Source organism: Cohnella hashimotonis (assembly GCF_030014955.1).
In the GTDB taxonomy this organism is placed as follows: Bacteria; Bacillota; Bacilli; order Paenibacillales; family Paenibacillaceae; genus Cohnella; species Cohnella hashimotonis.
Map to the genome: position 1 here is coordinate 2,075,543 of NZ_JAGRPV010000001.1, position 57,671 is coordinate 2,133,213.

A 57,671-nucleotide genomic window follows, 5' to 3' on the forward strand; every position below is an offset into this window, starting at 1 on the left:
TTTTCGAAAAGAACAATGCGGTCGCCAAAAACACGATCACGATCGACTACATGCTGAACACGGAGGACGTCACGACCGTTTCGTTCAGTCGGGTGCTGAACGGAGAGATCGATCCGAGCGTCTTCAAAGATTCGGTCGTGCTGGTCGGCTTCACGGCCGTCGGCCTGTCCGACGATTCGGGGCAGGACAGCGGGACGACGCCGATCGAAAAGAAAATGCAGCTTGTCTATGTGCACGCCAACATCGTGAACCAGCTGCTTAGCGGCACTGCGGTCGATTATGCGCCGGCGTGGACGATCTGGCTGGGCGGACTCGCGCTGTTCCTTCTATTTATATTGCTGCCGTGGCGCCTCAAAAACATCTACTCGATCCTGCTGTACCTCGCGGCGGCGTCAGGCCTGGTCTACGGCCAGATGCTTGCGTACAGCGCCTACAAGATACAGATCGGCGTCTCGGACACCATCCTGGCCGTCACGCTTGCCTACCTGACCAACGTGTCGCTCAAATCGTATCTGGAAAGCGCGCAAAAGCATTTTGTCACGCGCCAATTCGGCCGTTACATATCGCCCGATCTGGTCAAGCAGATCGTCTCTCAGGATATCGACATCAAGCTCGGCGGCGACTCGAAGACGATCACCGTATTGTTCCTGGACATCCGGGGCTTCACGCCGTTGTCCGAGAAGCTCACGCCGCCCGAGTTGGTCGACACGCTGAACACGATGTTCAATATGATCACCGAGACAACGCTCTCCAACCGGGGCACGATCGACAAGTTCATCGGGGACGCGGCCATGATCCTGTTCAATGCGCCGCTCGACGTCGAGGACCATGAACGGCTCGCGGTAAAGACGGCCTACGAGATTCAACAAGGCATGAAGGAGATCAGGCGGGCGATCCGGGAAAAATACGGCTGCGAGGTAAACGTGGGCATCGGCATTCATACCGGCACCGTCGTCGTCGGCAATATCGGCTCCTATCTTCGCGTGGACTATACGGCGATCGGGGACAACGTGAACATCGCGGCGCGGATCGAATCGCAGACGAAGCCCGGCCAGATCATGGTGTCGGACGCCGTATACGCCAAGACGGCCGCCTATTTCAGATTCGACGACGGAGAGGACCGCATGTTCAAAGGCAAATCGCAGCCGATTCGCGTATACGAGCTGCTTGGCGTCGCAGGCGAGTCCGTACCGACAATTGCCGCTTCAAAAGCCGACTTTAACGCGATTTAGTGACTTTTGTCGGATTTTCCCGACTTTAAGCTTATATAGAATAGGAATTAACGGATGCAATAGATCGAGTAGCCTATGAAGGAGAATGAAAATGAAAGCATGGAATCGTAAAACGGCCGGCGCCGCGGCGGCGCTCGTACTTAGCCTGACCGTACCGGGAGCCGCGTTCGCGGCGGATACGGGCTGGCTTCAATCGGGCGGTCTATACGAGGTTCGTACCTGGGCAGGCCAGTCCGAATTGGGAAGCCAAGACGGCCCGCTTGCACGGGCAACGTTATTCAAGCCTCACTCGATCGCAGTTCGCGCGGACGGAAGCCTGGCTGTAACGGATAGCGGGAATCACCTGATCCGCTTGCTCGCTTCGGATGCGCTCGCTACATATGCCGGGCACTTCTCCGGCTCCGACGAAGGCGGCTTGCCGACGGGATCCTATCACGACGACCTGTCCGACCGCGCCCTGTTCGACCAGCCGCTCGGCATTGTTTTCGATGCGGCAGGCAGCGCCTATGTTGCGGACGCAGGCAACAATGCGATTCGCAAGGTCTCGCCTGACGGCAAAGTGACGACACTGGCCGGCAGCGGCTTGGCCGGCTCGGCCGATGGGAAGGGTAGCGCCGCTGCGTTTTACGCGCCGTCCGATGTCGCCGTCGACGCCGCAGGCAATGTATACGTGGCGGATACGCTGAACCATGCGATCCGCAAGATCGCGGCGGACGGCACCGTTACGACGCTGAACGCGCCTTCGACCCGCGTCGGCCAGTATCTGCCTGGCGCGGCAGAGAGCTTCGGAGACTATGCGGACGGCCCTCTGGCAGCGGCCAAGTTCAACGAGCCGAGCGGACTGGCGCTCGACGCCCAAGGCAATCTGTATGTGAGCGACCGCGGCAATCAACGGATCCGCTACATCGACTTCGCCGCGGGCACAGTCAGCACGGTCGCCGGGACGGCGCCGGCACTCGGCGCCGACAGCCCGTATGCCGATGGAGATTATCTGGACGGCGCAGCCGCTGCGGCGCGGTTCGACGCGCCCGAAGGCCTCGCGATTTCGGCGGACGGGACGCTTATTATTGCGGATAGCCTGAACCATGTCATAAGGCTGCTCAAGGGCGGACAGGTGACGACCCTGGCCGGCGAAGCGACGGAGCCGGGAGCGGCCGACGGCGTCCTCTACGCGGCGCAGTTCGATCATCCGACGGATGTCGCCGTCCTGCCGGACGGAAGCCTCGCGATCGCGGACGAGTCGGGCAACAAAATCCGGCGGCTCGAAAAGTACGCAGGAGCGGCAGGACTGAAAAAGGACGGCGCGATCAAGACGCTGCTGAACGGCTCGCAGCTCCGGTCGGACAAGCCTGCCTTCGTATCCGGCGGCGCGACTTATTTGCCGCTGCGGGCTGTCGGCCAGGCGACGGGATTTACGGTGACGTACGATGCCAAGACCAAATCGGGCAAGCTGACCAAGGGCGATGTCGTCTATTCGGTAACGAACGGGCAGAAAAAAGTCGCCAAGAGCAGCGGCGGTTTAAAGTCCGAGCTCACGCTTAACGCCGCGCCGGTGCTCAAGGACGGCAGCTTCTACGTGCCGGTGCGCTTTTTCGCCACGGAGGGCGATCTCGACATTCAATGGGACGCGACCGTACAGGCCGTCATCATCCGCAACAAAACGTTTTAAACGCCGCTTCACATGGGACCGTCCGCAGCGCATGCCGCTGACGTACGGTCCTTTTTAGCCGGCGCGGAGACCGACGCCGCCTCAAGGCTAATGCGATCGCGCCTTCGCACCGACATTAACGATAGCGTCCGCAGCAGGGAGGGAAAAATAATGTCTAACGACGACCGTCTCGAAGAGCAAATCAAACAGTTCTACGAGCTCGGACCGGATGTGCACGATGCGCTCCCGATCAAGGATTATTTGCTTAAGCACGGGAATAACCAAATGGCCTGGTATCTGCTCGGAAAGGAATACCTGTCCCGCGGCCAGGAGGCGAAGGCGAACTACTGCTTTGCGCAAGCCGGCCCCGTGTACGAGGCGTTCGAGTCCAAGAAGAGCCCGCAGTTGAACACGGGAGAAGGCGCCGCGGGGCTTGGTAACGATGCCAAGACGGGCTCCGGCGACAGGCGGCGGGCCGGATGGATCGCGGCCGCAGCTGGAGCGGTCCTGCTCGCGCTAGGCGTGTTTGTCTACGCAGAGCAGGCGTCGGCGCCGGAAAAGTCGGCGTTTGCGGGCGGCGAACAGGCCGCGCCATCCGCGCAAACGGGAGGCCAGCCGTCGCAAGGGGCGGCTTCGCCTACGCCGAATCAAGCAGGCGCAGGGAAAGGCGGCACGGCCGCGCAGGGCGGCGGAGGCGGCGGATCGGCGAAGCCGGCCGGCCTGATGGCGGCGGCAGCCGAGCGCGACGGCGCAGGGCAGGCCATTCTAGGAAATCTGCTCACCGCGCAAGATCAAGCGGGCCCATCGCTCTTGTTCAAGTCGCCGCGGCTGGGTAAGTGGATCGATTGGGTGAAGGCCGGCGCGCCTATCGCACAAGTCGCGGCGCCTGCAGACCGGGCTGCGGCGAGCGTCGATTGGTACGATTCCGGCTGGTGTCCATGCGGCACGGCCCAGGACGCCAAGCCGACGGCTGCGCGAATCGCGGCCTGGAAGCCGTTGCAGGAGAGCAAACTGGTGCTGCGGTCGGCGATGATCGCCTACAAGCAGCGTACGGGCAAGTGGCCGGCTTCGCCCAAGAATCTGGCGGCGGCATACCCCGCCAATACGATGTCGGGCTGGAATGCCGAGCAGACGGCATGGTTCGGCGAGCTGTCGGACGCGCTCGCGGCTAAGACGGCGCCAGCGGGCGCGCAAGCGGGGTGGCCGAACGAGACGGGACCTGCCGCAGGCAACGGTACGCCTGCAGGCGAGCTGGCGTCGCTTGCGGAGCAGCCGATCGAGATCGTCATCGACAAGACGAGACATCGGCTGGCCGTGATTAGCGGCGGCGTGCTGCTGCGCAATTATGAGGTCGGTCTGGGCGCCAAGGATACGCCAACGCCGGAAGGAACGTTCGTCATTACGGAAAAAGTGAGAAATCCGAACGGCAGCGCGACGGGAGCCTTCGGAAGCAGAGGGATGACGCTGTCGGATACGCTGTATGCGATTCACGGCACGGACGAGCCTTCGAGCGTCGGCAAGGACGAATCACACGGCTGCGCGAGGATGAACAAGGAAGACGTCGAGGAGTTGTTCGATCTGGTGCAGATCGGCACAAAGGTGACGATAAGCAAAGGGGGGCTGCCCGTCGAGCTGCGCGCGCCGGAAAAGCGCTTCAAGCTGAAGCCTGCGCAGAACGAGACCAACCCCTCCAAAAAATACGAATGGCTGAATTAACGGCCGCTCCTATGGATTAACGATCAGGAGAACGGCCACCGCGATGACGATGACGCCAAAAACGGTTCCCGCGATGATGATCCCGCGCTTGTTGACCTGCTCCTTGACCTCGGGTTTGCGGTGAATCGGTGCTTGTTTTTTTGGCGCGCTCATGGGAATCAACCTTTCCATTTTACATAATCGGCATATGCTACTATTGTAAACGCTTGATCTTTAAAACGCCAGACGAAACGGTTGCCCGCGAGGGCGATATTCCCTTTTCTTTTGGCGCAGAAAAGGCTAAACTGATACGCGAGGGTTTTATGCGGCTGAACCGTTTGACGCCGCGATTTGAAAGGATGCTGAAACGCTTGTACAAGTGGGTTAAACCCCTGTTTTTCAAAATGGATCCCGAAGACGCCCACCACCTCGTGGTCGACGGCATGGGCGCCGCTTCCCGGATCCCGGGCGTGCCGGCCCTGTTATCCGGCATATGGGGGGTCTCGGAGTCGCCGGAGCTGGCCGTCGATCTGCTCGGCTTCCAGTTCCGCCATCCCGTAGGTCTTGCGGCGGGCTTAGACAAAAACGCGAAGGCCGTCCGCGGCTTCGGCAGCATCGGCCTGTCGTTCCTCGAGGTCGGAACCGTGACGCCCAAGGGGCAGCCGGGCAACGACCGCCCCCGCCTGTTCCGGCTTCCGCCGGACGAGGCGCTCGTCAACCGGATGGGCTTCAACAACGAGGGGGCCGACGCCATGGCGGAGCGGCTCGCGCGGCTTGGCAAGCACAAGGTCCCTTTGGCGGTGAACATCGGCAAAAACAAGGCGACGCCGAACGAAGATGCGGCCTCCGATTACCGGGCTTGTCTGGCCAAGCTGTATCCTTACGGCGATCTGTTCGTCGTCAATATCAGCTCGCCCAACACCCCGGATCTGCGGGCGCTTCAGCACGGCGACGAGCTGCGCGACTTGCTGGCCGCAGTCAAGGACGAGATGGAGACCCAGTCCGCCGCTCACGGCGAGCTGCCCAAGCCGATTCTCGTCAAGCTCGCGCCGGACAACGACGAGGCGCAGCTGTCCTATATGGCGCAGGCGATCTTGGAGAGCGGCATCTCCGGCATTATCGCCACCAATACGACGATCGGCCGGGAGGGTCTTACGCACGCGAACAAGACAGAGACCGGCGGCCTAAGCGGACGACCGCTCACGAAGCGGTCCACGGAAGTGATCCGTTCCCTTTACCGCATGACCGAAGGCCGGCTGCCGATCGTCGGGTCGGGCGGCATTTTCACGGCCCAGGACGCCTATGACAAGATTCGTGCCGGCGCATCATTGGTGGAAGTATACACTTCGCTGATCTACAAAGGCCCCGGCGTCGTCAAGGAGATCGCGACAGGCTTGAAGCGTCTGCTCCGGCAGGACGGATTCACCCGGATCACCCAGGCGGTCGGCGCCGATCACCGGCGTTGAAGGCAGCTGCAGCGGCATCCGCTAGCAAAGGAATACGATAGCGCGGCAATGCGGCAGGAAAGGATGCGTAGACGTATGGACGGAAGAGACTGGAGCAAGTTCCTGTTGCCCTACCAGCAGGCCGTTGAGGAGCTTAAGATCAAGCTGAAGTCGCTGCGCACCGAGCTGAAGGCCCGCGACGAATACGCGCCGATCGAGTTCGTGACCGGCAGGGTCAAGCGGATCTCGAGCATCCTGGAAAAGGCGAAGCGGCTCAGCGTTCCGATCGACCAGATCGAGACGGGCATCGAGGATATCGCCGGCATTCGCATCATGTGCCAGTTCGTAGAGGATATTCACCGGGTCGCGGACATGATCCGCATTCGCAAGGATCTGCGGCTCGTCTACGAGAAGGATTATATTACGAATTATAAAGACAGCGGCTACCGGAGCTACCATATCATCGTCGAATATCCGGTGCAGACCTCGCTGGGCTCGATGCCGGTCCTTGCGGAGATCCAGATCCGCACGCTCGCCATGAATTTCTGGGCGACGATCGAGCATTCGCTGAACTATAAATACCGCGAGCAGCTGCCGGAGCACGTACGGGAGCGCCTGCGCAAGGCGGCGGAAGCCGCGTACGCCCTCGACCGCGAGATGTCGAGCATTCGCCAGGAGATCGTGGACGCCCAGCAGGACTTCGAAGAGAAGTCTGGCATCGTGCGCAAGGTGCTGAACGATATTCAAGGCCTGTATTTTTTCCGCCGCGTCCGCGAGGCCGCGCAGTTTCAGCTGCGGTTCAACGAGCTGTGGGAGCAGGAGGATATGTGGGCGCTGGCGGAGCTGTCGCAGGAGATCCAAGCCGCGCTCGCCCGGGCGGGCAAGAGCAACAGCCAGTAGCGTTCTGGCGTGTTCCGGCCGCATCGCAAGCATGAGAGGCTCTCCCGCGATGTGGCGACGGGCGGGCAGACTGCTGCCGGTCGTCCCATGGCCGAGCAAGGCTTTAAGAGCGTTCGGGCCGGCTGGCGTGCGGTCCGGAGGCTCTCTTTTTATTTCGGAAAATGACGGAAATGCTGCTCCCGCAAGTGGAGAGAAGGAGGCGGCGATGGCGCTGCCGAAGGAATACGTGAATCAGATGCGCGAGCTGCTTGGCGAGGAAGCCGAGGACTTTCTGGCCAGTTATGCCGAGCCCAAGAAAACGGCGATCAGGCTGAACGGTCTGAAGATCGAATCGACCGGCTTCGGTGAGAAGGAAGCGGTGGACAAGCCTTCCGCGGGACAGTCGTTCGTTGCGGGCAGAGATCCGGTGCCATGGGCGGCAGGCGCGTATTATACGGATAAGACCGAGCGCCCCGGCAAGCATCCTTATTACTACGCAGGCCTCTATTATATTCAAGAGCCGAGCGCGATGCTGCCCGCCGAGCTGCTCGATCCGCAGCCAGGACAGCGGGTCCTCGATCTGTGCGCGGCCCCGGGCGGCAAGTCGACGCAGCTGGCTGCCAAGCTTCGCGGCACGGGCTTGCTCGTGACGAACGATCTGGCGACGGAGCGCACGAAAGCGCTGGCTAAAAATATCGAGCGGGCTGGCATCGGCTGCGCAGTCGTCACGAACGAGTCGCCTGCGAAGCTGGCGGCGGCGTTCGGCGCGACGTTCGACCGGGTGCTCGTGGATGCGCCGTGCTCCGGCGAAGGGATGTTCCGCAAGGACGAGGACATGGTCCGGCAATGGGACGCCGATGCGCCGGCCAGATACGCGGCCATGCAAGACGAGATCATGCTGGAGGCGGCCAAAATGGTCGCGCCCGGTGGACGTCTCGCATACTCCACCTGCACGTTTTCTCCCGTGGAGAACGAGGGGACGATCGCCCGCTTCCTGGCCGCGCATCCGGACTTCGAGATCGTGGCGACGGAATCGCCCGCGGCATGGGGCTTTGCGCCTGGAAGGCCCGAGTGGCTGACGCCGGAGGAAGCCGCCGCGCTTGGTCCTGACCGAACGGCGCGCTTAGCCGATACGATTAGATTGTGGCCGCATCGCGTGCGGGGCGAAGGCCATTTTGCCGCGCTGCTCGAACGGGCGGCTCCGTCAGGCATGGCGGTGTCCGGCGCGTCGCCGGAGAGCGAGCCGGCTGGAGCCGCAGCTGCGGAAAGTCGAAAGGCGGGCGGTAAAACAGGCGGCGCATCGTTCAAGGACCCGAAGCCCGGCAAGCGGACGACGGCGGTTCGACGAGGCGCCGAAGCTGCCGGACGGGGACGCTCGAAGGGCTTCGACGATCGGACGGGCGGCGAATCCGATACGATCGCGCGATATGAGGCATTTTTACGGGAAAGCCTGCCTGGCTGGAAACCACCCGGAACGATCCGCATCAAAGGCGATCATGTGTATGCGGTCTCCGAACCGGCAGGAAGCATGCAGGGGCTGCGCCTCGTGCGCGAAGGCTGGCTGCTCGGCTTGTCGACCAGGCACCGGTTCGAGCCCTCGCAAGCGCTCGCCATGGGGCTCAAGCCGCACCAGGCCGCGCTAAGTCTGCAGCTCGCGGGCGAATCAGAGGATGCGATCCGGTATTTGAAGGGAGAAACGCTGCAGCCGGAACCGGCGAAAGTAACCGGGTTGAACGGCGAGCCTGCGGACAAGCGGGGCTGGACGCTGGTCTGTCTGGACGGCTGCCCGCTCGGCTGGGGCCGATGGGACGGAGCGACGCTAAAAAACGAACTGCTGCCGGGCTGGCGGCAGGTGTAGTTCAATCCTTGACGGAAACGTTGCCGGAATCGAAGGAGAAGCCATGAAAACAAAAATGAGACTGGATAAAATGCTCGGAAATCTCGGGTACGGCACACGAAGCGGTTTGAAGGCGCTCGTTCGTCAGGGGGCGGTGACCGTGAACGGCGTCCGCGTCAAGGACCCGGGCCTGCAGATCGATCCGCATGCGGACGAGGTCGTGCTGGAAGGAGAGCGTATCGTCTACCGCGATACGGTGTACGTCATGCTCCACAAGCCGGCCGGCTTCGTGTCCGCGACCGAGGACAATCGCGAACGCACGGTGCTCGAGCTGCTGCCGGAGGCGCTTCGCGTATTTACGCCTTTTCCGGTCGGACGGCTGGACAAGGACACGGAAGGGCTGCTCTTGCTCACGAACGACGGCAAGCTGTCCCACGAGCTGCTGTCTCCGCGCAAGCATGTGCCGAAGGTTTACCAGGCGCTCGTAGCGGGTCAAGTCGGCTCGGCGGACATCGCGACATTCGCTACAGGCGTCACGCTAGACGACGGCTATGTGACGCTACCGGCAGAGCTGCGCGTGCTCGCAAGTCCGAAGCATGAAGCGGACCTGGAGGCCGAAGGCGCTGCGGGCATCGCGCGGGCGTCGTCTACTTTCACGATGGATCAGGCGTTCGAACGGCTCGACGCGTTCCCCGCGCTGCGTGCGAACCGGACGAGCTGGCAAGAAGCGGTCGCTGCAGGCGAGCCTCTGAGCTGGATCGAGCTGACGATCGCCGAGGGCAAGTATCATCAGGTCAAACGCATGTTCGAGGCGGTCGGCAAAAAAGTGCTGTACCTGCGCAGAATCGAGATGGGGCCGCTGCCGCTCGACGAATCGCTGGCGCCGGGCCAGTGGCGGGAATTAACGGAGGACGAGCTCGAGCGCTTGCGCAGCTACAAGAAAACGGAGGATCCGAAGCAATGAAATACAAGCTGATCGCGCTGGATGTCGACGGCACGCTGATTAACGACGACCATGAGCTGACGCCGAGAGTGAAGCAGGCGGTAACCGCGGCTGCAGCGGCAGGCTCGGAGATCGTCCTTTGCACGGGCAGGGGCTCGGCGAGCGCGCTGTCGGTGCTGGCGCAGCTCGGGTTGTCCGGGACGGTCATCACCCACAACGGCGCCTCGATCGTGGACGGCGAGTCGCGTGAAATTTTGCAGGAATCTCCAATCGGTGCGGACGAGATAGACCGCTATTTGGCGCTGTGCAGAGAGCGCGGCATTCACTTTGATCTAAATACGGCGTTCGACATCTACGTGGAGCAATTAAACGACCAGACAGCTTCTATGTACGCACGCATGCTGTCCGAGCCGATCTTGAGATCGCGCGAGGATCGGTATCCGGAACGGACCGTCAAAATATCGCTTTTCGCCCCCAAGGAAGACCTGGACGAGCTGGAGGGACATTGGCAGGAATGGCAGCACGAGCTGCAGACGATCCGGAGCGGAGACTACTTTATCGATCTCCAGCACAGGGAAGCTTCCAAAGGAACGGCGCTTAAGCAGTGGGCGGAAAAAAGGGGAATTCCGCGCGAACAGGTGCTGGCGATCGGCAATTATTTCAACGATGTCGGCATGCTGGAGTATGCGGGATATGGCGTGGCCATGGACAATTCCCCGCCCGAGGTCAAAGCCGTCGCGGACGCGGTGACGGCCTCGAATAACGAGGACGGCGTCGCGCTGGTGCTCGAAGCCTGTCTGGCAGGCGTATCGACGATATCGCGGTAAAGCCGCGAAAAAAGTGAAAAAGCCGGCCCGAGGGCCGGCTTTTTGGCTTGCGAAAGGATTTTAAGATCAGTAGAAGCCTGCACGAAGGATAATGACGAGCAGAATGAAGAGCACCAGAACGAACGCAGCGGACGAACCGTAGCCACCTGCAACACCGGACATGCGAATTCCTCCTTTGTCATTCAATCGGGGGCTCCGAGGGGGCGGCGGGAACCTCGTTCCCTTTGCCGCGTTGCCGCTCGGAATAATGTATAGTATGACAAAGTGCCGTAGCGGATTGGACAGATGCCCGGATCGCCTTCAATTTGGGCGCGGACCGTTAATGGCGCAGGCGTCTTAATTCGTCCTCAGACCTTTGGGATAATGATTCTTCAGTTGACCGCCGCTGGCCTTGAACCAGCCCAGCGGATAGCCGTCCGCGCAGAGAAGCCCCCATCCCAGGGCGGGCGTGCCGCGGTCGTCGAACAGCGCTTCGCCGCGCAAATAGGCCACGATCGCTTCGCTGCGTGCCGGATAATCGCGAATCAGCGCGGCTTGGTCCGCGCGGACGGCATGCGCCAGCGCATGGGCAGGCTCGAATCTGCCTTTTTTGATGTCGCCGAGATGCAAGCCGGGACGATGGGTCCGCAGTCCGCCGAGAGATTCAACCGGAAGCGGGGACCCTTCGGGCTGCGGGTACCAATACAGCGACTCGCCGAACAGAAGCGGTACGCCCGCGGCCGGCAGCGCATATCCCGGCAGCGACAACGCGGCGAACGCTTCATACAGCTTGAACGCGGAGAGAGCGCCGCCAGCGTCGGCTCGCGGAGCCTTCGCGCTTTTTGCGCGTCCCTTGTCCGGCCGGCCGGAACCATCCTCCGTTGCAGCCTCCTTCTCCAGCACGGCTGCGAAGTGTCCTTCGCCTTCGCCGCGCTGCGGCCACATGCGCTTCGTAGAGACGAGCCTGAATGCCGGATGTCCGGCCAAAAACCAGGCGATCGTCTCCTCGTTCTCCTCGCGGTTGAACGTGCAAGTGGAGTAGACGAGCCTTCCGCCAGGCTTCAGCATCGCGGCTGCGTCAGGCAGGATGTCCCGCTGCCGCGCCGCGCACATGGCCACCGCTTCCGTCGACCACTCCGCGCAGGCCTCGGGCTCCTTGCGGAACATACCTTCGCCGGAGCACGGCGCGTCGAGCATGATCTTGTCGAAGGCCTCGGGCAGACGCGCCGCCAGTTCGCCAGGCGCAGCCTGCACGACGACGGCGTTCGCGATGCCGAGCCGCTCGACGTTCTCGGAGAGAATGCGCGCCCGGCCCGGATGGATCTCGTTGGCGACGAGCAGACCTTCGCCCTGCAGCATGGCGGAGATCTGCGTCGTCTTGCCGCCCGGCGCCGCGGCCAGGTCCAGCACGATGTCGCCGGGCTGCGGGTCGAGCAGCTCTGCGGCGATCATGGCGCTCGGCTCCTGAATATAATAGAGGCCGGCATGGTGGTACGGATGCTTGCCGGGCCGGGTCGTGCCGTCGTAGGTGAAGCCCGTACCGCACCAAGGAACGGGGACGAGCCCGAATTCGGCCGCAAGCGATCGCAAAGCCGGGTTGTCGTCCGCCTCGGAGAGCTTGAGCGTATGGAGGCGGAGCCCGTAGGAACGCGGGGCCTCCATGCTCCGCAGGAACGCGCCGGTCTCCTCGCCCAATTGGGCGGCGATTCGTTCGACAAAGGTTGAAGGCAGAGCTGGCATGATGAATGGACTCCTTACAGTTGATCGTATAAAGTTACGCGATTTTTACCCGAACGCTTGGAGCGGTACATCGCTTCGTCCGCATTTTTCATGAGCTGCTCGGCCCTGACGCCCGGCTGCGACAGCGCGCACCCGACGCTTACGGTCACGATCGTCTCCTTGGCGATGCGGTTCCGAATGCGCTCGGCGACGGCGGGAGCGTCCGGCGCGGCCGATTGGACGAAGGCCACCAGTTCCTCGCCGCCATAACGGCCCGCAAGCCCGATGCCTTCCGTCTCCTCGCGGAGAATGGCGGCCGCCTGCTTCAGTACGGTATCGGCCGCCTGGTGCCCCTTGGTATCGTTCAGCTTCTTGAAATCGTCGATATCGCAAAATATCGCGCCGACAGCCCCTTGGCCCGCATGCTCCAGCGACTTCTCCAGACGGGCGGTAAAGAAGCGCCGGTTGTACAAGTCGGTCAAGCCGTCCGTAATGGAGGACCGGTATGCGGTCTGCATCAGCTCGACGACTCGCTCGAAAAGAATCATAAACAGGACGATATAATAGAATACGGGCAAAATGGCTGCCAACAGATCGAGAACGGGCGATTCAACGGCAAAATCACGTGTCAGAAACGCAGCGAGCTGGCCGAAAAAAGCGAAGAAAAGACTGACGGCATAACGCGTGCGCTGTCTGAGATGAGGCGCGAACATCACCGCGAAAAGGCCGGACAGCAGGAGCACGTAGCCGTCCTCGAGCGCGAGTAGCAGGTCCGTCCGGTTCTCGGATCCCCCAGCAAGCCCCGAGGGAGGCTCTCCCGTCGCCGAAAGCAGATTGCATACCGCGATCGTGACGCCGACGGCGAGCAAGCCGTAAAACCAGGCTCGCGTGCGCGCACGCTTCCTGTAGTATAATTCGAAGAAGGCGAAGTTAAGCGCGACGAAGGCGGCGATGTAAAGGATGCCGCCAAGCCGGGGAACCGACCGCCCCTCCACTAGGTTCAAGCCGTCGGCGAGCGCCAGCCCATGATAGACGGCGAGCAGGGACAGCGCGAGCAGAAGCAGCCGAAAGGCGCTGCTGCGATTGCCGGCGATCAGCCGGTAGGCCATAAACATCATGAGGCCGATGATCACGGCGGATGCGGCTGAGGAGGAAGCGAACAGCAGCTCGCGATTGTTCCAGAAGTCTTGAACGTCCATGCGTATCCCCTTGCGTCCGGTCCTGGAATCCGCAATTCGGCAGGCGATACGTCGACTTCGGGTCGCCCGCGCCTGCCCTCGCTTGCAGAAACATATGTTCCACTATATCATAATTTAGACAATACGAGATAGTAGGGCTATAAGGAGGAATCGCCGATGAATATTTTACAGGCGCTGTTTTTCCCCCCGGAGCAACCGGGCGGCGTATCTTCCATGGTGCCTTATATCGGAGAGCGTTTCCGCAAGATCGGATGGGAAATAGAGCTGTTCTCGATTCCGAAGCGAATCCGGAACAAGGGGCAGGAACCGTTTGAATTCGATACGTTCGATTGGCGCCTTTATGCGGGCAACCCGGTCGTGGACAAATATATGCAGACGCTAAAGGATTACGTATGGTGGACGAAGCTGCGGCTGAAAAGCGGCTATGACTTGATCCATGCCCATCATCCCGTCGCGGCGCTCGCGCTGCGGAAGATTTACCCCGACACGCCGCTCGTCATGACCGTCCACTCCAGCTTCGAGCGGGAGTTGATTCTGAACGGACGCATCGCGGCGGACGGACCCGAGCACCGGTTCCTGACATCGCTATACGGCGAGCTCGAGGCCAAGACGGACAAAATGCTGACGGTGTCTCATTCGTTCGCCGGCTATATGGGCGCATATATGAAAAGTCCCGAGCGTATCGGCGTCATCCCGAACGGGTACGACGAGCGGCGCTTCAAGCCGATCTCCCACGACAACGAGGTTGCCCAGATCGTCACGGTCTGCCGCCTCGTCCCGGCGAAGGGCATCGACCTGCTCATCAAAGCCTGTGCCGAGCTGCGCAAAAGGGACCGCAAGTTCGTGCTGCATATTATCGGAGACGGCCCGATCCGTCCCGAGCTGGAGAGCCTGGCGCAGGCGCAGGGCATATACGACGACACGATTTTTTACGGTTACATGCTTCACCCCGAGGAAATGCTGCCGTTTTTCGATATTTTCGTGCTCCCGTCGCGCGCCGAAGCTTTCGGCTCCGTGTTCGCCGAGGCTGCGCTCTGCCTGCTTTCCCTGATCGGCACCGACGTCGGCGGCATCGCCGAACAGATCGAAGACGGCGTCAACGGCCTGCTCGTCCCGGGAGAGGACCCGCAGGCGCTTGCGGACGCCATCGACAAGTTTATACTCGATCCGCACTATCGCTACGAGCTGGCGCGCGCCGCCTGGAATAAGGCCAAAAAGACGTATTCGCTGAGCCGCGTCATCCAGGAGCTGAAAAAAATTTATATCGATCTCGGTCCGCCGGTCGAAGAGACGACCTGAGGCGTCTGGAACCGATAACCATCTTGAATCGGAGTTGAGAGGATGCAGCCGTCATTTCGGTTCATGCATGCCGCCGACCTTCACTTGGACAGTCCGTTCCGCGGACTGTCCAAAGTTCCTTCTGCGGTCCGCGAGCGGCTTAGAGATTCGACTTTAAAAGCGCTCGACAAGCTTGTCGAAACGGTGCTGCGGGAAGAGCTGGACTTCCTGGTGCTGTCGGGCGATCTGTACGATGCGGCAGACCGGTCGCTTCGCGCGCAGCTGCGCATGCAGAAGGCGATGGGCAGGCTTGCGGAGGCGGGCGTGCAGGTATTTGTCGTGCATGGCAATCACGATCCGTCCGGCGGCAGGTCCGCGCGGCTCGATTGGCCCGCGTCCGTGCACGTATTCGGAACGGAGGAGGTCGGCTGTCAGCCGGCCTATACGCGCAGAGGAGAACTGGCGGCGCATGTGTACGGCATTTCGTATATGGAGTCGGCTGTCAAGGACAATCTGGCCCTGCGCTACCGGGTGCGCGAAGGCGCTCCCTTTCACCTCGCCGTGCTCCACGGCAACATCGACGGCCTGGAAGGGCACGACAATTACGCGCCCTGCAGGCTCGCGGAGCTGGCGGCATCCGGCTTCGACTACTGGGCGTTCGGCCATATTCACGACCGGCGCGTGCTGCATGAATACCCGCATGTCGTCTATCCGGGCAATATCCAGGGGCGAAGCATCCGGGAAACGGGTCCGAAAGGCGCCTATCGCGTCGACGTATCGGAGCAGGGACGTATCGAGCTGGCGTTTCGCGAGCTGTCGGAAGTCAGATGGCTCGTCAGCGAGGTGCGGATCGGCGAAGAGGACGGCGAGCAGACGCTTCAGGACAGGCTGCTTGAAGCAGCCGAAGACGCGCGTCGCGAAGCCGAAGGCAGACCTCTGGTGCTTCGCCTGCGGCTCACGGGCAGCGGGGCGCTGCTTGAGCGCCTGCTGCGGGACGGCGAGGCGGAGGAGTGGGCCGCCGAGCTGAGGAACTGGCTGGGGGAGCCCGACGAGCGGGACGATTGGGTCTGGGTCGAGCGGATCGCGGTCGAGTCCGGCGGCGATTCGCGAGCGAAGGATATGGCGTCGGAGGACGGGTTTTTGGGCGAGCTGCTGCGGCTCTCCGCGGCGACCGCGTCCGATCCGGCGGCCTCGCGGACGCTGCTGCGCGAAGCGGCCGAGCCGCTGCGGCATCATCCCAAGCTGCGGCAATGGCTGGACGGGCGCGACGACGGGCAGCGGGCCGAGCTGATCTCGCGCGCGGGCGAGCTTGCGGCGGCGCTGCTTCGCGATAGCGGCGAATGAGGCATGCGCAAGGACAACAAGGCGCTGCAGGAGCGGCAATACAAGAGCGGCAATACAAGAGTGGCAAGACAAGAGCGGCATGACAAGAACGGCAATACAAGACTGGCAAGACAAGAGCGGCATGACAAGAACGGCAATACAAGACTGGCAAGACAAGAGCGGCAAGACAAGAGCGGCATGACAAGAGTAAGAAGGGTTGCCGTTGCCGCAAAAAGGATCGAGCGTAATCCGGCAAGGAGGCGCAAGGATGTACATAGAGGAACTGCATATCGACGGCTTCGGTCCGCTTGCCGGCGTGCGGCTTCGGTTCGATGCCCAGGCGATCGTCATATGGGGACCGAACGAGGCGGGCAAGAGCACGCTGCTCCGGTTCATGCGCAGCATGCTTTACGGCTTCGCGACGCGCGCCCAGCTGCCCGAGCGGGGCGAGCCCGTCGGCGGCGGCCGCCATGGAGGCAGGCTTGTTCTGCGGGACGAGCGGGGCCGCCAGCGAATTCTCGAGCGGTATGCGGACGCGCCTCAGCGCAAGGGGGCGCCTGTCGCGACGCTGCGGGAGGCCGAAGGCGGCGAACGTAGGCTGACGCAGGCCGAGGTCGAGCGGCTGCTGCTTGGCGGCGTGTCGGAGCAGCTGTTCAGGCAGCTGTACGCCGTCAGCCTGGACGAGCTGCATGAGCTTCGTTCGCTTAAGGGCGACGAGATCGGCAATTTTTTATATCACGCCGGCATGGCCGGCGGCGCGGCATTGACTGCGGCAGGCAAACGGCTGAGGGCCGAGATGGATCGTTTGTACCGGCCAAAAGGCTCCATACAGGAGATGGGCGAGCTGCTCGCTCGAATCAGGGAGCTGGAGAGCCGGCTGAGACAGGGCCGCCAAGGTCTTGGCGCCTATCAGGAGGCGCTCGAACGGCTCGCGGCGCTGAACGATCGCGCGGCTGAGCTGGAGCGCGCGCTGCCGCAGCTGCGCGCCAAAGCCGCCGAAGCGCAAGGCGCGCTCGACGGCCGCGAATGGTGGCTGCGCGCCTCCTCGCTTCGCGCGGAGGAGGAAGCGATTGCGGAAGCGCTGACGGCAGAGATGCGTTCGGCCGAACCGCTGCCGGCGGAGGCGGCTGCCGAATGGCGACAGCTGAGCGAGCGTAAAGCGTCCGCAGGCGACGCGGCGAGGCAGGCTGCGGCAGAGCGCGGGCGGCTCGAGGCGGAATATGCCGGACTCTCGTGGGACGAGCGGCTGGTAGACCGTGCGGGCGAGCTGGCGGCAATGGATGTGCGCGGCGATGCGCTCGAAGCAAGACGGGGCGAGCTGGCCGGCCTGGAATCGGACATACGCCTCGCGGAGGAGGCTGCGGCCGCTGCGCTGCTTCGGCTCGGGCCGGGGTGGCGGGAGGCGGACGCGGAGGCCGTCGCCGCGCTCGGCGAGCGGGAGGAAGCGCGCGTCATCGGCGAGCGCCTGGCCGAGGAGGAGCGAAGACGCGAGCTGCTGGCTGCCGAGGCGCAGCGATTGCGCCGCCAGCTCGCTGCGTTCGATCAGGAGGCGGAGCGCCGCATAGGCCAGGCGGCAGGGAGCCGGCGGGGCGTTTATCGCTTCAAGCCGGATACGCGCGACGGACTGCTGCACGCCTGGCATCGGCTGGACGACGCGCTGCAAGCGGCGGAAGCCGCGCGGCGCGAATGCGCATGGGCGGCTTCTGCCGCGGAGGCGGCGGGACTTGGCGCGCAAGCTGCGGCAGCTCACGTCCTCGTCGCTGAAAACGACCATGAGGTGAATATGCGCGCAGACCGCGGAGGCGGCAGACGGACTGCCGGGAGCGGCAGAGGCAGGGGGAGATCCAATCGCCGCAATAACGCGTCCCGTCCGGGTATCTCGTACGCGGCCGTGCTGCTTCTTGCGGCAGGAGCTGCGGCAGCGCTGATCGCCGCCCTCGTCTCGCGAGACGGACGGTTTGCGTATGCGGCGCTTGCGGCAGCGCTCGCGATCGGCTCATGCACTGCGGCATGGGCCTGGCGAAGGCCAACCGGCGCGGCGAGCGGCGCCGGTCTTGATCCAGCCGCTGCGAATGCGCTGCTGCGGCGACTGGCCGCTGCCCGCGAGGCAGAGCGGCGAACGCGAAGTCAGGCCGGAGATGCGCTGCGGCAGCTGCTCGCGCAGCGTGAGGCCGAAGCCGAAGCGGCGGCCTCGCTGGATCCGGAGGCAGCCGCATTTGACGAGAGCGAGGGCGCGTCCGAAGCTGGCGCTGCCGGAGAGCTGCGTCTCCGTCTGCGGGACGAGGTCTATGGCGAGCTGGATCGACTCGGAGAAGCGGAGGCGGAGCAGGGACGGCTAGCCGAACGGCAGGCGCGCAGAGAGGCGCTCGCGCGCGAACTGGCCGGCGCGGAGAGCGAACTGGCGGAGACGGTGGAAGCCCTCCGCGCCGTTCGCGCGGACTGGTCCGCATGGCTGGCCGCGCGCAGGCTGCCGGCCCAGCTGCAGCCTGCAGCGCTCCCCGAGCTCGGACAGCTCGCCGAGCAGGCGCTGCAGCAGCTGCGGCAGCGGGCTAGGCTCGCGGCGCGGGCCGATGCGCTTCGGGCGGAGCGCGACGCGTTCAGGGCGGCTGTAGCGGCGCTGCTCGCGGCATGTCCGCCCGCTGCGCATAGCGGCGGCGACGCAGCGCTCGCGGTGAAGCTGCTGCACCGCGAAGCGCGGGAGCAGCTCGACATAGCCGCCGCGGCCCGCGGGCTGGAAGAGCGGCTGCGGCAGGCGGCAGCGGCGGAGGCCGCAGCGATGTCCGCGCTCGAAACCGCCGAAGCGGCTGCCTCCGCCGTTATCCGGGCGGCAGGCGCGGACAGCGAGGACGCCTACGCGCTCCGCCTTGAAGCGGACGGCCGCCGCAGGATATTGCGCCGGGAGCGCGCGGAAGCGGAGCTTAGGCTGTCCGCCGGCCGCGGCGAAGCGGAACTGCAGTCGCTGCTTGACTTGCTGGAAGCGCATGACGAAGGCAAACTGGCGATGCTGGCAGAAGAAGCGCGAGAGGCGGTAAGCTCGTGCGAAGCGGAGCGCGCCGAGGTGCTGGACGCGCGCGGGCGCTTGTCCGAGCAGCTGGAGCGACTTCGTCGAGAGGCGGAAACGGAGGAGACGGCGTTCGAGCTGGAGGAGCAGCAGGCGGAGCTGGAACGGCTGGCAGAGCGGTACACGCTGCTCGCGGCGACGGCCGAGCTCATCCGGCGGACGCGCGTTACGTTCGAAGAGGAGCGGCAGCCCGCCGTGCTGCGGCAGGCTTCTGCCTACTTCGCGGAGTTGACGGAAGGGCGATATACGCGTATCGCGGTGCCTGGCGATACGCCTGATCTGCTCGCGGAGACCGAGGATCGCCGGATTGTCGGGAGCGCCTTCCTGAGCCGAGGAACGCAGGAGCAGCTCTATCTGTCTCTGCGGCTCGCACTGGCGGGCGCCGCTTCGCGCGAGCAGGCGCTGCCGCTGCTCCTGGACGACCTGTTCGTACATTACGACGAGGCACGGCTTAAGCGGTGCGTAAACGTCCTGAACCAATTAGCCGAGAACCGGCAGGTACTGCTGTTCACTTGCCACAGGCATGTCGCAGAGACGCTCTCGGCAGGCATGCCCGGTTCGCAGCTGCTGAAGCTGACAAAGCTGACGGCGCGGCAAGACGACAACAGGGGCTTGAGCGAATCTTGAACGCGGGATTGATGACGCGAGAAATCATACGCTCAACAACGATCGGCTTAAGAAGCGCGGATTCAAGAAAAGCCTTCGGGCGGGGCGGGCGGCGGTGCCGGGCGCACCCTGTCTCTGCCCATGAGCATGACCCATCCGAGGCTCAGCATGCCGAAGATCGGGTACAGCGTCGTCAGCAGGGGGCCAAACCCGAACTGGCCGGCCATAAAGCATAGCAGCAGCACCAGGACGACGAGCGCGTTCAACGGAATTTTCACACGTTCCTGGAGCTGCAACGACAAGCCGTAAATATCCGCGACGAGCGTCGTGAAAATTTCCATAAAGATCAGGAACACGAAGATCCAGTGAATCCACGGACCGATTTCTCTGGCGATGCCGCCCATCGGGATGTCGAACTGCTCGACGCCGGGCATGCGCGAAGACAGCGCCAGATGGCCGGCCAGCAGCATCGCGCCGATGCCGATCCCGCCGATCCATGCCCCTCTGCGCAGAACGACGGGATCGCCGATCCGCGCGCCGAGCGGCACGAGCACGGCCTGCGACATCGAGAGGTTGAAGGCGCCGTACAGGAAGGGGGACAGGATAGCCGCCCAGGGGGACAATTCCATCGGCAGCGTCATCCAACGGTCGGCGCCTGGACCACGAAGCGTTTCGATGACGAGCACGGCTGTGAATATGATCATGACCGGCACGACCAGCGTGTTGATGGCGAGAATCGCGCTCATGCCCTTGCGAAGCAAAATGAAGCAAGCAGCCATCGTAATGAGAAGGCCGCTCTGGTAGTTCAGGTTCAGATGCTCCGAAAATAGCGAGCCGGCACCGGCCAGCATGACCGCATTCACGCCCAGGAGCACGAGCAGCATCAGGTGGCTGATCCATGCGCCGGCCTTCGGTCCGAACAGATGCCTGTTCAGGTCCTCATACGATCTGGCGCGCATGGTTGCCGACATCAGCATCATTTTGGCGCCAAGCCAGACGAACAGCGCGGTGGATACGAGGATCATCGGCCCGGCCCAATTGCCGAACCGCGTAAAAAATTGCAGCACTTCGCGTCCGGTAGCGAACCCGGCGCCGACGACCGTGCCGATGAACGTGAATGCAACCTGCAGGCTTAAGCCCCATCGCCTCATCTTCGGCGGACCTCCCCCGACTCGTCCGTGTTTGTCCACTTTGTAGTCTATGAGAGAGGAGGACGCGCCATGACAAGCCTGGGGGAATGCGTCAAACGAGCGCCGAGCCGATCAGCTTGATCGTGACGACCTCGTCCGCGACAGGATCGAGATCCAGGCGCAGAATACCGCCTTCGACGTCTGCAGTCATCGACGAGGAGGACGGAGCGGCCTTCAGAGACAGGCTCCGTGCGGCATCAGCCGTCGAACTGCCGACCTCGACGTCGGAAAGGCCGGAGGGAACGGCGGCTGACGAGATTTCTACATAGACGACATGCTCGGACGTATCGAAGCCTACCGTTAATCCGCCATATTCCCGGAGCTCGACCGTAAGTCCCGCTTCAGGCAGCGTATAGCTGTCGTTGGACGGTACGCCGATCTCGGTTTCGGCGTCCGCAAGCGACATGCCGAGCGAAATGCCGCCGAGGCTGGGCTCCCGAGATAGCGATGCTTGTGGCGTACCGGCCGGATCGCCGTCAAGTGAATGTATCGTTACCTCGGGAGTCGGGCTTGAGATTGCGATCGAAGCCTCGGCGGAGGGGATGGAGGTTGCCGCCGCCGGGTCGTCTTGCGCGCTGCCGCAGGCGACGGACAGCAGAAGGACGCCGGTCGCCATTGCGCCGAGGAGCAAATGCCGCTCTATGCGTTGGCTGTTGGACATTCGGACACCGCCTTACATTCTTTTCTATATTTAGTTGGACCCGCTTGGTGGCGATAAAGTTGCTGCATGCATGGGAATTGAGCAGTTTCTCATGGGTCTCCCGTCGTAGGCGGGAGGCGGAAGAGGTACAAAGGCCCGGAAACTTTTGCTTTCCGGCCGGTGTTGCGCGAACGCGCAGGGATATGGTATTTTATTCGGAAAAGAGTGGACGGGGAGATTGTCATGGATATTTTAAAACAACGGATTTTAGAGGAAGCGACCGTCGTGAGCGCAGGCGTACTGAAGCTTGACTCGCTGCTTAATCACGGCGTCGATCCGGGCCTCACGATGGAGCTCGGCAAGGAATTCGCGCGGCGTTTCGAGGGACGGGACATCACGAAGGTCGTGACGATCGAATCATCCGGCATTCCGGTCGCGTTCGCCACTGCGCTCGTGATGAACGTGCCGCTCGTATTCGCACGCCGCAAGAAGACGCTGCTTAACGAGCCCGATGCTTATTGCGAGCGCGTGCCTTCTTTTACGAAGGGCATCGTCACCGACCTGCTCGTGTCGCGTCACCTGCTCAAGGCCGAAGACCGGGTATTGTTCATCGACGACATCATCGCCAACGGAGACGCCGCGAGAGGCTTGCTCAAGATTCTCGAACAAGCAGGCAGCTCGGTGGCAGGCATCGGGATCGTGCTGGAGAAATCTTTTCAGGCGGGCGGGAGGACGTTGCGGGAGATGGGCTATCAGGTCGAATCGCTCGTCAAAATCTCTTCTTTGGAAGGTAACGCCATAACTTTCGAGGACTAGTCCCTACTTTATGTAAGATAATCCCAAGCCCAACCTTGAAGAGAGGTCTTCCCGTCGGGCTGCCATTTGTTCTATAATAAGGCTAAGTGCAGAGGGAGGCGAGCAGCAAATGGGAGACATGAACGTGTCGCAGCAGTTTTTCGTCGACAAGCTGGAGCAAGCCAAGATCCATTTCGAGCGAGCGCTCGACTGCAAGCATACGGAGTTCGACGACCTGTATCCTTATATGATCGAACATCCGCAATTTTTCTGGTATAAACGTTACGTCGCTTGGTCGGAGCTTCTCACGATCGTGAAGCTCTGCGACGAGCTGGAGATCACGTGGACGGAGCAGTTCACGGAACGTCAGGCCGAGTACGTGCGAGGACGCGTTATGTCGAGCAAGGTGCTTGACTACTGGTACGAGACCAACGAATCGCGCGAGCATGTCGGCTGAGCAGCTGCTGCGTTGAATAGCAGGAGGACCAGGACGAGACGGCCGTCTCGTCCTGGTCCTGTTTTATGCGTTTCAAGCATACGGACAAGGAGGAGATCGCCATGGCAATCAGCGACGAACAACTGGATCAATACCGGGTCGAGGGAATCAAGGTCCGCGTCGTTCGGGACATTTTGCAGATCAACGACGTACGCGGCATCGTCGTGGCTTGGGACGACGATTACGTGCTTATCCGCAGGCCCAATCGCCGTGTCGTCAAGCTGCGCCGCAGCTATTCGATCGGTCCCGCATCGGAGCCCAGGCAGGCGCCGGCGCTCGACGGAGCGCCCTTCGAGCTCGAAGAGATCGGCGAACCGGACGATGCAAATGACTGAAAATTAGAACTTTAAGGACAGGCTTGACTTCGTTTCCCGGCCCGTGCTATTATGAGTCTCGTGATTGCGGAACATAAGGTGCTTCACCATTAACGGCCAAGCGTACATCGTTCCCGGCAAGAACATTTGCGGTCGTGGCGGAATTGGCAGACGCGCTGGATTCAGGTTCCAGTGGGCTAACCCCCCGTGGAGGTTCGAGTCCTCTCGACCGCACCACTTCGATAATCAAGATCTTGAATCCGTTCCTGGGACGGCGTTCAGGATCTTTTTTGTATGCCCGGAAAGTGCAGCGTGTTGCGTGGAAGACCAAAAAGTGGCCGGCCCGCAGGGAAAAGCGGTACGGCCACTGCGCGGTTAGAAGGGCAACAGAATCTCGATTTTCGTGCCTTGCCACACTTTGGAATGCACCTGAATTTCGCCGCCGTGCGCTTCTACGATCGTTTTCGCAATGCTCATCCCGAGCCCGGAGCCTTCCGTCGATTCTTCCGTATTCGTCCCCCGGTAGTAGCGGTTGAACAAATGATGCAGCGTTTCCTCGTCCATTCCTTTGCCGTTATCGATTACTTTTATGCATGCCATATTGTTTTCCTTGCCGATCGATATGGTGATGACTACGCCCGGAGGGTTATGCTTTACGGCGTTGGACAGCAAGTTGTCCATCAGCCTCTGCAGCCAAGTCTCATCTGCCTTTATCGGAATGGGCTGCTCATTCCCAACGTAGAGAAATTGATATTCGGACATCGTGGTGTCGTTGACATACTTCAGTACGGAGCGACGCACGAGTTCATCCAAATCCATCTCCCGGAGCTCCATGATCGATTTTCCTTGTTTGAGTTGATGAATCAAAGAAAAGTCGGAGATCAGCTCGAGCATATAATCCCCCTTCTCACGAATCGTCGCGCCCATGATCCGCATCTCTTCGTGGCTCCATTGTGCGGGCAAGCTCTCGAGCATATACCCATAACCTTGAATCGTGGCCAGAGGCGTGCGCAGATCGTGGGAGATCCCCGACATCCACTCCGTTTGCGCCTTCTCCAGCCTTATCCGTTCCTTCTCCGCCTGAGCCAATTGATGAGTCATCCGATAGAAGGATTCAATGACCTCCTTATAGAGCCTGTAACGGATTCGCAGCTTGCCGTTGCGGCGAAAAACTTTAGGCAAATCCTTGGCGGTCAGTACCTGGTCGTACTGTCCTCGGTCCATACGTTCGAACCAGCCTGCGAACATAATAAGCGGCTGACCGTAACGGTAGCCGTGCCAGACGGAGATGGACAAAGCCAAGAGCAGGATCAGAACGGCAAACCAGACAAGTTCACGGGTTGTCGTCCCCAGCACCGGATGCTTTAGAGGACCGCCGGAGGGATTGGGGGTATAGAGAATCCAGGTCATACCGCTCGGATTGTCCTTGTGGGCGACAATTTTCGTATCGTAGTTGCTGGGCGATTGCTCGATGGCCAGGATATCCAGCGGACGATATGCTTTCTGTGCGAATGCTTTATCGCCGATGGCTTGCAGGGTATGACTCCCGGCGTCGATGATCTGCAAATAGCTGCCGTTTGCGCGCAGAATCCGGTCCAGAACAGGAATCGCATCGCTCCGTAAGGTTCCATGTTGTCCGTAGGCATCGAACCAGGCAACGAGTTGGTTAAGTTCGGTACTACGATAGCCCAGCATGTAGAGAAGCGGTTCTTTGAATGAAAAATTGAGCTCTGTGTGTACGGCATACATCCCAAACGCCCGTGTATCTTGAATATCGAGCAATTGAGCGGTGTCGTAGGAAGTCGGCAAATCATCGGACGAAGTTGTATTGACGGCGTAAATCACTTCGCCTTCGGCACTGACTACCTGCAGCCACATTCCGTTCTCTTCAATTAATTTGTTCCACTTGGGGGAGATCTCAATTGTCCCATCCTTGAATTGGGCTTCTTGCGCGATCAACTGCAAGGCGCCAACCGGAAAATTCCGACGTAGCTCTTTATTCGACATGCTCTGGAAGAAAAGAATGAAAGCAACCAAAGTAATGGTCACAATCAGCAGGGCGTAGAAGATCAATTGATACGTGAAATGGAAAGCCATACGATGCTGCATCCTCATCGCTCCTGCGTCTCCTTCACCAGCTTGTAACCAAGCCCCCGTACGGTGAGCAACTGCTTCGGATTGCCGGGATCGATCTCGATCCGCTCCCGTATGCGCCGGATATGCACCATTACCGTCGAGTCATCGCCCTGTCCATTGATCCCCCATACCTTGTCATAGAGCTGTGTCTTGGAAAATACGACCCCGGGAAACTTACAGAAGTGCAGCAGCAGCTGGAATTCCTGCGCAGGGCAAGGAACCGGCTGTCCCTCGACGATCAACTCGCCTTCTGCCTCGTTGACGGTGAAGCGGCTGAACCGATAAATCCCCGGTTCGAGCCGCTTTCCCGGACCGGCCGCGGGAACTTCAGGCTCGAGACGGCGAATGCGCGCCTGAATTCTTGCGGCCACCTCCAGGGGATTGAAGGGCTTCGTAATATAATCATCTCCTCCCATCGCGAAGCCCCGGAGAACATCGAGATCGGAAGCTTTAGCAGTCAAAAACAAAATATGCGGATTCCCGTATTCGCGAAGTTTGGAGCAGAGCTCCAGGCCGCTGCCGTCCGGGAGCATAATGTCCAGAAGAACGATATCGGGGGACACTTTCGCCGCCAGGTCGAGTGCTTCCGCGCAGGTGGAAGCCGCATACAGCTGATGAAACCCTTCTCTGCGCAGAACCATCTGCAGCATCGTGACAATCGAAGGCTCGTCGTCGACGATGGCGATACGAATATCGGATACATTTGTCATCGTTTTCACCCTTGTCCATGGTAGCACATTCACTTTAACAGAACCTAAACGACGGTGGGAATCATTAATCTGTTGTTAAACGATTCGTTTAGGTTCCGTTTCAATGAGGTTGGTAGCATAGGAAATGAGCAATAGACACCTATAGACAGGAATCGGAAGGAGAAAGATAAGTTGAAAAGATTTTTAGAAGGCGTATTCCGCAACAAAGCGGCCATCTCGATTGTTGTGGTGATGGTGCTCGGCATCGGAATCTTTAGCTATTTCAAGCTTCCCATGGAACTTATGCCGGAGTCGGATAGCCCACAGGTAACGGTTAGCGTAATCGGGCCGGGGTATGACGCCGCCACGATGGAGCGGCAGGTGACGAACTCGCTGGAGCAAGCATTGTCGGCAATCAAGGGCAAGGCCGATACGTTCTCGACTTCGGGAGACGGCTTCTCCCAGATTAACCTGGTCTTCGATACCAATACAAACATGAAGCAGGCCAAAGCGGATGTCGAGCAAGCGGTAAATGCCGTGCAGTTGCCGGAGCGCATGTCGCCACCGTACGTTGTACAGTTCGACACGTCCATGATTCCGATCTCGTTCGTCTCGCTCACGTTCGCAGATGGGACAAGCGAGGCGCGGAAGGAAAAGCTGGAACAGCAGGCGATCGACGCCTTCCATTCGATCGACGGAGCCGGCGAGATTCAACTGTCCGGCAAGCCGCTGCCCGGCGTCGGCGTGTTTCCGGACACGGAGAAGCTGACGGCCAAAGGAATACCGCTTCAGTCTCTTTACGCCGTGCTGCAAGGTCGCAACGCCTCGTCTTCCGTCGGCCAGCTGTCGATCGACGGGGCAGTCGTCAACCTGAATGTCGCCTCCGACCTTCAGGGCGTTGAGACACTGAAGAGGCTGCCGGTCGCAAACGGAGTCGCCCTGGGCGACGTGGCGAACGTCAAACTGCTGAACGACAAGGAAAGCATCAATCGTCTTGACGGCAAGGACTCGCTGATGATCACCGTATCCAAAGCGGCCAGTTCCAATGCGGTAAGCGTGGGCAAAGGCGTGGAGAAGATCATTACGCAGATGAACGAGGATAACCGGGATGTCGAGCTGAAGATGATGATAAGCACGTCCGAGCAGGTCGTCCATTCCGTCAACAGCATGATGCAAGAAGTGCTCATGGGCGCCTTGTTCGCCGCGATCGTCATCCTTCTATTCATGCGCAACATCCGGGCGACGCTCGTCACGATCGTCTCGATCCCGTTGTCGCTGGCCATGACGCTGTATTTGCTCGATTTGTCCAACATCACGCTCAACATTTTGACGTTGGGCGGCGTCGCCGTCGCGGTCGGACGTCTCGTGGACGACAGCATCGTCGTTATTGAGAATATTTTCCGCCGCTTGCAGAAGGAGTCGTTCTCCATATCGGTCGTCGTCGACGCCACCAAGGAAGTGTCGAGGGCGATCACCGCTTCGACGTTAACGACAGTCGCCGTGTTTCTGCCCATGGGGCTCTTGCGCGGTTCGCTTCAATCGTTCCTGCTGCCGTTCGCCTTGACCGTCACCTATTCGCTGCTGTCGTCGCTGATCGTCGCGCTGACCGTCATCCCGCTCTTGAGCGCCAGCGTTCTTCGCAAGTCGTCGATCAAGGAGCATCCGCCATCCAAACGGTTTGCGGCGTTCCTGCACTGGAATTTGCGGCACAAGTGGGTACCGATCCTCCTCGCGTTCGTGCTGCTGATCGGCTCCGTTGGCGTCTACTTCACCATGCCGAAGGGCGCAATCGACACTTCCGACGCCACGAATCTTAACGTGACGCTCGAATATAAGCCGGATACCCCGACGGATCAAGTGTTCGAAAACGGCAAAAAGCTCGAGGCGTTCCTGATGGAGCAGGAAGGCCAGGAGTGGGTCAACATGAGCATGGGCAACAGTGCCGACGCCGCCAAGTACGGAAGCGTCCAATCGCCGACCCTCATATCTTACTTGCTGCAGGTGAAGAAAGGCGGCAGCGCCGACAAGATCGTCGAGGCTGTTAAGGCGGAGCGCCCGAACTATCCGGGAGCGGAGCTGAATGCCAGCTTCGGAGGCGTGGGAGGCACGAGCGTGTTCGTTGACGTATCCGGAGACGATCCCGGACTGCTGACGAAGACGGCTGACGAGATCGTCGCCAAGATCAAGCCGATTCCGGATGTGCTCAAAGTCGAAACGAACCAGGAAGAGAAGAAGACGGTGTATACGCTGCAAGTGAATCCGACCGAAGCCAATGCCGGAGACATCGCCTCCCAGCTCCAAGGAATGCTCAATCCGGTGCCGATCGGTGAGGTACAGTCGGAAGGCCGCTCGCTGCAAGTCTCCGTCCAGCCGGTGCTTGCTCCGAAGTCCGAGCGCGATCTGGATAGCCTGAACGTCCTGACCGAGGCCGGTTCGAAGCCGGTATCCAGCGTAGCGAAGTGGGTCAAGGAAGAGAAGCCGACTGAATTCTACCATAAAGGCGGGAAGAGCTATATTCGCGTTACAGCGACGGTTGATCCGAGCCAACTGTCCGTCGTCGGCGGCAAAATATCGCTGGAGATGAAAGACATTAAGCCTCCGGAAGGCGTCAAAATTTACGTAGGCGGAGCTTCCGCCGACCAGTCTTCCGACTTCTCCAGCCTGTTCGCAATGATGCTCATCTCCATCGGCATCGTGTACCTGATCATGGTCTTCACGTTCAAGACGCTGCGGGCGCCGATCGCCATTCTCGCTTCGATCTTGTTCGTGCCGATCGGAGCGGTGCTGGGCCTGATCGTCACCGGCGTGACGCCGGACTTCACCGCTATCTTCGGCGTCGTCATGCTGATCGGCATCGTCGTCACGAACGCGATCGTGCTGATCGACCGCGTGAAGCAGAACGAAGAAAGGATGACGATCCGCGAAGCGCTGCTGGAAGCGGTTGGCACCCGAATGCGCCCCATTCTGATGACTGCGATTGCGACCGTATGCGCTATGCTGCCGCTCGTGTTCGGCGTGTCGGAAAGCGGAAGCATCGTCTCGCAAAGTCTCGCCATCGTCGTCATCGGCGGCCTTATCATCGCTACGCTTCTCACGCTAGTGATCGTGCCTTGCATCTACGAGCTGCTGTTCTTCCGCAAGTCCCGTCGCCAGCGGGCGGTTGCCCGGCAAACGGCCTCGCTCTGAACAAAAAGGAGAATGATAACAATGTTGATTGCTACAGTCGATAACATATCCGGTAAAAATGTTGAAATCGTCGGACTGGTAAGAGGCGTTATTGTTAGTTCAAAGCATATTGGAAAAGATATTATGGCCTCGCTAAAAGAGATAAAGGGCGGGGAGATCAAATCGTACACAGATATGAAGGATGCTGCATTCGATGCGGCTACGGAAAGAATGGTTAAAGAGGCCCGAGAGCTGGGAGCGGACGGAATTATTGGCGTTCGCTATACGGCCGAGTTTGTTAAAGATGCTACCGTCAGTATTTGCTCCTATGGAACGGCCATCAAATTTGTGAAGTAGATCTAACCGCGAAACTTGTCGGATCAAGCTGATCGATTCAACGCGACCCCGACGCCGAAGCGGTCTACGTTTTCGTTCAGGCGCATGCGATCAAGCGCGTGCTGGCCAATCTGATCGACAACGCCTGCAAATACGGTCCTCAGAACGGGACGGTCAGGCTCAAGGCGTCCGTGGACGATCGTCATGCACGCGTAACGGTAGGGGACGATGGACCGGGCATCGAAGCCGGGCATTTGTCGTTGATTTTTCATCGGCGTACCCGGCTGGAACAAACGGCAGACTTGGACGGGCAAGGCATCGGCCTTTCCATCGCCAAAGAAATCGTCGATCGTCATGGCGGTGCGGTCTGGGCGGAGAGCGAGCCCGGCGAAGGCTACCGGTTTTGTTTTACGATTCCCGTATTGAAGCGGGAAGCGATACGCGAAGGCGATGCGTCATGAGCGAAGTTTAAATGCATGCTGGAAGCGCGCGCGAGGTGCGACGGGCGGCCCTCTTTTTTTGCATCGATCGAATCAATCGTGTGCTCGCGGAAACATTCGGTAATAGTGGGCAGCCGATTGGGAAACGCTAAATCCGACTGAGGACGGGAGGCTGGTACATGTCCGATTCTACTTCCCCGCCGATCCCCGCCCAATCGGAGCTGGATCGACCGATCGCGGCAGACCTGAATGCAAACAGAGCGGCGCTCGACGGCTTGCTGCAAGATTGCGCAGATGCCGTTTTCCATCCGTTTTCGATAGGCGATGGCCATTCGGCGCTTCTGATTTATTTGTGCGGACTGTCGGACAAGGCGCAGCTGGAAAAAATGGCGATTGCGCCGCTCATTCGTTCGTCTATGGAGGCCGGGGACGGTTTGTCCGGAATCGCCCGCAAGCTGCCGATCGCGGATTTGCACCAGGCGGGTACGATACGGGAACTCGTCGAAGGCTTGTTTATCGGTATGCCATCCCTGCTCGTGGACGGCGAACCGGGAGCGCTCATCCTTAATTTGGCCGATTGGGAGAAGCGCGGAATCGATGAGCCGATGGCCGAATCGGTCGTGCGCGGACCGAGAGAAGGTTTCGGAGAATCACTCGACGTCAACATGTCGCTTATGCGCAGAAGATTGAGGACGCCGAGCTTCAAGATGAAGACGATGACGGTAGGACGGTTGACCCGTACGAGAGTCGTCGTCGGCTATATCCAATCGGTGGCCAAGGATTCGCTCGTTCAAGAGGTGCTGAGCCGGCTGTCCCGCATTCATACCGACGGCGTGCTTGAGAGTGCGAATATCGAGGAGCTGATTCAGGACTCGACGCTTTCTCCGTTCCCCCAGCTGCTCTCGACCGAGCGTCCGGATGTTTGCGCCGCCTCGCTGATGGAGGGCAAAGCGATGCTCATGGTCGAAGGCACGCCTTTCGCGCTGATCGCGCCGACGTCGCTTTTCGCGCTGCTGCAGTCGCCGGAGGACTATTACCAGCGCTTCATGATGGGGACGGTGATCCGATGGCTGCGCTACACGTTTTTTTTGCTTGCGCTGCTGTTTCCTTCGCTGTACGTCGCCATTCTGACGTACCATCAGGAAATGGTACCGACGACGCTGCTGCTCAGCATCGCAAAGTCGCGCGAAGACATTCCTTTTCCGGCTTTGGTCGAGGCGCTGCTCATGGAGATCTCCTTCGAAGCGCTGCGCGAGGCGGGCGTACGCCTGCCCAAGCAAGTCGGCTCGGCCGTCAGCATCGTCGGCGCGCTCGTCATCGGCCAAGCCGCGACGGCCGCCGGGCTCGTATCGCCGCCAATGGTCATGGTGGTGGCGCTGACCGGGATCGCTTCTTTCATGATTCCGCATTATTCGGTCGGCATTTCGGTTCGGCTGCTCCGCTTTCCGGTTATGCTGCTTGCCGGGTTTCTAGGCTTGCTAGGATTAATGCTGGGCGTGATCGCGCTCGTCATTCACTTGGCGTCGCTGCGTTCGTTCGGAGAGCCGTATCTCGTCTTTTTCCGAAGAGGCGCCAGGCATTCCTGGAAAGATACGCTCATTCGCGCGCCTGCATGGGCGCTTGACGAACGGCCGGCAACCGCACAGAAGGCGAATGCCGACCGACAATCCAAGCGCAACAGGCCGGCGCCTCAAAGAGAAGGCGGTTGAATCCATGAAGTGGTCCAAGGCGTGCCGCATCCTCGCAGCGAGCATGCTCCTGCCGCTGAGCGCTGGCTGTTGGGATCGGCTGGAGATCAACGATCTGGCGCTCGTCATGGCGACAGGGCTCGACGAGGCCGAGGATGGGCAAGTCAAACTGTCCGTGCAAATCTTCGTGCCGAAAAAAGCGGGCAACACCCCAAGCGTCGGCGGCGACCAAGCATCCGGCGGCGGAGGCGGGGGTTCGCAGACGATCGTAAAGGAAGCGACGGGCATCTCGGTCGCGGACGCGGTGTCTCGCTTGCAGACGATGATGTCGAGACGGCTCACTTGGGAGCATGATGAAGTGTTTATCTTCGGAGAGAAACGCGCGGCGCACGGCATAGAGGAAGATATGGATTATTTGCTTCGATCCAGGCAGACTCGGGAGCGCGCCAATTTGTTCGTGAGCGAAGGCATGGCGATCGACGCCTTGCGGCTGAATCCGCGTCTTGAGAGAGACGTGGCGGAGACGCTGCGGGAGATGACGCTTTTGCAAATCGGACCGGACGTCTCTATGTTCGAGCTGCTGCGGATGATGCGAAGCGCGGGCAAATCCGCCGTATTGCCCTATATTCAAAAGCTCCCGAGTCAACCGGGCGTGAATCCGGAAAACACGGTCTCGTATATTACGGGCAGTACCGTGCTGAAAAACGGTAAAGCCGTCGGCCGTCTGAATATGCGGCTCACGCGGGGGCTGCTATGGCTGCACAATGAAACGAAGGAGGCTACGCTCACCTTCAAGCTCGAAGGGATGCCGGGCAGCGTCGCTTTGCATATGCTCCGATCAAGAGCTGTGCTTATCCCGTCCATTAAAGGGGATCGATGGAGCGTGCGCGTAAAGATCGACAACGAGGCCGTGCTGCTGCAAAATACGACCGGAGGCATCGTCACCGACGAAGCCTGGGTGCAAAAAATCGAACGGGCCGCTTCGCAAAGCATAAGGTCGCGCATCGAAGAAACGGTGGAGGCCGGCCAACGGCAATTCAATGCGGACATATTCGGTATCGCCGACCTTTTCCGCAAGCATTATCCCAAGCACTGGAAAGAGGCGCGGACGAACTGGGACAGCGTCTTTAAGGAGATCCGGATCGAGATAAACGTTCATACGCACGTCAAACGTCCGGGCATGTCGAACGCGTCTGTGCCCTATTGAAAGAAAGGGGTCATACCTTGCCGATGAAGCTGGTTTATCTCGCGGGCGTTCTGCTGTTGGCCGCAGCGATGACCTGGGCGGATAGAAGACATCTTAAAGGAAGTAAGCATCGCAGTTGGGCATATGGCGGCGTGATGGCCGCCGGAGTGCTGTTGTGCGGCCTTCATCTGCTCGCGCCGCGCTTGCCTGGACCTACCGACTGGGTACGTCCTTGGTTCGAGCCGCTGGGGAAATGGCTGACCCCTTAAGACCGATTGCATATAACGCAGTAGAAGGAGTCGAAGACTTATGGCGGGGAAAGTCCAAATATCCGCCGCGCAAATGGGCGCTTTGCTTTATTTATCCACCATAGGCACCGCGTTCCTTGTCATGCCTTCGGCCGCTACGCTGATGGCAGGCAGCGATATGTGGCTGACTCCGATATTCGCCTCGCTTGGCGGGTTCATCCCGATATGGGCGGCTGGGCGGTTTCATCGATTGTATCCGGGCAAGCATTTTTTTGCCGTGATCGAGGCCGTTCTGGGCCGCATTGCGGGCAAAGCGGCCGGCATTTTGTTTTTGCTGTTCCATCTGCACATCGGAGGTGCCACCATACGCGATTATTCCGAGTTCATCTCGGGCAATTTTTTTCAGCGGACGCCGATTCTCGTCATTACCGCTTCCATGCTGCTGGTTTGCGCCATGGTCGTTAAGTCAGGCGTGGAGACGATCGCCCGCTGCGCGCAAATTTTTTTGCCGGCTGTGCTGGCGCTGCTTCTGATCAATGTCGTTTTGTTAATACCTGAAATGAATATCACGGAGATGCTGCCCATCCTCGGGAACGGTCCGTTGCCCGTCGTGAAAGGGGTTTTCGTCGTCCAAGGCTGGTTCTGCCAGTTTGTCTTGATCACGTTCTTGCTGCCCTTTGTCGACGGCGACAAGGGTAACCGAGCCGGTTATTGGAGCGTGGCGGCGGCCGCGGCGACGATGGTGCTGATCAACCTGACCGTGCTTTTCCTCTTCGGCATCGACGCTGCGCAGTTTTATTATCCTTTTCTGATGGCGTCCCGCTATATTCGCGTTGCGGACTTTATCGAGCACGTGGAAGCGATGGTCATGGCCAGCTGGGTGCTTGGCACGTTCGTGCGAATTTCCCTTTTTTATTATGCGGCGACGGTGGGAACGGCATATTGCACCGGAGTCAAAGCGGAAAAGCTGTTCGTATATCCTGTGGGAATGCTGCTGATCGTGTCCGCCTTTTGGGTCGCTCCGAGCATGCAGGCGCTGCTGACCTTTATTTCGACTTGGGGCAATATGTACATCATGACCGGATACATCGCTTTTCCCGCCTTTCTAGCCTTCATGGGAATGGTCCGCCACGCTGCTTCGAGGGCGGGATCCAGCTCTCGATAAAATTCAGGCTTTACATTCATGCGAATCCCCTATATAATCAGATTTGTCGTCTTGAGATAGTAAGCTTGATCGGGACGCTCATATGCGGTCGTGGCGGAATTGGCAGACGCGCTGGATTCAGGTTCCAGTGGGCTAACCCCCCGTGGAGGTTCGAGTCCTCTCGACCGCACCACTTAACAAAGAACAGGCTCTTGAATTTGTCCTTGTGACGATTCAGGAGCTTTTTGCATGTTTGGGATCAAAGCCCTTAATCGCTCCTACTGGAGCGACCAAGGGCTGCTAAAAAGAATCGCCGAATGCGGACCCGCGTGTACGGTGATTGGCCGTTTGCTGCCCCCCTTTGGTGCCGATCGAGGAACTAGCTGGTCTATGGACAAACGGGTTACGCCAATGCTCATCCGGGAGATATTATGAAACGCCGCCCGTCCCTATGTGTCGGTTGATCCCTTTCCGCAGCGCTTTCACTTTGAGGTTCACCAGCGCAATGCCTAGGATAATAAGAACGAGCCCCGCTACCAGTTTGGAAGTAATCGTCTCCCCCAAGAAGAAGACGCCGATCACGATCGAAAGGAGCGGGACCAGAAAATTAAACGAATTGACTTTGCCCGCCTCGCCCGATCCGACAAGCAGAGAGAAAAGGAGCCAGGCCAAAGCCGTGCAGAAAATCGCAATAAACAACAACGCCGAGATGAACGGCACGTTCCAAACGACAGCCTTCCAGCCTTCCGTGGCAGCACCCGTACCGAGCAAAACGCTTCCGCCAACGATCATCTGAAAGGTGACCAACCAGATGGCCTCGACTTTTGCTGCGGATTTCTTGATATAGATCGTACCGAACGTCCAAGAGACCGCACTGGCTACTCCTAGCAGGATGCCGACTAAGGACATATTCCCGGCGCCTCCGCTTGCGCTAACGACAGCCACGCCGAGAAAACCGAGAAGCAAGCCGCTCAGTTTCGAGCCGCTCATGGATTCGCCCAGCCACAGCCAGGCGCCTATGCCAAGCAGGACAGGCTGCAAAAAAACGATCGTCGTAAACAGACCGGCCGGCATCATTTGCAAACCGAACGTTTGAAAACCATAGAAGAGAACAACATTCAGCAAGGTGGAAATGAGATAGATGTGCCGCGTCTTCTTCAGATTCAGCTTTTTGTAACTGCGTAATGCCAAGGGAAGCAAGATAAGTCCGCCGATCAACACCCTTAGTCCGGCGAAAAGCAGAGGAGACGCGAACTCGAGCGCATATTTGGACAGCGGACCGTTCACTCCCCACAGTGTTACCAGAATCGCTAAATAGACGATTGTACGCACTCGTGAAAGTTGCGGCATAAACGTTCAACTCCTGTTGTAGTATAGTGCTCCCTATGATACAATCCCCCTCGAGATAAATAAAATGAATTGTAATCATGTAGGTGATACCAATAACGTTATGACAAATTCGCAGATAATGGCGTTTGTGAAAATCGCAGAGATCGGTAACTTTACAAAAGCAGGAGAGCTATTGAATATGACGCAGCCCGCAGTAAGCCGCGCCATATCCACGCTGGAATCGGAATTGGGAGTCATCCTCGTTATTCGGGATCGAAGGAACGGAATTCTTCTCACCGATATCGGGAAGCGCTTGCTCGTCATCTTCAGAGAGATCTTGCACAGCTACAATAGGATAGAGCAGGAGGTGGAGGCCGAGAAAGGGTTCGAAGTCGGCACGATCCGCGTCGGTTCGTTTCCCATTGTGTCCACGCTCTTCTTGCCGAAAATCGTAAGGGTGATCGAGGAGAAACATCCGGGGCTGACTATCGAAGTATCCGAGGGAACCGTCGATGAGATTAAAGAATGGCTAGCGTCCAGAATCATCGATATCGGTTGGATCATCCCGCCGAACGGCGAACTGGAAGGGATTCCGTTTTTCAAGGACGAGTTGTGCCTGCTCCTTCGGGACGATCACCCTCTGCATAGCCGCCCTGTCATCCATCTCACGGATCTGGACAACGAGCCGATGATCGTTTGCAAAGGCGGATTTGTCACGCCGATCTATGCGTTGTTTCAGCAATTTGGCATTGTTCTGCGCGCCAAGTATGAAGGCCATAACTTGCATACGGCGCTTAGTATGATTCAAGAAGGGCTGGGCGTCTCGATCGTATCGAAAGCGTTGCTCTCCTGGTCGGCTCTGCCTCCCCGTGTCCGCATTCGCGAGATCGATCCGCAGCCGTCCAGACAGATTCACTTGGCGGTTCCTTCTTTGAGGGAGGCTTCTCACGGGGTAAGGTTATTCTTGCAAACCGCAAAACAGCTTTATTTGTCAGACGATCGGAATCGCTGATTAACGGGCGACCGGATCGACGACAAGGCAGTAAGGCATTTCGCACGACATGCATGCAGTGCGTAGCTAAACGGAAATGAATAGAGCTCTATGCGCATCTCTGAGGCGCATAGAGCTTTTTGCACTGCTAACTGAAATCCTTCTTGTATGATAAACGTTACTTTCTATGAGCGCGGCTTGAAGCGCAGGGTCGCGACCGACGCGGCCGCCATAGGGACCAGGTACGCTTGTCCGTCACGCTTAATGCCTTCGAAGGGCTTGACTTCGACGAGATCCGGCGCATCGAACGTATTGTGCGCGCGCATGCCGTCGCCGCTTAAAACGAAGCCTTCCATTTCGAAGTCTCCATCGGACCCGCGCAGTTCGAGCCGGACTTCGGCCGCATCAGCTGGGTGCAAATTGTACAGGCTTACGTGAACGAGGCCGTCCTTCCGCGAAGCCGTAGCGCCGACTTGCGCCATAGGCTGTTCGTCTCCCGTGCCGAAGCTGCCGAATTCGCCATGCAGGGCGAGCGCCTCGGCATCCTGGTGGACGGCGTACATCTTCAGCACGTGATAGGTCGGCGTGCGCAGCATCTTGTCGCCTTCCGTCAGCACGACCGCCTGGAGGACGTTGACGAGCTGCGCGATATTCGCCATCTGGACGCGATGCGCGTGCTTGTGGAAAATATGCAGATGCGCGGCGGCGACCAGCGCGTCCCGCATCGTGTTCTGCTGGTACAAAAATCCGGGATTCGTCCCGGGCTCGACGTCGAACCACGTGCCCCATTCGTCGACGATCAGGCCGATGCGGCGCTCGGGATCGTGACGATCCATGGCCGTGCCGTGGCGGGTGAGCAGCTCGTCCATATGAAGCGCCTTGCGCATCGTCATTTCCCAGTCGGACGCTTCGAATTCCGTCGCAGAGCCTTTTTCCTGCCACGTGCCCGGAACCGTATAGTAGTGCAGGCTCAGACCGTCCATCTGGCCGGCGGCCTTCTGCATCAGCACATCCGTCCAGCGATAATCGTCCGAGTTTGCGCCGCCGGCGATTTTATAAAGCTTGTTGTCCCCGTACTGTCTGCAGTAAGTCTGGAACTGCCTGTACAGATCGGCATAAAACTCGGGAAGCATGTTGCCGCCGCAGCCCCAGTTTTCATTGCCCACGCCGAAGTACTTGAGCTTCCAAGGCTTCTCGCGGCCGTTCTGCCTGCGCAGGTTGGCAAGCGGCGATTCGCCGTCGAACGTCATATACTCCAGCCATTCGGACATCTCTTGAACGGCGCCGCTGCCTACGTTGCCGCAAATATAAGGCTCCGCGCCGATCAGCTCGCACAGCCGGAAAAATTCGTGCGTGCCGAAGTGGTTGTTTTCTACGACGCCGCCCCAATGCGTATTGATCATGCGCTTGCGTGTCTCCCGCGGACCGATGCCGTCGCGCCAATGATATTCGTCGGCGAAGCAGCCGCCCGGCCAGCGCAGCACCGGAACCTTAAGCTCGCGAAGCGCCTCCAGTACATCGTTGCGAATGCCGTCCGTATTCGGGATCGGCGAGTCTTCTCCGACCCACAATCCTTCGTAAATGCATCGTCCGAGGTGTTCGGAAAAGTGACCGTAAATATTTTTGTTAATCGTACCCGTCGTCCAGTCCGTATGCACGATAGCCTTCAGCATGCGAATACCCCTTCCAAAGTCGCGTAATGATAAGCGGTGAACGCGTTTTCAGCTTTATTATAGAGACTTGAGAAGTCGCGAACCATCCATTATAATATCCAAAAAACTAACCGATCGTGCTATGGGGGGGGAGGACATGCTGGACTTGCTGAGCTGCGGCTATCACCATGTCCATCCGGACGGGATCACCATCGATAGGCCGAAGGGCGCGGGCAACTATGCCTTCGTTTTTTTCAAGAGCCGAGCCGAGGTCATCGTCCGCGGTCGTTCGATGAGCGTGGAACCAGGCACTCATATCGTGTTCGGCCCGAATACGCCTCATCTGTACCGGGAGCTCGAGCGTCCGTTCGCGAACGATTGGTTCCACTGCGTGGGCGAAGAGATGGGGGAGCTGATCGCCGAGCTCGAATATCCGTTGGACGAGCCGGTCAAGGCCGTTGACGCCCTACAAATCTCCCGGGGCGTCATCGAGCTGCGGCGCGTTCAGAGCAACGGGGGACGTCTGGCGGGCAGGATCCTGGACCTGGAGCTTCGCGGCTTCATGATGAAGCTGGCCAATGCGACGCAGGCGGCGCCGCTTCCGGAAAAGGTCAGCGGGTACTACGGCGCGTTCGTCGACCTGAGGAGCTCGCTGTTTAATGCGCCGCATGAGCGGACGTCCGTCGAGGAACTCGCTTCTCGGGTTAACTTGAGCAAGTCGTATTTTCAGCACTCGTACAAGCAGTTTTTCGGCGTGCCGGTCATGACGGACATGATTGCGGCCCGGCTGGAATACGCGAAGTATTTGTTGAAAAACAGCCGGCTGTCCGTGGCCGAAGTGGCGAGTCTGTGCGGCTACGACAACGATACCCACTTTATGCGCCAGTTTAAAAAGTACGTCCGCGTCACGCCCAAGCGATATCGCGATGCCGGCGAAGCGGCAGAGATCGGCCAGCGAGCCGAGTCGTATAGCCCGCCGTAATGCCGCCCCGCTTGCCGCCGATCCCGGCGCTACCGACTGCGGTCCAGTACAGATCACGACTTTAGCAGGGCACAAGTTCACGACGCTAGACGATGGGAGGCGTTCCTCGCCGAGGCTACAATGATAGAGACATAGCCGAGGATAAGGGAGGAAGCGGGATGGATGGCAGTACGCAGGCAAAAGCGCCTGGCCTCGTCAGGAGGGGCGAAGCAAGTTCGCGATTTACGGTCAGGCAAAAGGCATGGCTGCTCTGGGAGAAGGTCGTCTGGCTCGGGATGGAATGGCGCAGCGAAGACAAACTTGATTACGGCATGTGCAAGCTGCTCGTCAAGCGGTATTCGGGCGAGCCGATCGTCTGCGCGGACGGTACGCGGATCGAGACCGGCGACCGGATCGGCGAGCTGCATCTGGACAATCGTCGAATGCTGGAGCTGTCAGGGGAAGTAGGCTCGGATCGAGCGGCGCTTAAAACCGCCCGTCTGGCCCGCGCTTCGCTAAGACGCATCGCCGAGGCGATGGAAGTCGACCCGAGGCTGGCCCAGGTGAAGGGGGTGATGGGTACGACGCTGCTCCATCGGGGTCTTATTCACGGATTGGGCTTCGAGTGCCGCCCGATGCCCTCGCGTACGGTGGAGAGATGGACGGCCGCCTATTTGCAGACGCTGCTGAGCTTTCTTCATCCTGCAGGCCGAACACGCACGCAAGGCAGCAAGGACAAGCTCGTTCCGATGCAGCTGATCCACTCGCGACAATCGCTTAAGCGCTCCATGGGCGGAATCAAGCACGCTGTCTCTTAATTCAAAATCGGGTGTGGGATCATTCCGGAAGCCTTGAACTTGAAGGCTTCTTTTTTCATTTTCGACACGAATGCCTATATAGGCGCATATGTAGGCATATCGAAGCCATATACGTAAAATAGCCGGTTCGGGTCGGATTCGCCGCAACCGTACGGACGAAGGAGGATGACTGCCTTGAGTATGCCTACGATACCGCATGAGCCGTACCGCCCCAGCTTGGATCAGGTCGTCGTGGATCTGCTGAAGTCGATCGCGCTGGAAGAAACCGCTCTTGCGAATCTGCTCAACGCGGAAGCGGAGCAGATGAGGGCTCTGGCGCATCAGGGACAACATGCCGCTTCGCACCGGGCCAGATGTGAGCTGATGGCGCAAGCCGGCCGGCAATCGGTTCGGCTGCTGGACGCGGTCGTTATGAAGGAATGGCTGCTGCTGCGCAAGCTCGACAATACGCTTGACCTGTACCGGTCGGAGCACGGAGACAAGCGCTGCGATCCGGGCGGACATGACGATGACGATGAATGAAGAAGCGTTTTTTTCCTTAGATATCAAAAATACGGTCCGCGATGCTTGCTTGCCTGCACATTTGGAGCTGGTTGAAGCGCTGGCAGGCTACCGCAGGGCGCTGATTGCGTTAAGCCGGGCTTCTCATCTCGAAGATGCTTGGCATGCATTCGACTTAATAGCGGTGCAGTCGTCCGTAGGGCAATTAAAAACGCTGAAGGATGCGATCTCGAACCGCTACGATCGTTTGATAGATTCGCGCAATGCGGCTGCCGTACATGAATCGGAGCGGCTTCTCGTCCGAAAAAGCAAACTTCCAGCGCCTCCTTATGTGGTCAGCGACTCTTATACACCGAACAAAGAAGCGCGCGCGCTACTCCGTATGGAAGGAGGTGGGTCGGTTGAGCGAAAAGCTGCTCTCGCTTTGCATGATCGTCCGGGATGAAGCGGACACGCTCGGGCGGTGCCTTGCCAGCGTTAACGGGGTCGTAGACGAGACGATCGTGGTGGACACCGGGTCCGGGGACGACACGGCAGCCGTCGCGCGCGCACATGGCGCCAAGATCTACGACTTTCAGTGGACGGGAAGCTTCGCGGAGGCGCGCAACTACAGCTTATCCAAGGCGACGGGGGCTTGGATCTTGTGGATGGACGCGGATGAAGCATTGGAGCCCCGAGACGCTGACGCCTTGCGCCAGGATGTGAGAACGTCAAGCAGGCAAAAACTGCTGTATGCCGAGACCCTTCATTATATCGGCTCCGGCCGACCGGATCCCAGACGGGCTTATCGGATGGCGCAGCATCGGGTGTTCCCCAGCGGGAGCGGCTACGCATTCGAAGGCGCGATTCACGAGCGGCTTATCAGAGACGGTGCGCCAGCAGCGGATGATGCGATCTCCCTGATTCCGGCAATAATCCATCACTTTGGATATATGGACGACATCCGGCAATTGAAAAAGAAGCGAGAACGAAATCTGCTCATGCTGCAAAAGGAAAAACAAAGCGGCTGCTCTGATCCTTGGACGGATTATCACATAGCTGGCGAGCTTAACGGCGTAGGCAGCTATGAAGATGCTTTTGCGGCTGTCAACGCTGCGATCGCCGGCGCATTACAGAGCGGTCAACTGCCGCCGAACGCGTTTTACCGGCTGAAATACGCCGTCTTGCTCGCCTCGGGAAACGAACGCGGCGCTTGGCCCGGCATCGATCGCGCGCTGGCTTTGTATCCGGACGATGTGGGCTTGCGTTTTTACAAGGGTGTCATTTTATCCCGAAACGGACAGTATGGCGAAGCGATTAAGGCATTCAGGACCTGCCTGACACTCGGGGAGCGGTGCGGTCCGGAGCTTACGAAGGCGGGAATTGGCAGCTTCCGCGCTTACGAGTTTATCGGACGATGTTTTAAGCTGTTAGGCGACTCTGTAGAAGCGAATGCGGCATACCGACGTGCTGAGGCAATACTTGTCGATTACGATGAGACGATGAAAAGGCTATTGCAAATTGAGGCGGGGAGGATTGCGACATGAAGCGGCTCGGCGATCGGGAACGAACGAATCCGGCATTAGGCGCGCTGGAGCGGCAGATCGCCGCCCTTTTGTCATCGCTGGCCCGGGACAACATGGCGCTGGCGCATCTGTTGAACAGTCAAGGCGAATTGGCTGATCTCGCAACGTCCGCTTTTGCTGCGAATCGTACGGATACTGTCATTTCCGAGGATCGTTTGCTGGAGGTTCGGCATTCGGTGTTGGGCACGGTGCAGGAGACGGTGTCCAAGGAAGTTCTGCATCTTATGAAGTACGATCAGATTCTGGAACGATACGCCGGCGGCATCCCTGGGCCCCGTTGGATCGGAATTCATGACCGGAGGGGATCCGCATGTCATTTTCCGATATCCCCAACATCACGCCGTCCGCCGCGAAGTCCCGCGAGGAAGCGCTCAGCCTGTTGCTGGCCTCCATTGCCTATGAAGAGCTTGGCCTAAGTCATATCATCAACGCGGAAGGCGAAAAGCTCCAATACGTGCTTGGTACGCTCCCCGGCGTCACTGGACCCGCCCCCAATATTAATGAACTTTTAGCCATCAACGAGAGCATACGAAATACGTTGCGGGAAGTGACGCAGACCGAGCTTGAGCTTCACGGGAAGCTGGAAAGTGTGCTTTCGATTCCGATCTCGCAAGGCGCGACCGGCGCCACGGGGCCGGTTGGCCCGACGGGGCCGGCAGGCGGCGTGCTGCCCGGTTCTTTTTTGTACTATGTAATCGGTCCGACTGGTTCGGCAACGGTAGGAGCCGGCCAGAAGCTTATATTTGAGTCCGACACTTTGGATATCCAGGTCAGGCAAGGCTCTGCCATCGTGCGCATCGAGAGCGCGACACCCTCGACCGGGGCGACTGGGGCCACAGGGGCTACTGGCGCGACCGGGGAGGCAGGTGCAGCCGGTTTTACGGGGGCTATCGGAGCTACCGGAGATACAGGCCAGACAGGAGCAACAGGCGCAACCGGGGCTACAGGAGAAGCTGGATCGACGGGAGCAACAGGCGCGACTGGAGAGATAGGCGTAACGGGAGCCACAGGCAAAACGGGTTCAACCGGACCGACAGGTGAAACTGGGACAACTGGATCGACAGGAGTAACAGGCGTGACTGGAGAAATGGGCGCAACCGGACCAACCGGACCAACCGGACCAACCGGACCAACCGGTGCAACGGGAGAAACGGGTGCTAATGGGGAAACCGGATCTACCGGAGCTACCGGTCCGAACGGAGAAACCGGAGCACCTGGCGCAACCGGAGCAACAGGTGCTACTGGGGAGACTGGTGCTACGGGTGAAATGGGAGCTACAGGAGCCACAGGCCCGACAGGAGAGACTGGCGCGACTGGACTAACCGGTATCACGGGTGAATCGGGTGCTACTGGATCGACTGGCGCCATGGGAGTAACAGGAGCCACAGGAGCCACCGGACTGACAGGAGCAACGGGCGAAACGGGAACAACTGGATCAACTGGTGCAACTGGATCAACTGGTGCAACCGGAGCGACAGGCCCGACTGGACCAACCGGTGCCACTGGAGCGACAGGAACTACAGGAACTACAGGAACTACAGGAGCCACGGGGCAGACCGGAGAAACCGGGGCAACGGGTGATACTGGATCAACCGGACCAACCGGTGTCACGGGAGTAACGGGAACTACAGGCGAAACGGGTACAACCGGTGCGACAGGAGCAACGGGAACTACAGGAGTTACAGGCGCAACCGGTTCGATGGGAGCAACCGGACTGACCGGAGTTACAGGGCCGACCGGAGAAACTGGCGCACCCGGACCAACCGGTTCAACGGGTGCTACTGGTGCCACAGGCGAAACAGGAGCAACTGGTCCGACAGGTGTAACTGGTTCAACAGGAACAACAGGCTCGACGGGTATTACTGGCGCAACGGGAGCTACAGGCGAAACGGGTGCAACCGGAGCGGCAGGTACGACTGGACCAACCGGTGTTACGGGAGTTATAGGTGCAACCGGTGCCACGGGGCTGACCGGAGAAACTGGCGCAACGGGAGATACGGGCGAAACGGGTGCAACCGGTCCGACAGGTGCGACCGGACCAATCGGCGCCACGGGAGCGACGGGAACTACGGGAGCTACAGGCGCAACCGGCTCGACGGGAGCAACTGGACTGACCGGAGCTACAGGGCCGACGGGAGAAACTGGCGCAACCGGACCAACCGGTTCAACGGGTGCTACTGGTGCCACGGGAACTACAGGAGCTACAGGGCCGACTGGCGCAACGGGAGATACGGGCGAAACGGGTGCAACCGGTCCGACAGGTGCGACCGGACCAACCGGTGTTACGGGAGTTACAGGTGCAACCGGTGCCACGGGGCCGACCGGAGAAACGGGCGCAGCGGGAGCTACAGGCGAAACGGGTACAACCGGTGCGACAGGAGCAACGGGAACTACAGGAGCTACAGGCGCAACCGGATCGACGGGAGCAACTGGACTGACCGGAGCTACAGGGCCGACCGGAGAAACTGGCGCAACCGGATCGACGGGAGCAACCGGACTGAACGGAGCTACAGGGCCGACCGGAGAAACTGGCGCAACCGGCTCGACGGGAGCAACTGGACTGACCGGAGCTACAGGGCCGACGGGAGAAACTGGCGCACCCGGACCAACCGGACCAACCGGTTCAACAGGTGCTACTGGTGCCACAGGCGAAACAGGAGCCACTGGTCCGAAAGGTGTAACTGGTTCAACAGGAACAACAGGCTCGACGGGTGTTACTGGCGAAACAGGAGCTACAGGCGAAACGGGTGCAACCGGAGCGGCAGGTACGACTGGACCAACCGGTGTTACGGGAGTTACAGGTGCAACCGGTGCCACGGGGCCGACCGGAGAAACTGGCTCAAAGGGAACTACAGGAGCAACAGGTTCAACCGGACTGACCGGAGCCACAGGGCCGACCGGAGAAACAGGCGCAACCGGACCAACCGGTTCAACAGGTGTTACTGGAGCTACAGGCGAAACAGGAGCAACGGGTCCGACAGGGGGAACTGGTTCAACAGGAACAACAGGCCCGACGGGAGCAACTGGCGCAACTGGTGCCACAGGCGTAACCGGGTCAACTGGAGCTACCGGGTCAACAGGCGAAACGGGAGCTCCAGGTGCAACTGGCGCAACCGGCATCACCGGAGCTCCAGGTATAACTGGTTCAACCGGCACTAACGGCACCACCGGTGCGACCGGAGAAATTGGCGCGACTGGCCCAACCGGAGCTACAGGAGCCACCGGCGCAACCGGGGCCACTGGCTCTACCGGATCCACAGGTACAATCTCGACCGACGGCTTTTCCGGCTTCATCCCGAACCTAGCATCGATTTCGACTAGCACGCAACTGAGCGGGTTCACGGTGGCGAGTCCGTATTTTACGACGACGGGGTTTAATCCGACGACCGGCAACTACACAGTGCAGACGACGGGCCAATATGCCATAAAAGCTACCATCAACTACAGCACGACAGCAGCTTTGACCATATCGTTGGGCGCGGGCGTGAACCCTTCGTTTTTCATCAGACGGACCTCGCCCACAGCGACGACGCTGATTACCGGATTATTTCCAATCCTGAACGTCAATATCGCGCTTCTCCTTACCCTCAGAGCGATCCTCGGCAGCGGCACGGTCACGTTGGCCGGTGATGTGCAGCTTAACGCAGGAGACGTTATCGGCTTGTTCTATGACGCCAACGGGTTAACGGCATCGTTGAATCTAGGCGGTTCGACGGCCGGGATCGTATGGTCCATGCATCGATTGACCTAAAAGGAACGTGTTCTCCTAAAACCTGGCGACGCGTGCAGCGTCGTCAGGTTTATTGACACAATTTATTTATATTCATCGGAAGGGAGTGCGGGAGATATGTCGAATTATGTAGTATTCATCCTTCAGCAACTAGACTCGGTAAGTGTGGTGTAAAATGAAAAATAAGCGTACCCGGTATTTTTCCAGCCCTTCATTCGCTGCCATCGAAAAGCAGCGGCAGGTTCAGTACGTGCGATGGTTCATTTGGACGTATTGGCTTGTGATCGGCGCTCACTTCTTTGCCCAGCTTTTCTCGTATCTCTTCCTTCCTTACGAGGCCAGTGCGCACCAATTTTATTTACATATTCTGCTCTATCCCACACTGCTAATGAGTGGCGTCACAGCATGCGCCCATTTCATTCTTTTTAAAGCCGGACGCTATTCGTTTTATTCGATTTTTCTGGCGGGTACGATTATCTCGATGATTATCGTCCATTTGAATATGGACATCAGAATTATCGCGGCGATCATGCTGCTGCCCATTTTTGCTTCGATTTTATTTTTCAGATTAAACTTGACTTGGTTCACGGCAGTTTTGCAGGCTGCGGGGTTCAGCGCTTTATACGTGTGGGACGAAGGATTCCGTTCGTTCGTAACCGCTTTTGACCTGATCGCCATCGTACTGTTTTTTGTGCTCAGCACGGTTGCGGCCAGCTACATCATTATCAGCGGACGCGATCTCGTCTTCGATCTTGAAGCGGCGATGATCGCCCAACAGCAGCTGCTGGTTGAAAATACGGTCATGTCGCAGCGTTCCAAGACGGACGCATTAACGAATCTGTACAACCATATGTCCTTCCACGAATTTTACGAGAAGGCAATGGAATTCGCGGACAGAGGCGCGCCGTTTCATCTGGCATTGATCGATATCGATAACTTCAAGTCGATCAACGATACGTTCGGTCATCGCGTAGGCGATACAATCCTTGCCAACGTTGCGCGCGTCATCAAGGATCGCATATCGCCGGCCGATATCGCCTCTCGCTACGGCGGCGAGGAGTTCGCCCTGTTGTTGTTCGAGCAATCGTTCGAGGAGGCGCATGCTTTGGTCGACGGAATCCGGTCCGAGCTTGCGAAGTCGCGTCATCCTGAATTGGACGGCAGGGCCGTGACGGTGAGCGTCGGATTAAAAAGCTACGCGAACCCTTACACCAAAGAGAAGCTGTTTGAGGACGTGGACGCGCTGCTGTATCAAGCCAAGCGTACGGGTAAAAATAAGATCGCATCGGTAGCTTTGATCGTCTGACCGGAAGCGCGGAATCTCGTCAGCTTTTCGATTTTAACAGTCCTTCGTCTTGAATGATGACATGGACTTTAAAGTGGATTTTCATAAAGGGATAATATTTCGATCTCCACGCCTGCAAGTCGTCCCGTGAGAGCTTGTCCCGGAAAAGCTGCCCCAAGCCTAAGAAGTCGGCTTCTTTTGATTGAGCGTCCCTGAGCATGGTTTGAAAACGCGCCGAAAGCTGATCGTCGATTTCCCGTTTGATCTCGGATTCGGAAGGATCGCCTACGGTTTCCAGAACGGTTACTTTCAAATGCAGCAAACTGCTCAAGGTCGCTTGGCCTTCGTGCAGCTTGCTGCTGTTCGTCAATCGGTCGGCTTCTATTTTTACCGTCGCGTGATGCATGACCTCGATCTTGCCTTGCGTTCCGGCTCCCTTGAACAAGTTGTAGAGCAGCGCCTTCTCTGAATCGATGGTGCCCACCATTTTGCCGTTTTTGATAACCGCCGCGCCGGTGCTTTCGATCGTCGTCGTCCTGCCGGGCCTGATGGTGGGAATGACGACGTCTCGCGTGTACGAGTCCATGCTGCGGAACACTTCCCAGATTCGGGTTTGCACGACCTCCGGCGACCACCCCGCGTTTTTTTCGAAAAAGTCGTACACTTCCATTCCGCCGATCTTAGAGGCCGTGCTCAGCTTCTCGAAAAGCGGCTCCAGCATTCCAACGCTTATCGCACAGAACGTCTTGTTCGGGATATCCCGCGACCGCATGAAGCTCTCAATGCTTTGCCCCAATCCCTTTTCCGCTACGGACCGTTCGAAGACGATAACCTTCAAATGGAGCAAGTCGACTTTGTTCTCCATGTTTTTATTGATCTTGTCCAATATTTCATTGATGGTGTTGCCGGATTCGGAAATGATTTTAGCGCTCGTTTCGGTATCGCGGGTATCCGGCACAAGCAGCAGTACTTTGTACGATTGACCGGTCTGTTTGACGCCCATAACGATCGGCAGAGCGCGGTGATTGATATCTTTAATATCCCAACAACCGGTCAAGGCCGTCGTTCCAGCGACGATCAGCGCAAAAAGCGTCAGGCGGGCGAGGCGCATTTTCATGATTCGATCGCCTCTTTCCGGCGTCGGCTAAAGCCGAGCGCGAAGGTGACCAGCGGAATAACGAAGGCTGCGTATAAGCGCAAGTACGTATTCCACCATAACATCTGCTCGACGGCGCTCCAGTTCGGGACCAACAGGCATACGATGAATACGAAAACCGCCAACAGCACGCTAACGGCCGGCGCTTTTGCGGCAGGCAAGGCGCGTCGGAGCAGCAGCAGCATTTCCCACTTGACCAAAGCCAGGAACAATATAACGAAGCATAACAGACTGATCATGAAAAACATCGTCACTCTGTCGAACATCAGCCAGCTGACGTCCACTGTATCCACAGCCATGATAAACGGAAAAGGGAACTTGGAAGCCGTATTTTCGCCGAACGTCAAGAGCGGCACGTAGACCGATATGAGAAAAAACGGAAGCAGCACGAAGCTGAACCAGACGATCTTGCGGCGTTGGTAAGGAACGTGGGAAGGGATAAAGCCCAAAAACAAAAATCCGCCGACAAAAGCGAACATGCTCTGCAGATACGGGCGGTGGAATACGTAGGAGAAACTGGCGGCCTTGCGGTCCATGAGCGGCAGCAGGTAATGCCAGTCCGCGTTTTGAAACGATAGCACGATGACCAGGATTAAGAAGGGGAAAAACAGCAGCGCGACGAGCATGGCCGTTCTAAAAAGCGACTCGACACCCCATGAGGAAATTAAGGTGCTTACTGCGAGAAACAGCAGCATAATCGTCCAAAGCGGGGTATTGCCCAAGAAGATCACCGTGACGATCTCGGCGTACGCGCGAACGGTGATGATGATCATCATGACAAAGTAAATGGCAAGCGGCAGCAGCGCCAGAAAGGCAAAAGCGTTGCCGGCGCTTTGGAACAGATCGATCACGTTTCGCGGCGCGCAATAGCTTAAGCCTTTCGTATAGACGGCGACCATGCTGACATGGCAAATAAACCCGAACAGCACGGCGCTCCATTGTCCGACGGAGAGGCTGGCGATAATATCGGCCGGATACAGGAAAAAGATCAGGCCCATATGCGTGATCAGACACATGACGATGACCTGGCGGCTCTTATCCATAGCGTCGTCCTGCTTTCCAGCGTGATAAGTAAGGGATGCCGAAGGTGCTGACTTGTCCTAGATACGCGCAGATGACGACAATGCCTACGAACAGGCCCAATACGCCGAACATCGCCGACAGAAACAGCAGCAAATATTTGTAGAGACGAAGGGACGTCGTGTTCTGGAAGCCGATGACGGTAAAGTTGGCGATCGTCGAGGCAGCCAAAATGATGATAAGCACGTTGCTGACGAGATTGGCCTGAACGACAGCTTGTCCCAGGATGATGCCGCCCACCATCGTGATGGTCGGCCCGATCGTTTTGGGCAGACGGATCGTGGATTCGAGCGTCAATTCGAGGATCAGCAGCAGTAGCAGCGTTTCGACGAGCGCCGGATAGGGTACGCCCTCGCGACTGCCGGCGATGGATAGGGCGATTTCGATCCGGAGTACTTCGGGATTCACCGACACCAGCGCAACGTATAAACCGGGCAGCAGCACGTTGGTCAGTACGCCGAGCACGCGCAAGACCTGAAAAGAGAATTTGAAAAAAACAGGAAAGTTGCGGTCGCTTTGCGAGACGAACAAATCCGACACCAAACTGGGCAGCACAAGGGCAAATGGAAATCGGTCCAGCAGCAGGACGGCTTTGCCTCTAGCCAAAGCGGAGGCAGCTTCCTGGGGAAGCTCGGTCGTATTGTAACGGGTGATCAGCGTCCATTTTGAAAATCCGAGCAGATCGGATAAAGCTTCCAGATCGGGAACGTCCCGGTCCGGGAGCGCTTCGATTTTCCGGACGATGGACTGCAGAAGTTGTTCATGGATTTGCCCCTCCATATAAAGAAGAGCGGTCCTTCTGCGCTGATCCCCGCCTAGCGCATAGGAGCGAAGGCGCAGCTTTTCCGAGGAAAAATGCTTTTTGACGAGCCCGATATTCGTATCCAGATCTTCGTTAAAGGCGCTGATGGCGCCCCGAAGCACGTTTTCCGTCGTCGGTGCTTCTATGGCGCGGGACAATGTCCGATGGACAGGAACCAGCTTCATACAACGATCGCCTGCATACGAAAAAATAAGCATCTGGCCTGCCGCGATCGCGTCCAGGATCTCTCGTTCGCCCGGATCGTTCATTGGCGTTCCGATCCCGCTACTCGGATCGAACGGCGGTTTATCCGCGGAGGCGGCATTCAGGGCCATTTGCCTAAGCAAGGCGATCGTTTGCGGCAGATCGATCTGAGAATTGTAACCGGCCAACACGACCGGTTGATCGGTAAGGATAGTCGGATGCAGGAAAAGGTCCGAATCCAGATTCTGTCTGGACATCAAAAACGCCGGCAGGTTCATGCGTCACGCCCCTCGCGATAATTTTCCATTATCCCCTGAAAGGGAGCTGGTAAACGCACGAAGAAAATGAGGTGGCGCGGACGCAGGAATGCCGAAGCGTTAAAAGTGAGGCGTATGGTTGGCGGGAGCCGACGATGCTCTGCGCTGCCTGAACAGCGCGATGCCAAAATAAATCCACGCGGCGAAGGCGAAGGCTGCAACGACAGATGATACGATGGCGTAGCGCTTATAGGTAGGCGAACGATCGAAATGCGCGTGCCCGAGCCGCTGCTGCGCCTCCTTCATCAGCGCGAGCTGAAGCTCCGGATTATTGCTCATGCCGCCTGCGTTCAACCGGAAACCGTTTGTCTGTCCCGGCTTGTTCAGGCCGCTCTTGACGGTCAGCGTCACGTCAATGCCGCGCTTGCGGCAGATCCGCAGCAGCGACTCGGAGAAAGCGCCGTACGGAAAGGCGAGCACGTGATCGTTTTCGCCCAGCTCCTGCTTCAGCACCTCGTTCGCCTGCTTCAGATCCGCATCCACGCGCGATTCATATTCGTTCTCCGTTTCCCTGCGTCCCTTGTCCTTCAAATATAGCCGGCTCGAAAGGACGGGCTCCGGGTGCTTGCCCCGCGCGTCCGTCGGCGCGTAATAATGAAGATTATAAGTATGGCTGTAGAAGTCGATGCCGCTGCGATGCATCTCTCTGACCTGGTCCCAGGTCAGCTTCTCTACGCCGGGCATCTTGGGATTGCCGACCGTGCCTACGATAAGGAAGCTGGTAGCCGGCGCTCCATATTTCTTAAGCAGCGGATATGCGTACTTATAAAAAGACTCGTAACCGTCGTCGAACGTCAACAGGACTGCATTTTCGGGCACGGGCCGGTCGTGCAGAATAAAATTGCGGTACTGACTCATCGTGATCCAATGAAAATTGTTGTCCTTCATCAATTGAAGCTGACGCTCGAAGTTGCTTGCGGACAGCGAGTGTACGTCCGTCGGGGATGGCGAGACGTCGTGATACATCAGCACGAGCACGCGGTTGCGATAATAATGCCCGTCGGGTTGTGAGCGGCCTGCCTTCAGGCCGGGGTAGGGCGAATAATCGGCATTCGCGTGTTCACCCGTGGCGGCCGCTGTGCTTGCAGCGCCGTAGAACATGCGTTGAAGAACCGGAAATCGGCTGTGGTAGGCTTGAACGAAAAATAAACTAAACATCGCGACCGACAAAACCAGGACGACCGACAATGAGATAAACCGCGCTTTTAAACTCATGTTGCATCTCCTCGCGTAACCGGCCGCTTGCGTTCTTGCGCCCGATTGTTGGGTACCCGTATAAGACGACAAACCCTGCCGATAAGTTACCGAAAAAAAAGCTTTACTTTTGTTGGACAGACCTATATAATCTAATTTATCGTCTTGCGGAAGCAACATGACAAGACAGATATGCGGTCGTGGCGGAATTGGCAGACGCGCTGGATTCAGGTTCCAGTGGGCTAACCCCCCGTGGAGGTTCGAGTCCTCTCGACCGCACCACCCTATAAATGAACAAGCTCTTGAATCGTTTCTTATGACGGTTCAGGAGCTTTTTGCATGATTGGAATTTTCATAAGCACAAACGGGCGTTAAACATAAAAAAGGGGATGAAACAATCATTGCCGTTTCATCCCCTTTTTTATGTTTAAGTTTTACAAAGACCGCCGTTCCAGGACAGGTTCATACCGCTGTGCCCATTTAGCCCTTCTCTGCCCCTTGCGTCAAGCCCTCGACGATATAGCGCTGGGCGAAGGCGAACATGATGATCGTAGGGATAACAGAGATGACGGTTCCGGCTGACATGGATCCCCAATCGATATCGAACTTCAGCACGAACGAATTCATCCCGACCGGCAGCGTCTTCAGCGAATTCGTATCGATGAACATGACGGCCTGGAACAACTCGTTCCAGTTCTGAACGAAGGCGAATATAAACGTTGAAGCGATCCCCGGCAGCATGACCGGGATAATGATGCGGAACAGCGACGTAGTCCGCGAGCAGCCGTCGATCATCGCCGCTTCCTCGAGACTGGCTGGTATGCGCTGGAAGAAGCCTCTGAGCATAATGGTCGAGAAGGCGATGGAGCCCGTCGTGTACAGCAGGATGAGCGACATCCGCGTGTTCGTCAGCCCCATGTCCGACATCATCAGGTACAGCGGCGCCAGCGATACGAAGCCCGGCAGCATCTGCGTGAGGAAAAACGCGAGCATGATCTGCTTGTGGCCGCGGAACGAGAAGCGCGCCATGACGTACGCGCACAAAATCGAGATGACGATGACGGCGACGGCGGACACGATCGACACGATCAAGCTGTTCATGATATACACATGAAACTTGGAAACCGTAAAGATGCGGTCGAAGTTACTGAGAGAAAAGTGAGTCGGCCAATACGAGATCGGCAGCTTGAAGATGTCGCCTTTGGGCTTGAAGGCCGTGATGACGATCCAGTACAGCGGGAATACGACCACGGCCAGGTGCAGCGCCAGATAGAAGATCTTTAATCCCTTGAGGGTCGCTTTGACGGCCATCAGAAGTCACCCACTTTCTCGGACTTCGTCACGAACAGGTAGAAAATCGTGTACAGCATCAGAATCGCGAGCATGATGACGCCGATCGCGGACGCCATGCCGTAATTGCCGGCGAGCAGCTTTTCCATGAGGAGGGAGGACAGCACATGCGTGCTCCCGGCGGGACCGCCGTTGGTCATCCCGTAGATGAGCGTCGGGTCGTTGAAAATCCAGATCACGCGCAGCAGCGTCGTGGCGATGATCGTCGGCATAATATAGGGCAGGGTCACGTTAAAAAACTGGCGGAACGCGTTGGCGCCGTCGATATCGGCCGCTTCGTACAATTCGCCGGGCACGGACTGGAGGGCGGCAAGCAGCATGATGGCGAAGAAGGCGATGCCGTACCATACGTTCGCGACGATGACCGAGAACATGGCCCAATGCGGGTCCGATAAGAAGCCGATCCGCTCGTGGATGATGCCGGTCTTAAGCAGCAGGTCGTTGATGACGCCGTATTGGGAATTGAACAGCCACTTCCAGATCAGGCCGATCAGGAACCCGGACAGCGCCCAGGAGTAGAATACGAAGCCCTGATAGACGCCGCGTCCGCGGAATTGCTTCTTGAGCATAAGCGCGAGCGCAAGTCCGATAAAGAACTGAAAGACGAGCGAGAAGAAGACCCAATATACGCTGTTCTGAAGCGCGGTGAGAAACTTGCTGTCGCGGAAAGCCGTCTCGAAATTCTGGAGTCCGACGAAATCGACGTTGTTGAGGTTGAACAATTCGTAATTCTGAAAGGCCATGATCACGCCGCGCAGGAACGGATAAAACGTGAAGACGGCGAGCAGCAGAAATGCGGGAAATAGGCTGAGCCAAATAAAAGTACGCTGTTTCATTCGAAGTCACCGCCTTATAATGCAGGGAATATGGCACGCAGCGCAAGCGCCCGCCATATTCCCTTTGTGGTTAACAGTCGCTCTGCAGCTTATTTCGCGCCAAGTTCCGCTTTCGCATCGACCCAGAACTTGTCCCACTTGGCCAGCGTTTCTTCTACGGTCGCCTTGCCGAGCAGCATTTGTTGACCGGTCTCCATGGACACCGTGCCGAACTTGCTGTTCGCCGGGTAGTTGAACGGAGGCTTGTAGTTGACGAACGTCTTGGGATCGGCCGTCATATCCAGCAGCGTCTTGTAAGGACCGTCATTGAAGTATGCGTCCTCGGTCGCGGTGCTGTGGATCGGAATCGTGCCGTAGCTCTTGGACCATTCGACGTTCTGCTCGTTGGAGCTCAGGAATTCGATCAGCTTCCAAGCCGCTTCCTTCTTGGTGGAGAAGGACGTAATGCCCCATCCCGCGCCGCCGGCGCTGATCAGCGCGACGCCGCTCGGGCCGGTCGGCATCGGCGCGGTCGCCCAGGTTCCTTCTTCCATGCCATCCTTCAGCGTGTTGATAACGTCGGGATCCTGAAGCAGGAAGGCCGTCACGCCGGAAGTGAACGCTTGTACTTGCTCGGAGAAGCCCCAGCCGACGGAGTCTGCAGGCGAGCCTTCCTTAAAGAGCTTCAGGTACAGGTCGAGCGCTTGCTTCGCTTCGGGGGAAGAATAGATCGACTTGCCGTCGTTCAGGAACATCGCGTCGCTCGTGTTGACGTTAGCGCCGTTGTAAGCCAGAACCATCGTGTCCGGCACGGAGTTCGCGCCAGGGCCGCCGCGGAACGAGAAGCCGTAACGGTTCTTGGACTTGTCGGTCAGCTTGATCGAGGCATCGACCAGCTCCTGGTAGGTCTTCGGTACGGCGATTCCCGCATCTTTCAGCCAATCGGCGCGGTAAAACATTTGACGCTGATAGAGGCCGTTGGAGATGAAGTACAGCTTGTCGCCGATGCTGCCGACGTCAAGAGCTGTTTTCGTTACCGTGGAGAACTCGCTCCAGTTTTTCGTATATTCGTTAAGCGGTTCAAGATATCCGTTGTTGACGAATTCCGCTACGTTGAGGTCACGGGCTTCGACGATATCGATATCTTCTTTGGCGGAGAGCATCGTACGGATCTTGTTGTCTGCTTGGTCGAAAGGAGGCGAGATCAATTCAACATCGATATTGGAATTGGCTTTCTTAAAAGCGTCGATCATCTTTTGGAGCTCGGCCGTGCGGGTATCAGAGGTCAAGCTTTCGATCATTCTAAGTTTTACTTTTTCTCCGCTGACTGTACTGCCGCTGGAAGCGCCGGACGAATTCGTGTTTTCATTGTCTCCACAAGCAGCTAGAACCATGGCAAGTACGACCGAAGAGACCGTCAACTTCGAAAACGTTTTCATTCCTTTTTTTGTGAACATTTAAATCCCCCTTCTAGAATGGTTATCATACCGTCAAGTCATATCCCTATCAGCCTGTATGATAGGAAAGTCCGGCGACGCTTCCTCGAGAGGATTAAGCGGCGGTTATGCGTTTATGGCAGTTTGCAAGAGAAATGAAATTCTTCCCTGCCTTGACGAACATGTACGGATTGATCCGGAAGAACAACCTCCAGCTGCGCAACGGCGCTAGTCGATACGGTCAATTTGAACTGCTTCCCATCGCTCAATTCCCATGCGACATGTACGACTCCCTGCGGTGTCGCGACATCTCCGGACGCGTATGTCAGCTTGCCCGGCTGCGGTGCGACTTTAATCGTGGTATAGCCTGGGGTGGCAGGCGATACGCCCAATATTTTGGCGCTGAATTCATAGATAGGCACAGCGCCCCAGGCATGACAATCGCTGCGCTGACTGACGGGATCCTCCACCCACGATGTGAGTCCGAGCGCAGCCAGGTCCCTCCAGGTGTCCCAAAGAGAGAAGGATAGATCGTAGGAATCGATCTCCTCGAGCGCGCGGAACAAGAAAAATGACATGGCGTAGGATACTTTAGACAACGATTGGTTGGCAAGCATACGCTCGATCAGTTGCCTGGCAGCTTCTCCCTGGACGGCGCCGGCTAGTACGGCCCAGATCTGTGCATGCTGGCTGTACAGCTTCGCCTGAGGGGCATCCTGATAAAGTCCGGCAGCTTCCGAATAGCTGGTTTGGTTGACGGCTTCAATTAGCGCCGTTGCGCGAGACCTGTAGTCGTCGCCAGTTCCGTTTCTGCCTAACGCGTCCTGAAGCTCGGCGGCCAGCTTCAACGATGCGGCGTACATCAGATTATAGATGACCATGCTGCCTTCCTTTGAAGCCGTCGGTACGCCGCTTAGTTCGCGCCACTCGTCTACCCAATCCACATAGGACCAATATTCCGGGGGCATTTGATCCAGCAGTCCATCGGAAGCTATTCGTTGATGGAACCATTCCAGAATCCCGTCAATCGTGGGCAGATAGGTCCTCACCAGCGTCAAATCTCCAAAATAACGGTAATGATCGTGGACCATCATAATCCAATAGAGCGAAAAGCCTGGAATCACCTGCTGCAGCATCGACGGATATCTGCTCTGGAGCATCCCGTTAGGCAGCCGGGAGCAATGAAAATCATAGATGGCCTTCCGGGCCAGACGGTCATCGGCGCTTAGCTGGTAAGTAAACAGAGCCTGCAATCGCGTATCCATCGCGTACTGCAATTGCTCGAAATAAGGACAGTCTTCGTACGTCTCGTGCATGCAGCGCTTGAGCGTGTTGATGCTGATGTTCCAGAGCGGCTGCAAGCTGACGTCGGAGCTGGTGAAGCTCGCTTTGACCTCCAGCGGATAGCCTGTTTCTCTATAATGAAAAGATTGGATGGTCAGCGCTTCCCCAGCGGTCTCCACCTCAAGCGAAATGTACCGGAATGTCCGGAATAGGAAAGGTTCGTAACATTCCGGTTGATCTGCGGAACCATGTCCGCCGACTGTATAGAGATCAAAATTGCCGATCAGTACGCCGGTCGTATCGTTTCTGATTCCTTTAACGAATACACCCGTTGCCGGATCGATTTGCTGATAGCATTCCGCGTATAAAAGCTTTACGCTTGCGTTTTTTCCGCTGCTAAGCCGAAGAATGGGGTAGCCGGTCGTCATCTCGCCCGTATCAAGCTCGAGTTTAAAGTTTTGATGAGGGCCGATCGCGATGGGCTTTCCGATATCGTACGGGCCGGCGGACGGAATGAACGCGCGATTCGTCTCATAAAGCGGCGGAATCGGACGCGGAGCAAGATACCATGGCGAGAAATGGCCGATTACGGGATTTTCACGTTCGCTAATTTTGACGGCAAAATGCCAGTCGCAATCGTCGTATTCCGCCGTATACCAGTTGTGCGCGAGATTGCGGCCGTCCACGCGTTCCGTACCGCCTACAAACGCGGTATCCGCATCCGAGACATCATAGGCGATCGCCGTTTCCTGAAGACAACGCCAACGCTCGTCCGTATGCAGCGTCAAAATAGATTGGCCCTTTTGGTCCAACACCTCACCGGAAAGCAAAAAGCCTCCGCGACTCGATCTCCAGACGGAAACCGGACCTTCTCTGCCGTCATAGTGTACGACATGGGCAGCGATTACATTTTGGCCTTCGCGCAAGAAGGTGGTGCAGTCGACTTCTTCATAATAATAGGTTTGGTGGTCGCCTTTGGCGGGTCCGCGTGATACCGGGATGCCATTGACATACAGACGATATCTGCTGTCTGCAGAAACCTTCAACTGCAACGTCGCCTCTT

The 57,671-nt window shown here is 58.4% G+C and carries 48 protein-coding genes and 3 tRNA genes (2 of these 51 running past the window's edge); 33 read left to right on the plus strand and 18 right to left on the minus strand.

All coding sequences use genetic code 11. The features are described 5' to 3' along the window. The 3 genes from KB449_RS08185 to KB449_RS08195 form a co-directional block, all read left to right on the plus strand. A protein-coding gene (locus tag KB449_RS08185; protein ID WP_282907904.1) for a CHASE2 domain-containing protein crosses the window boundary here: on the plus strand, positions 1-1,232 show its 3' portion. The gene continues 649 nt to the left of window position 1, outside the view; 1,232 of the gene's 1,881 nt are visible here — the last part of the coding sequence; the start codon falls outside the window, past its left edge; its stop codon occupies positions 1,230-1,232. A gap of 91 nt (positions 1,233-1,323) precedes the next feature. Further along, positions 1,324-2,901, plus strand: a complete 1,578-nt coding sequence (locus KB449_RS08190) for a stalk domain-containing protein (RefSeq protein ID WP_282907905.1) — start codon at positions 1,324-1,326, stop codon at positions 2,899-2,901. 150 nt (positions 2,902-3,051) lie between these two features. Continuing rightward, entirely contained in the window at positions 3,052-4,596 is a 1,545-nt protein-coding gene (locus tag KB449_RS08195; protein ID WP_282907906.1) for a L,D-transpeptidase, read from the plus strand. A gap of 9 nt (positions 4,597-4,605) precedes the next feature. Here KB449_RS08195 and KB449_RS08200 read toward each other — a convergent pair whose 3' ends face one another. Continuing rightward, complete coding sequence (locus KB449_RS08200) at positions 4,606-4,749, minus strand: hypothetical protein (protein ID WP_282907907.1); 144 nt, start codon at positions 4,747-4,749, stop codon at positions 4,606-4,608. 185 nt (positions 4,750-4,934) lie between these two features. Between KB449_RS08200 and KB449_RS08205 the strand changes: the two genes are divergently transcribed. From KB449_RS08205 to KB449_RS08225, 5 genes are all read left to right on the plus strand, one after another. After that, positions 4,935-6,041, plus strand: a complete 1,107-nt coding sequence (locus KB449_RS08205) for a quinone-dependent dihydroorotate dehydrogenase (RefSeq protein WP_282907908.1) — start codon at positions 4,935-4,937, stop codon at positions 6,039-6,041. A gap of 75 nt (positions 6,042-6,116) precedes the next feature. Then, complete coding sequence (gene yjbM / locus KB449_RS08210; RefSeq protein WP_282907909.1) at positions 6,117-6,920, plus strand: GTP diphosphokinase; 804 nt, start codon at positions 6,117-6,119, stop codon at positions 6,918-6,920. Between the two features lie 205 nt (positions 6,921-7,125). Beyond that, positions 7,126-8,757, plus strand: a complete 1,632-nt coding sequence (locus KB449_RS08215) for an RsmB/NOP family class I SAM-dependent RNA methyltransferase (protein WP_282907910.1) — start codon at positions 7,126-7,128, stop codon at positions 8,755-8,757. A 43-nt stretch (positions 8,758-8,800) separates the two neighbouring features. Then, positions 8,801-9,700, plus strand: a complete 900-nt coding sequence (locus tag KB449_RS08220; protein ID WP_282907911.1) for a pseudouridine synthase — start codon at positions 8,801-8,803, stop codon at positions 9,698-9,700. Then, positions 9,697-10,506, plus strand: a complete 810-nt coding sequence (locus KB449_RS08225) for a Cof-type HAD-IIB family hydrolase (protein WP_282907912.1) — start codon at positions 9,697-9,699, stop codon at positions 10,504-10,506. The genes KB449_RS08220 and KB449_RS08225 overlap by 4 nt, the downstream gene beginning before the upstream one ends. 66 nt (positions 10,507-10,572) lie before the next feature. Here the strand turns inward: KB449_RS08225 and KB449_RS08230 are convergent, their stop codons facing one another. The 3 genes from KB449_RS08230 to KB449_RS08240 all read right to left on the minus strand — a co-directional run bounded on the left by KB449_RS08230 (position 10,573) and on the right by KB449_RS08240 (position 13,403). Next, positions 10,573-10,668 carry a YjcZ family sporulation protein gene (locus tag KB449_RS08230; RefSeq protein ID WP_282907913.1) on the minus strand — a complete coding sequence of 32 codons (96 nt, stop codon included), beginning with the start codon at positions 10,666-10,668 and terminating at the stop codon, positions 10,573-10,575. 174 nt (positions 10,669-10,842) lie between these two features. Next, positions 10,843-12,225 (minus strand): RsmB/NOP family class I SAM-dependent RNA methyltransferase, encoded by a 1,383-nt coding sequence (locus tag KB449_RS08235; protein ID WP_282907914.1) that lies wholly within the window; start codon positions 12,223-12,225, stop codon positions 10,843-10,845. Between the two features lie 14 nt (positions 12,226-12,239). Beyond that, entirely contained in the window at positions 12,240-13,403 is a 1,164-nt protein-coding gene (locus KB449_RS08240; protein WP_282907915.1) for a GGDEF domain-containing protein, read from the minus strand. Positions 13,404-13,559: 156 nt separating this feature from the next. Between KB449_RS08240 and KB449_RS08245 the strand changes: the two genes are divergently transcribed. The 3 genes from KB449_RS08245 to KB449_RS08255 all read left to right on the plus strand — a co-directional run bounded on the left by KB449_RS08245 (position 13,560) and on the right by KB449_RS08255 (position 19,692). Then, positions 13,560-14,702 carry a glycosyltransferase family 4 protein gene (locus tag KB449_RS08245; protein WP_282907916.1) on the plus strand — a complete coding sequence of 381 codons (1,143 nt, stop codon included), beginning with the start codon at positions 13,560-13,562 and terminating at the stop codon, positions 14,700-14,702. Positions 14,703-14,744: 42 nt separating this feature from the next. After that, positions 14,745-16,025 (plus strand): metallophosphoesterase family protein, encoded by a 1,281-nt coding sequence (locus KB449_RS08250; protein ID WP_282907917.1) that lies wholly within the window; start codon positions 14,745-14,747, stop codon positions 16,023-16,025. A gap of 247 nt (positions 16,026-16,272) precedes the next feature. Continuing rightward, entirely contained in the window at positions 16,273-19,692 is a 3,420-nt protein-coding gene (locus tag KB449_RS08255) for an AAA family ATPase (protein ID WP_282907918.1), read from the plus strand. Between the two features lie 62 nt (positions 19,693-19,754). Here KB449_RS08255 and KB449_RS08260 read toward each other — a convergent pair whose 3' ends face one another. Both KB449_RS08260 and KB449_RS08265 read right to left on the minus strand, forming a co-directional pair. Further along, positions 19,755-20,822, minus strand: coding sequence for a YkvI family membrane protein (locus KB449_RS08260; RefSeq protein WP_282907919.1), 1,068 nt, complete (start codon positions 20,820-20,822; stop codon positions 19,755-19,757). A 91-nt stretch (positions 20,823-20,913) separates the two neighbouring features. Beyond that, entirely contained in the window at positions 20,914-21,522 is a 609-nt protein-coding gene (locus tag KB449_RS08265) for a hypothetical protein (RefSeq protein ID WP_282907920.1), read from the minus strand. A 222-nt stretch (positions 21,523-21,744) separates the two neighbouring features. Here KB449_RS08265 and KB449_RS08270 point away from each other — a divergent pair, with 222 nt between their 5' ends. From KB449_RS08270 to KB449_RS08285, 4 genes are all read left to right on the plus strand, one after another. After that, entirely contained in the window at positions 21,745-22,317 is a 573-nt protein-coding gene (locus KB449_RS08270) for a xanthine phosphoribosyltransferase (RefSeq protein ID WP_282907921.1), read from the plus strand. A gap of 109 nt (positions 22,318-22,426) precedes the next feature. After that, positions 22,427-22,753 carry a hypothetical protein gene (locus KB449_RS08275; protein ID WP_282907922.1) on the plus strand — a complete coding sequence of 109 codons (327 nt, stop codon included), beginning with the start codon at positions 22,427-22,429 and terminating at the stop codon, positions 22,751-22,753. A gap of 101 nt (positions 22,754-22,854) precedes the next feature. Next, positions 22,855-23,127: a hypothetical protein gene (locus KB449_RS08280; protein ID WP_282907923.1), complete on the plus strand. Its 273-nt coding sequence runs from the start codon at positions 22,855-22,857 to the stop codon at positions 23,125-23,127. A 128-nt stretch (positions 23,128-23,255) separates the two neighbouring features. Further along, a tRNA-Leu gene (locus tag KB449_RS08285) sits at positions 23,256-23,343 on the plus strand. A gap of 138 nt (positions 23,344-23,481) precedes the next feature. Here KB449_RS08285 and KB449_RS08290 read toward each other — a convergent pair. Both KB449_RS08290 and KB449_RS08295 read right to left on the minus strand, forming a co-directional pair. Further along, entirely contained in the window at positions 23,482-25,215 is a 1,734-nt protein-coding gene (locus KB449_RS08290; protein WP_282907924.1) for a sensor histidine kinase, read from the minus strand. Between the two features lie 2 nt (positions 25,216-25,217). Beyond that, positions 25,218-25,952 carry a response regulator transcription factor gene (locus KB449_RS08295; protein WP_282907925.1) on the minus strand — a complete coding sequence of 245 codons (735 nt, stop codon included), beginning with the start codon at positions 25,950-25,952 and terminating at the stop codon, positions 25,218-25,220. Between the two features lie 171 nt (positions 25,953-26,123). Here KB449_RS08295 and KB449_RS08300 point away from each other — a divergent pair, with 171 nt between their 5' ends. From KB449_RS08300 to KB449_RS08335, 8 genes are all read left to right on the plus strand, one after another. Further along, a complete protein-coding gene (locus KB449_RS08300) occupies positions 26,124-29,117 on the plus strand; it encodes an efflux RND transporter permease subunit (RefSeq protein ID WP_282907926.1) in 2,994 nt (997 codons plus the stop codon). A 21-nt stretch (positions 29,118-29,138) separates the two neighbouring features. Beyond that, complete coding sequence (locus KB449_RS08305) at positions 29,139-29,453, plus strand: YbjQ family protein (protein ID WP_282907927.1); 315 nt, start codon at positions 29,139-29,141, stop codon at positions 29,451-29,453. A gap of 89 nt (positions 29,454-29,542) precedes the next feature. Next, positions 29,543-29,893, plus strand: a complete 351-nt coding sequence (locus KB449_RS08310) for a sensor histidine kinase (protein WP_282912763.1) — start codon at positions 29,543-29,545, stop codon at positions 29,891-29,893. A gap of 158 nt (positions 29,894-30,051) precedes the next feature. Then, a complete protein-coding gene (locus KB449_RS08315) occupies positions 30,052-31,581 on the plus strand; it encodes a spore germination protein (protein WP_282907928.1) in 1,530 nt (509 codons plus the stop codon). 4 nt (positions 31,582-31,585) lie between these two features. After that, positions 31,586-32,767, plus strand: coding sequence for a Ger(x)C family spore germination protein (locus tag KB449_RS08320; RefSeq protein WP_282907929.1), 1,182 nt, complete (start codon positions 31,586-31,588; stop codon positions 32,765-32,767). A gap of 23 nt (positions 32,768-32,790) precedes the next feature. Then, positions 32,791-33,015, plus strand: coding sequence for a hypothetical protein (locus KB449_RS08325; protein WP_282907930.1), 225 nt, complete (start codon positions 32,791-32,793; stop codon positions 33,013-33,015). 40 nt (positions 33,016-33,055) lie between these two features. Further along, on the plus strand, positions 33,056-34,159 hold the full coding sequence (locus KB449_RS08330) for a GerAB/ArcD/ProY family transporter (RefSeq protein WP_282907931.1): 1,104 nt from the start codon (positions 33,056-33,058) through the stop codon (positions 34,157-34,159). An 84-nt stretch (positions 34,160-34,243) separates the two neighbouring features. After that, positions 34,244-34,331 (plus strand) — tRNA-Leu (locus tag KB449_RS08335). 236 nt (positions 34,332-34,567) lie between these two features. On the opposite strand, the gene KB449_RS08340 is transcribed toward KB449_RS08335, so the two are convergent. Next, on the minus strand, positions 34,568-35,488 hold the full coding sequence (locus KB449_RS08340) for a DMT family transporter (protein WP_282907932.1): 921 nt from the start codon (positions 35,486-35,488) through the stop codon (positions 34,568-34,570). Between the two features lie 100 nt (positions 35,489-35,588). On the opposite strand from KB449_RS08340, the gene KB449_RS08345 reads away from it, so the two are divergent. Beyond that, the gene (locus KB449_RS08345) at positions 35,589-36,479 is read left to right on the plus strand and encodes a LysR family transcriptional regulator (RefSeq protein WP_282912764.1); all 891 of its coding nucleotides are present in this window, start codon (positions 35,589-35,591) and stop codon (positions 36,477-36,479) included. A gap of 164 nt (positions 36,480-36,643) precedes the next feature. Here KB449_RS08345 and KB449_RS08350 read toward each other — a convergent pair whose 3' ends face one another. Further along, positions 36,644-38,131 carry an alpha-N-arabinofuranosidase gene (locus KB449_RS08350; protein WP_282907933.1) on the minus strand — a complete coding sequence of 496 codons (1,488 nt, stop codon included), beginning with the start codon at positions 38,129-38,131 and terminating at the stop codon, positions 36,644-36,646. Between the two features lie 136 nt (positions 38,132-38,267). Between KB449_RS08350 and KB449_RS08355 the strand changes: the two genes are divergently transcribed. The 8 genes from KB449_RS08355 to KB449_RS08390 all read left to right on the plus strand — a co-directional run bounded on the left by KB449_RS08355 (position 38,268) and on the right by KB449_RS08390 (position 46,991). After that, positions 38,268-39,092 (plus strand): helix-turn-helix domain-containing protein, encoded by an 825-nt coding sequence (locus tag KB449_RS08355; RefSeq protein WP_282907934.1) that lies wholly within the window; start codon positions 38,268-38,270, stop codon positions 39,090-39,092. Positions 39,093-39,250: 158 nt separating this feature from the next. Beyond that, complete coding sequence (locus KB449_RS08360) at positions 39,251-39,889, plus strand: YkoP family protein (protein WP_282907935.1); 639 nt, start codon at positions 39,251-39,253, stop codon at positions 39,887-39,889. Between the two features lie 180 nt (positions 39,890-40,069). Then, positions 40,070-40,411: an alpha-helical endospore appendage domain-containing protein gene (locus KB449_RS08365; RefSeq protein WP_282912765.1), complete on the plus strand. Its 342-nt coding sequence runs from the start codon at positions 40,070-40,072 to the stop codon at positions 40,409-40,411. Beyond that, entirely contained in the window at positions 40,398-40,835 is a 438-nt protein-coding gene (locus KB449_RS08370; protein WP_282907936.1) for a hypothetical protein, read from the plus strand. Before KB449_RS08365 ends, KB449_RS08370 begins: the two co-directional genes overlap by 14 nt. Further along, complete coding sequence (locus KB449_RS08375) at positions 40,792-41,916, plus strand: glycosyltransferase (protein WP_282907937.1); 1,125 nt, start codon at positions 40,792-40,794, stop codon at positions 41,914-41,916. The genes KB449_RS08370 and KB449_RS08375 overlap by 44 nt, the downstream gene beginning before the upstream one ends. Beyond that, complete coding sequence (locus KB449_RS08380; protein ID WP_282907938.1) at positions 41,913-42,371, plus strand: alpha-helical endospore appendage domain-containing protein; 459 nt, start codon at positions 41,913-41,915, stop codon at positions 42,369-42,371. Before KB449_RS08375 ends, KB449_RS08380 begins: the two co-directional genes overlap by 4 nt. Further along, positions 42,266-45,706: an alpha-helical endospore appendage domain-containing protein gene (locus KB449_RS08385; RefSeq protein ID WP_282912766.1), complete on the plus strand. Its 3,441-nt coding sequence runs from the start codon at positions 42,266-42,268 to the stop codon at positions 45,704-45,706. Before KB449_RS08380 ends, KB449_RS08385 begins: the two co-directional genes overlap by 106 nt. A gap of 229 nt (positions 45,707-45,935) precedes the next feature. Further along, a complete protein-coding gene (locus tag KB449_RS08390; protein WP_282907939.1) occupies positions 45,936-46,991 on the plus strand; it encodes a GGDEF domain-containing protein in 1,056 nt (351 codons plus the stop codon). Between the two features lie 19 nt (positions 46,992-47,010). Here KB449_RS08390 and KB449_RS08395 read toward each other — a convergent pair whose 3' ends face one another. The 4 genes from KB449_RS08395 to KB449_RS08410 all read right to left on the minus strand — a co-directional run bounded on the left by KB449_RS08395 (position 47,011) and on the right by KB449_RS08410 (position 51,744). Beyond that, on the minus strand, positions 47,011-48,087 hold the full coding sequence (locus tag KB449_RS08395; RefSeq protein WP_282907940.1) for a Ger(x)C family spore germination protein: 1,077 nt from the start codon (positions 48,085-48,087) through the stop codon (positions 47,011-47,013). After that, positions 48,084-49,169, minus strand: a complete 1,086-nt coding sequence (locus KB449_RS08400; protein ID WP_282907941.1) for a GerAB/ArcD/ProY family transporter — start codon at positions 49,167-49,169, stop codon at positions 48,084-48,086. Before KB449_RS08400 ends, KB449_RS08395 begins: the two co-directional genes overlap by 4 nt. Then, entirely contained in the window at positions 49,162-50,490 is a 1,329-nt protein-coding gene (locus tag KB449_RS08405; protein ID WP_282907942.1) for a spore germination protein, read from the minus strand. The genes KB449_RS08400 and KB449_RS08405 overlap by 8 nt, the downstream gene beginning before the upstream one ends. Positions 50,491-50,589: 99 nt before the next feature. Continuing rightward, positions 50,590-51,744 carry a polysaccharide deacetylase family protein gene (locus KB449_RS08410; protein WP_282907943.1) on the minus strand — a complete coding sequence of 385 codons (1,155 nt, stop codon included), beginning with the start codon at positions 51,742-51,744 and terminating at the stop codon, positions 50,590-50,592. A gap of 173 nt (positions 51,745-51,917) precedes the next feature. Here KB449_RS08410 and KB449_RS08415 point away from each other — a divergent pair. Further along, positions 51,918-52,005, plus strand: a tRNA-Leu gene (locus KB449_RS08415). 198 nt (positions 52,006-52,203) lie between these two features. On the opposite strand, the gene KB449_RS08420 is transcribed toward KB449_RS08415, so the two are convergent. The 4 genes from KB449_RS08420 to KB449_RS08435 all read right to left on the minus strand — a co-directional run. After that, entirely contained in the window at positions 52,204-53,034 is an 831-nt protein-coding gene (locus KB449_RS08420; protein ID WP_282907944.1) for a carbohydrate ABC transporter permease, read from the minus strand. Beyond that, positions 53,034-53,909 (minus strand): carbohydrate ABC transporter permease, encoded by an 876-nt coding sequence (locus tag KB449_RS08425; RefSeq protein WP_282906612.1) that lies wholly within the window; start codon positions 53,907-53,909, stop codon positions 53,034-53,036. Before KB449_RS08425 ends, KB449_RS08420 begins: the two co-directional genes overlap by 1 nt. A gap of 89 nt (positions 53,910-53,998) precedes the next feature. Then, positions 53,999-55,345 carry an ABC transporter substrate-binding protein gene (locus KB449_RS08430; protein WP_282907945.1) on the minus strand — a complete coding sequence of 449 codons (1,347 nt, stop codon included), beginning with the start codon at positions 55,343-55,345 and terminating at the stop codon, positions 53,999-54,001. A gap of 113 nt (positions 55,346-55,458) precedes the next feature. Next, positions 55,459-57,671, minus strand: partial view of an alpha-L-rhamnosidase-related protein gene (locus KB449_RS08435; protein WP_282907946.1) — the 3' portion only. 121 nt of this gene lie beyond the right edge of the window; 2,213 of the gene's 2,334 nt are visible here — the last part of the coding sequence; the start codon falls outside the window, past its right edge — the gene reads right to left on this strand; it ends in the stop codon at positions 55,459-55,461.

Coding starts and splice junctions, on each gene's coding strand:
- KB449_RS08190 (WP_282907905.1), top strand. CDS start 1,324: ATGAAAGCATGGAATCGTAAAACGGCCGGCGCCGCGGCGGCGCTCGTA.
- KB449_RS08195 (WP_282907906.1), top strand. CDS start 3,052: ATGTCTAACGACGACCGTCTCGAAGAGCAAATCAAACAGTTCTACGAG.
- KB449_RS08200 (WP_282907907.1), bottom strand. CDS start 4,749: ATGAGCGCGCCAAAAAAACAAGCACCGATTCACCGCAAACCCGAGGTC.
- KB449_RS08205 (WP_282907908.1), top strand. CDS start 4,935: ATGCTGAAACGCTTGTACAAGTGGGTTAAACCCCTGTTTTTCAAAATG.
- yjbM (WP_282907909.1), top strand. CDS start 6,117: ATGGACGGAAGAGACTGGAGCAAGTTCCTGTTGCCCTACCAGCAGGCC.
- KB449_RS08215 (WP_282907910.1), top strand. CDS start 7,126: ATGGCGCTGCCGAAGGAATACGTGAATCAGATGCGCGAGCTGCTTGGC.
- KB449_RS08220 (WP_282907911.1), top strand. CDS start 8,801: ATGAAAACAAAAATGAGACTGGATAAAATGCTCGGAAATCTCGGGTAC.
- KB449_RS08225 (WP_282907912.1), top strand. CDS start 9,697: ATGAAATACAAGCTGATCGCGCTGGATGTCGACGGCACGCTGATTAAC.
- KB449_RS08230 (WP_282907913.1), bottom strand. CDS start 10,668: ATGTCCGGTGTTGCAGGTGGCTACGGTTCGTCCGCTGCGTTCGTTCTG.
- KB449_RS08235 (WP_282907914.1), bottom strand. CDS start 12,225: ATGCCAGCTCTGCCTTCAACCTTTGTCGAACGAATCGCCGCCCAATTG.
- KB449_RS08240 (WP_282907915.1), bottom strand. CDS start 13,403: ATGGACGTTCAAGACTTCTGGAACAATCGCGAGCTGCTGTTCGCTTCC.
- KB449_RS08245 (WP_282907916.1), top strand. CDS start 13,560: ATGAATATTTTACAGGCGCTGTTTTTCCCCCCGGAGCAACCGGGCGGC.
- KB449_RS08250 (WP_282907917.1), top strand. CDS start 14,745: ATGCAGCCGTCATTTCGGTTCATGCATGCCGCCGACCTTCACTTGGAC.
- KB449_RS08255 (WP_282907918.1), top strand. CDS start 16,273: ATGTACATAGAGGAACTGCATATCGACGGCTTCGGTCCGCTTGCCGGC.
- KB449_RS08260 (WP_282907919.1), bottom strand. CDS start 20,822: ATGAGGCGATGGGGCTTAAGCCTGCAGGTTGCATTCACGTTCATCGGC.
- KB449_RS08265 (WP_282907920.1), bottom strand. CDS start 21,522: ATGTCCAACAGCCAACGCATAGAGCGGCATTTGCTCCTCGGCGCAATG.
- KB449_RS08270 (WP_282907921.1), top strand. CDS start 21,745: ATGGATATTTTAAAACAACGGATTTTAGAGGAAGCGACCGTCGTGAGC.
- KB449_RS08275 (WP_282907922.1), top strand. CDS start 22,427: ATGGGAGACATGAACGTGTCGCAGCAGTTTTTCGTCGACAAGCTGGAG.
- KB449_RS08280 (WP_282907923.1), top strand. CDS start 22,855: ATGGCAATCAGCGACGAACAACTGGATCAATACCGGGTCGAGGGAATC.
- KB449_RS08290 (WP_282907924.1), bottom strand. CDS start 25,215: ATGCAGCATCGTATGGCTTTCCATTTCACGTATCAATTGATCTTCTAC.
- KB449_RS08295 (WP_282907925.1), bottom strand. CDS start 25,952: ATGACAAATGTATCCGATATTCGTATCGCCATCGTCGACGACGAGCCT.
- KB449_RS08305 (WP_282907927.1), top strand. CDS start 29,139: ATGTTGATTGCTACAGTCGATAACATATCCGGTAAAAATGTTGAAATC.
- KB449_RS08315 (WP_282907928.1), top strand. CDS start 30,052: ATGTCCGATTCTACTTCCCCGCCGATCCCCGCCCAATCGGAGCTGGAT.
- KB449_RS08320 (WP_282907929.1), top strand. CDS start 31,586: ATGAAGTGGTCCAAGGCGTGCCGCATCCTCGCAGCGAGCATGCTCCTG.
- KB449_RS08325 (WP_282907930.1), top strand. CDS start 32,791: ATGAAGCTGGTTTATCTCGCGGGCGTTCTGCTGTTGGCCGCAGCGATG.
- KB449_RS08330 (WP_282907931.1), top strand. CDS start 33,056: ATGGCGGGGAAAGTCCAAATATCCGCCGCGCAAATGGGCGCTTTGCTT.
- KB449_RS08340 (WP_282907932.1), bottom strand. CDS start 35,488: ATGCCGCAACTTTCACGAGTGCGTACAATCGTCTATTTAGCGATTCTG.
- KB449_RS08345 (WP_282912764.1), top strand. CDS start 35,589: ATGACAAATTCGCAGATAATGGCGTTTGTGAAAATCGCAGAGATCGGT.
- KB449_RS08350 (WP_282907933.1), bottom strand. CDS start 38,131: ATGCTGAAGGCTATCGTGCATACGGACTGGACGACGGGTACGATTAAC.
- KB449_RS08355 (WP_282907934.1), top strand. CDS start 38,268: ATGCTGGACTTGCTGAGCTGCGGCTATCACCATGTCCATCCGGACGGG.
- KB449_RS08360 (WP_282907935.1), top strand. CDS start 39,251: ATGGATGGCAGTACGCAGGCAAAAGCGCCTGGCCTCGTCAGGAGGGGC.
- KB449_RS08365 (WP_282912765.1), top strand. CDS start 40,070: ATGCCTACGATACCGCATGAGCCGTACCGCCCCAGCTTGGATCAGGTC.
- KB449_RS08370 (WP_282907936.1), top strand. CDS start 40,398: ATGACGATGAATGAAGAAGCGTTTTTTTCCTTAGATATCAAAAATACG.
- KB449_RS08380 (WP_282907938.1), top strand. CDS start 41,913: ATGAAGCGGCTCGGCGATCGGGAACGAACGAATCCGGCATTAGGCGCG.
- KB449_RS08385 (WP_282912766.1), top strand. CDS start 42,266: ATGTCATTTTCCGATATCCCCAACATCACGCCGTCCGCCGCGAAGTCC.
- KB449_RS08395 (WP_282907940.1), bottom strand. CDS start 48,087: ATGAAAATGCGCCTCGCCCGCCTGACGCTTTTTGCGCTGATCGTCGCT.
- KB449_RS08400 (WP_282907941.1), bottom strand. CDS start 49,169: ATGGATAAGAGCCGCCAGGTCATCGTCATGTGTCTGATCACGCATATG.
- KB449_RS08405 (WP_282907942.1), bottom strand. CDS start 50,490: ATGAACCTGCCGGCGTTTTTGATGTCCAGACAGAATCTGGATTCGGAC.
- KB449_RS08410 (WP_282907943.1), bottom strand. CDS start 51,744: ATGAGTTTAAAAGCGCGGTTTATCTCATTGTCGGTCGTCCTGGTTTTG.
- KB449_RS08420 (WP_282907944.1), bottom strand. CDS start 53,034: ATGGCCGTCAAAGCGACCCTCAAGGGATTAAAGATCTTCTATCTGGCG.
- KB449_RS08425 (WP_282906612.1), bottom strand. CDS start 53,909: ATGAAACAGCGTACTTTTATTTGGCTCAGCCTATTTCCCGCATTTCTG.
- KB449_RS08430 (WP_282907945.1), bottom strand. CDS start 55,345: ATGTTCACAAAAAAAGGAATGAAAACGTTTTCGAAGTTGACGGTCTCT.